This window comes from Burkholderiales bacterium (genome assembly GCA_035560005.1).
Taxonomy (GTDB): Bacteria; Pseudomonadota; Gammaproteobacteria; order Burkholderiales; family Eutrophovitaceae; genus DASRFY01.
Map to the genome: position 1 here is coordinate 56,208 of DATMAN010000101.1, position 56,146 is coordinate 112,353.

The following is a 56,146-nucleotide window of genomic DNA, read 5'->3' on the forward strand; positions in this document are numbered from 1 at the left end:
GTCGCGCAGCCGCGACAGCAGGTTCTGGTGAATCGGCAAGAGCACCTCGCCGCAGATCTTGAGCGGCGTGGAGACCAGCAGATCGAGCGTGCGCCCGACGGCGCCTTCCGTGGAATTCTCGACCGGAACCACCGCATAGCCCACGGTCCCCGCTTCGACGGTCCGGAACACGTCGTCGATCGAGGGGCACAGGACCGCTGGTGCCTGGCCGCCGAAATGTTTCATCACCGCTTCTTCGCTGAAGGTGCCCCGGGGCCCAAGGCAGGCCACCGCAAACGCATCCTCCAGGGCACGGCAGGCGGAAATGATCTCGGTGAACAGGTGGGTGACGGCCTTGGCCGGCAGCGGGCCCGCGTTGCGCTCGGCCAGCCGCCGCAGTACTTGCGCCTCGCGTTCGGGGCGGTACACCGTAGCCTCGCCCTTGAGCTTGCCGATCTCGCGGGCCAGTTGAGCACGCTCGTTCACCAGTCGCAGCAGCTCGTCGTCGAGCCGGTCGATGCGGTCGCGCAGCGCTTTGAGCGGGTTGGACATCTCAGGCCTGGTCCGCCGGCAGATAGCGCACAGCCAGCACGCCGTCGATGGCGGCCAGCTCTTCGATGACCTTGGCGGGAACGGGACTGTCGACGTCGACCAGGGTATAGGCCATGTCCTGCTTCGACTTGTTGATCATGTTATGGATGTTCAAGCCCGCCCGGGCCACGGTGGTGGAGATCTGGCCGACCATGTTGGGCACGTTGGCATTGGCGATGCCCAGCCGATAAGGCGATTCCCTGGCCATCAGCACGTCGGGAAAATTGACGGCGTTGCGGATGTTGCCGTGCTCGAGGTAGTCGCGCATCTGATCCACCACCATCACCGCGCAGTTGTCCTCCGCCTCGCGCGTGGAGGCGCCGACGTGAGGCAGGGCGATCACCCCAGGATGCCCGACAAGTCCGGCGGCCGGAAAGTCGCACACGTAGTAGCGCAACCGCTTCGCGGCCAGCGCCTCGACCACGGCCACATTGTCGACGATACCCTCGCGCGAGAAGTTGAGCAGTACCGCCCCGTGTTTCATCAGCGCGAGGCGCCGCTCGTTGATCAGATTGCGCGTGGACTCCAGCAGCGGCACGTGCAGCGTGACGAACTCCGAGCCGCGCACGATCTCTTCGACCGAATGGGCTTTGCGCACCTGCGAGGGCAGGCTCCATGCGGCATCGACGGTAATGTCCGGATCGTAGCCGTGCACGTTCATCCCGAGCTTGATCGCCGCGTCGGCCACCAGGCTGCCGATCCTGCCGAGTCCGATGACCCCCAGCGTGTGATGTGGCAGTTCGATACCGGCAAAGTGCCTCTTCTCCTCCTCGATGCGCAGGTTGATGCGCTCATCGCTGCCGCTCAACCCCTCCACGAACTTCAGCGCCGCCGGAATATTGCGCGCCGCCATGAGCATGCCCGCCAGCACCAGTTCCTTGACTGCGTTGGCATTCGCTCCCGGTGCGTTGAACACCGGAATGCCGCGGGAATTCATCGCCTTTACCGGAATGTTGTTCACGCCCACCCCCGCCCGCCCGATCGCCTTGACAGAGGGCGGGATAGGCATCGAGTGCATGTCCTGGGAGCGCACCAGCACCGCGTCGGGATTGTCGATCTGCGCGCCGACCGCGTACCTGTCGGGCGGAAGGCGCTTCAATCCGGCGTGGGAGATGTTGTTGAGGGTCAGGATACGCAGCTTCTCAGCCATCAGCCGTAGCGTTTTTCGAAGTCGCGCATGAACTCCACCAGCGTTCTCACGCCCTCCATCGGCATGGCGTTGTAGATGGAGGCGCGCATGCCACCCACCGAGCGATGACCCTTGAGCTGCACCAGCCCGTGCGACGCCGCCTCTTTCAGGAAGGTCTCGTCCAGCGCCTCGTCCCTCAGCCGGAAGGCAACGTTCATGCGCGAGCGATCTTCCTTCTCCACCGGGCAGTGGTAAAAGCCACTCGAATCCAGACAGTCATAGAGCAGGCCGGACTTGGCGATGGCTTCCCGCTCCATTGCGGCAAGCCCGCCGCGCTGCTTCACCCACTGGAAAACCAGTCCCGCGATGTACACCGCGTAGGTCGGCGGGGTGTTGTACATCCAACCATTGTCGGCATGGATCTTGTAATCAAGCATCGCCGGCGTGCCGGCCGAAGCCTGTCCGACCAGGTCGTCGCGGATGATGACAATGGTCAGCCCCGCCGGCCCGATGTTCTTCTGCGCACCGGCATAGATCGCACCGTAGCGCGAGACGTCGATCGGTCGCGACAGGATGTGGGAGGACATGTCCGCGACCAGAGGCACCTTCCCGGTGTCAGGGACCCAGTGGTACTCGACGCCCCCGATGGTTTCGTTGCTCGTGATGTGAACGTAGGCTGCGTCCGCATCGAGTTTCCAGTCCGACTGTTTCGGCACGTAGCTGAAATGACGGTCTTCACTGCTGGCCGCTACGTTGACGGCGCAAAATTTCCGTGCCTCGCCGATCGCTTTCCTGGCCCATTCTCCGGTATGGATGTAATCGGCCTTCTTTCTGCCACGCAAGAGGTTCAACGGCACCATGGCGAACTGCAGAGTCGCGCCACCCTGCAGGAAGAGCAGACGATAGTTCGACGGCACCGCGAGCAGTTCGCGCAGGTCCGCCTCAGCCGTTTCCGCGATCGAGAGGAACTCCTTGCCGCGGTGGCTCATCTCCATCACCGACATGCCGGTGCCGCGCCAATCGAGCATCTCGTCGCGCGCCTGTGCCAGCACCGGTTCCGGCAGCACGGCCGGACCGGCGCTGAAATTGAACACTCTGCCCACTGCCTTGCTTCCTTCCAAGAACTGCGCGACCAAGCGTTGCGTTACCGAGACTCGGTCTCGCTCTCGGGCCCGCCGTCGGGCACCGGCGGACCGGATGGCTCCAAACCGCCGTTCGGACCCGACGCATCCGGCCCCGCATCCGCAACTTCCTCGTCCCCGTCGGGCAATTCGCCGTCGTCGCGATCCACGACCTTTTCCAGGCCCGCCAGGCGCTCGTTGACATCGAGATTGATCAGCCGCACTCCCTGGGTTGCCCGGCCCATCTCGCTAATCTCTTTGACGCGAGTGCGGATCAGAACGCCGCCGGTGGTCATGAGCACGATCTCGTCGTCTTCCCTCACGAGCTTGGCCGCCACGACGCGACCGTTGCGCGCGGTCGTCTGGATGGCGATCATCCCCTGCGTGCCGCGACCGTGACGCGTGTACTCCGCAATCGGCGTACGCTTGCCGAACCCGTTCTCGGTCGCGGTGAGCACCGCCTGATTTTCGTCCTCCGCCACGAGCAGAGCGATCACCTTGCCGCCCTTGGCCAGATTCATGCCGCGCACCCCACGAGCCGTCCGGCCCATCGGGCGCACTTCGTTTTCGTCAAAGCGCACCGCCCGCCCTTCGTCCGAGAACAGCATCACGTCGTGATGTCCGTCGGTGAGCGCCACTCCGATCAGGTAATCCCCTTCGTCGAGATCGACCGCAATAATGCCCGAGGGGCGCGGACGGGAGAACTCCGACAGCGGCGTCTTCTTGACCGTGCCATTGGCGGTCGCCATGAAGACGTACTTGTTCTCCTCGAACTCGCGCACCGGGAGGATGGCGGTGATCTTCTCCCCATCGACCAGCGGCAGCAAGTTGACGATCGGCTTGCCGCGGCTCGAGCGCCCGCCCTGCGGCACTTCGTAGACCTTGAGCCAGTACATGCGCCCCCGGTTGGAGAAACACAGAATGTGGTCGTGCGTGTTGGCGACGAAAAGGTTGTCGATGAAGTCGTCTTCCTTGGTGGTCGCCGCCTGCCGGCCGCGCCCTCCGCGCTTCTGCGCACGGTAGTCGGCCACGGGTTGCGCCTTCATGTAGCCGGTATGAGACAGCGTGACCACCACGTCGGCGGGGGCGATCAGGTCCTCCATCACCAGTTCCTGGGTGTTGATCTCGATCTGGCTGCGCCTGGGGTCGCCGAACTGCTCCTTGGTCTGTCTCAGTTCTTCGGCGATGATCCCGGTGATGCGGGCCGGTTTGGCCAGGATGTCCAGCAGATCGACGATCTGATTCATGACCTCCCGATACTCCTCGGTGATCTTTTCCTGCTCCAGGCCGGTCAGGCGCTGCAACTGCATTTCCAGGATTCGCTGCGCCTGAACGTCGGACAGGTGATAGCCGTCTTCCTTCAAGCCATACTCGGGCGACAGCTCTTCCGGACGCGCCGATTGCGCCTCGCCTCGCGCCAGCATCGCCTCGACCAGCCGGGAGCGCCACACACGCGCCATCAGCTCCTGCCTGGCCTGCGCCGGGGTCGGTGCGGCCTTGATGAGCGCAATGATCTCGTCGACGTTGGACAGCGCGACGGCCAACCCCTCCAAAATGTGGCCCCGATTGCGCGCCTGCCGCAGCTCGTAGACGGTGCGCCGCGTGACGACCTCGCGCCGGTGCCGCAGAAAGGCCTCCAGGATCTCCTTGAGGTTCAGCAGCCGCGGCTGGCCATCGACCAGTGCCACCATGTTCATCCCGAACGTGTCCTGGAGCTGCGTTTCCTTGTACAGGTTGTTCAAGATGACTTCGGGTACCTCGCCGCGCTTCAGTTCCAGAACGGCGCGCATCCCCGACTTGTCCGATTCGTCACGGATCTCCGCAATGCCCTCGAGCCGCTTCTCCCGCACCAGCTCGCCGATGCGCATTAGCAAAGCGGCCTTGTTCACCTGGTAGGGCAGTTCGTCGATGACGATCGCCTGCCGCCCCCCCTTCTCCACTTCCTCGAAGTGCACGCGAGCGCGGATGACGATGCGGCCGCGGCCGGTTCGATAGCCTTCGCGGATTCCCGCGGTACCGTAGATGATGCCGCGGGTGGGAAAGTCCGGACCTGGAATGATGCCGATCAACTCGTCGATATCGATCTCGGGGCGCTCGAGGATCGCCAGACAGGCGTCGACCACTTCGCCCAGGTTATGAGGCGGAATGTTGGTCGCCATCCCGACGGCGATGCCCGCGGATCCGTTGATGAGGAGGTTCGGGATGCGAGTGGGCAGGACGCTGGGCTCGAGTTCCTTGCCGTCGTAGTTGGGGACGAAATCGACGGTCTCCTTGTCGATGTCCGCCAGCATCTCGGAAGCGATGCGCTCGAGGCGGCACTCCGTGTATCGGTAGGCGGCGGCCGAGTCGCCATCCACCGAACCGAAGTTGCCCTGGCCGTCGACGAGCGTGTAGCGCATCGAGAAGTCCTGCGCCATGCGCACGAGCGCTTCATAAGTGGCCGTATCGCCGTGCGGATGGTATTTGCCCAGCACGTCGCCCACGACCCTCGCGCACTTGACGTACGGGCGATTCCAGACGTTGTTCGCCTCATACATCGCATACAGGATCCGCCGGTGCACTGGTTTGAGCCCGTCTCGTACGTCGGGAAGCGCGCGCCCGACGATTACGCTCATCGCGTAATCGAGGTAGGAGCGACGCATCTCCTCCTCGAGGCTGATCGGCAGGGTTTCTCTGGCGAATTGCTCCATCTAGGCAAACGGACTCAGTGGGACGGGCGCTGGCGAAGAGGCCGCGACGTCTGCGTCCGCGAGTCGGTATCGCGCATGAGTCGTCGCTCGCCCAAAAGGTTGTAACGATATCATACGAGGCTAAGACAGACGAGGATAACGCGCGTATATTCGCCACCGGATCCGCCGGCGGGGCGCCGATCCGTCGGTCATCGGCGACATTGTCGGGAACAGGCCATGCGCGCCATAATTCGCCCGCTTCCTCTGATCACCAGACTCCCTCCGAGGAGAACAGGAGAAAACGCGATGCGATCCAGATCCAACCGATTGCTGATGCTGTTGATTGCCTCCGCGCTTGCTGCATGCTCGACGCAATCCGAGCGAGGCAGCACCGGGACTGAGAGCCAGGCGCCGGCGGCGGCTCCGACGCCACAACCCGAGTACGTTCCGGAGAGGGAGCCGGTTCAGTACAGCGATGCGCCACTGCCGGTCACCCCGGCCCCGCAAGCCCGGCAGCCGGTCGAGGAGTTCCCGGTGACACGCTATGAGCTGCCGCCCGAGGAAGAGGCGCGGCCCGAACCCGATCTCGCGGCAGCCGAGCCGGCCGAGGAACCCGAGGAAGAGGAGGAAGAGCTCCTCGCCGAGGAAGACGAGCCGGAGGAGGAGCCCGAGGTCGCGTTGGTCGAACCCGAAGCGCAGCAACTGGTTGCAGAGCCCGTTGCAGCGGCGCCAACTCCGGCACCCGAGCCGGCGGTGACCCAGCCGCGAGTCGCCGAAGAGCCGGTTGCGCAAGCGCAGGCACCGGCAGCGAAACCACCCGCCATCCAGCCGGTCATCGTCAGTTTCGAAGCCGAGCCGCTCTTCAGCTTCGACAAATTCAACATCCGGCCCGACCAGCGGGCGAAGCTTGACGATCTCGTCGCACAGTTGAACGGCACCGAATATGAAAGCGTTTCGGTCACCGGCCATGCCGACCGCATAGGGACGGATCAGTACAACCGCAGGCTTTCCGAACGCCGCGCGAACTCCGTAAAAGCCTATCTGGTGCGCAAAGGCGTTCCGGCCGCGAAGATCATCACAGCCGCAATGGGCGAGAGCCAGCCGGTGACGAGCAACGAAGACTGCAAGGGCAAGCGCGGCAGAGCGCTGATCGCGTGCTACCAGCCGGACCGCCGCGTCGAAGTCACGGTGACAGGCAAGAAGATGCCCTGAGTCGCCGATCGCCTCCACACAAGCCCTGCTCCGGCAGGGCTTTTTTTCGTTCACCCATGGGAAACAGACAGCCCGTCGATCTTCTGATAACGCCGTCGTGGGTCGTGCCGGTCGAGCCTTCCGGGTCGGTCTTGCATGAGCACGCGGTCGCGGTGACCGGGGGGCGGATCACGCATGTGCTTCCAGCCGCACAGGCAAACGAGACACTGGCACCGGCACGCATCGTCGACCTGCCGGGTCATGCGCTGATCCCGGGCTTGGTCAATCTCCATACGCACGCAGCGATGTCGCTGCTGCGCGGGCTGGCCGACGACCTCGCGCTCATGGACTGGCTGTCCAAGCACATCTGGCCGGCTGAGGCCAAGCATGTTTCGCCGCAGTTCGTCTACGACGGGACGCTGTTGGCCTGCGCGGAAATGCTGCGAGGGGGCGTGACCTGCTTCAACGACATGTATTTCTATCCCGAGATGGCCGGACGGGCGGCGCTGGAAGCCGGTATGCGGGCCGCACTGGGCATCGTGCTGATCGACCTTCCCACCGTATACGCGGCGGACCCGCAGGACTATCTGCGAAAGGGTCTCGCCGCGCGCGACGAGCTGAAGCACCACGCGACGCTTTCTTTCTGCATGGCGCCGCACGCGCCGTATACGGTCTCGGACAAGAGCTTCGAGCAGATCGTCACGCTGGCCGACCAGCTGCAGATTCCAATCCACATTCATGTGCACGAGACACGCTTCGAGATCGCGGAAAGTCTCAAGCAGCACGGGCTGCGCCCGCTGGAGCGCTTGCGCAAGCTCGGGGTCATCGGTCCCCAAACCATCGCCGTTCACGCCGTTCACCTCGAGAACAGCGAGATCGCGATGCTCGCCGCACTGGGTGCATCGGTTGCGCATTGCCCGGCCTCCAATCTGAAACTGGCGAGCGGTTTTTCACGCGTGGGCGACCTGTTGGCGGCCTCGATCAACGTCGGGCTGGGCACCGACGGGGCTGCCAGCAACAACCGGCTGGACGTGCTCTCCGAGTTGCGGCTCGCGGCCCTCGTGAGCAAAGCGCTGAGCGACAACGCCGAGACGCTGCCGGCGCACGCCGCACTGAGAATGGCCACGCTCGCGGGAGCCGCGGCACTGGGGCTGGATCGGGAAATCGGGAGCATCAGAACGGGGAAGGCGGCAGACCTGATCGCCCTGAACTTGTCCTCCTTGGAGCTGTCTCCGTGCTATGACCCGGCGTCGCAGATCGTCTACGCCGCCGGCCGCGAGCACGTCAGCCACGTCTGGGTACACGGCGAGGCGGTGGTGGAAAACCACAGGCTCGTGCGGGTGGACGAAGACGAACTCCGGTCCAGGACCCAAGCGTGGCAACGGCGCATCGCACCATCCCGAGCGAGCCGAAAAACATGATCAACGTTGATCCCGCAGAGATCGAAAAATTCAGCCAGCTTGCGCACCGCTGGTGGGATCCGGGCAGCGAGTTCAAGCCGCTGCACGAGATCAATCCGCTTCGACTGGATCACATCGATCGACTGGCGGGACTTTCCGGCAGGCGCGTTCTGGACGTGGGCTGCGGCGGTGGAATCCTCTCCGAAGCAATGGCGGCGCGCGGAGCCGTGGTGACCGGGATCGACATGGCGGAACGACCCCTCAAGGTCGCACAGCTGCACCTGCACGAAAGCGGGCTGAGCGTGGACTACCGCAAGACCTCCGTCGAGGCGCTGGCGCAGAGCGAAGCCGGTCAGTTCGATATCGTGACCTGTATGGAACTGCTCGAGCACGTCCCGGATCCGGCCAGTACCGTGACGGCCTGCGCCCGGGTCCTGAAGCCGGGCGGCTGGTGTTTCTTCGCCACCATCAACAGGAATCCAAAGTCGTATCTGTTCGCCGTGATCGGAGCGGAGTACGTGCTGAGACTGCTTCCCAAGGGTACGCACGAGTATGCGAAGTTCATTCGCCCCTCGGAGCTGGCGGCATGGTGTCGCACCGCCGGGCTGGCGGTCGTGGACATTACCGGCATGAGCTACAACCCCTTCAGCAAGACCTACTCGCTGGGCAAGAACACGTCCGTGAACTACATTCTGTGCGCCCGGCTGGCGGGCTGACCGCGCTACGCCCGCCAGTGTGATCAACGCAATGCATGTCAAGGAGGAGACCCGATGAGAACCTCGGCGCTTTATCCGGTTTTCGCCGCAACGCTCGCCGTTCTCTCAGCTTGTACGCTGAAGCCTCAGTACCTGCATCTCGATCCCACCGTTTCGGTCCGATCCGCTTCGATCGGCAACGGCACAACGATCGGTCTCGCCGTCGAAGACAATCGTGGCAGCCAAAAGCTCGGGGAGGTCGGCGACCCCAATACCCAGATGGTGGAGGTCAACCTGACCGAGGATTTCCGGCCCCGCCTCTATGAGGAGATCGCAAAGGCCCTCGCCTCGCTCGGGTTCAACGTCGTGCCGTATAGCGATGCCATGGAACGCACGATCACGGTCGATGTCCGCAAGCTGGAGCTGAGTTCGGTTAAGCAGCCCTTCGTATTCGATACCGAACTGCGTGCGGAAGTCGGCACCGTTGCGCGCAACGGCAAAGACACCTACGATCGCCTCTATTACGTACGCACTCGGAAGGAAACCGCCGGTCCGCCATTCCTTAAGGACAGCAACGCGCTGATCAATACCGCGGTGGCGCAGGCACTGGAAGACATGCTGAACGATGAGCGGTTGCTCGAGGTGCTGGCTCGCTGACCGACCCTTGTGCCGGGCGCGACGGCCGGAGACAATCCCGGCCGTTTGTATTTCCGGCGTGCGCGAATGCTCCGCTACAGGGCTGTGCTGTTCGATCTGGACGGGACCCTGGCCGATACTGCCGGCGATCTCGGACACGCTCTCAATCTTCAGCGCCGAGCCCGCGGACTGAACGCAGTGCCGCTCGATCTCATCAGACCGCACGCCTCGGCCGGGGCCCGGGGTCTGCTCCGGCTGGGGTTCGGGATCGAACCCGGTGACCCTGAGTTCGAAGCGATGCGCTCCGAATTTCTCGATCTGTACGAGCAAAACTTGTCGCGTACCACGGCGCTCTTTCCCGGCGTTCCCGAAATGCTGGCGGAACTGGAACGCAACGCGGTGCGTTGGGGCATCGTGACCAACAAGCCACGCCGCTTTGCACTGCCGCTGCTGAGAACGCTGGGCCTCGGCGAGCGCAGCGCGTGCACCATCTGCGGCGACATGGTCGATGCTCCCAAACCTCACCCGGCTTCCCTGCTCGAGGCCGCCCGACGGCTGCAGTTGCCGCCCGCTGACTGCCTCTACGTCGGTGACGATCGGCGGGATACCGAAGCTGCACGCGCGGCCGGCATGCAATCCGTGATCGCGTTGTACGGCTACTTGGGCAATGGCGAACCGCCTGGCAGCTGGGGCGCCCTTGCGATGATCGAATCCCCGCTCGACCTGTTCCGATTACTGGGTGTGCGCGAAGGGCCGGTCTGATACCATTTACCGCATGCGGGCGTTGAAAACTACCGACCTGCGCTCCATTTTGGAAATTACGTGGGGGCGACCTGGTTTCGACGTGGGTCGCGAAGCAGTGCAGTGCATGCCAAGGTCCAGTCACCTTGTAAAACCGCTGGACAACGAATAGTCGCCAACGACGATCGTTACGCTCTGGCCGCCTAAACCCGGCTAGACTCCGCACCGGTTCGCTCACGGGCCGGGCTGGGCAACCAGCGGCGGAGCCATATACGTGAGATCGTGCCGGCTGGGGTTACTTCAGCCGGCATCAAATCCAAGGTAACTCGCTTCTTGTCGGCCCGTCGGTCGGCTGACAAGCGGCTAAATCAATCGGCCTGACTAAGCATGTAGGACTGCCTGCAGAGGGCTTGCGGACGCGGGTTCGATTCCCGCCGCCTCCACCACACCACCGCGCGAGGAGCTTTCCGGCGTACATCCGCGCCCGAGTCTGTTTCAGTGCGGACGCAGTTCGGTTGCCGGAGTGGGACTCGATGTTCTCTTCGCCTCGTAGTACGCGGCGATTTTCTGCTGAATCAACGGAATCGCGGCAAGCCCTGCTTTCTCGCCCTCGATCACCGCATAGTTCTTCGATTCGAAGCTCGTCGAGATGAGCTGAGACACGTCCGGAGCGATGACCACGTCCGCGGTTTGCAGCTCGCGCGCCGCGATCGCGCGGCCCATGATCGAAAAAGTCTGTAGCAGGACGTCTATCGTGTCCTGCAGGCGCCTGTGCTGCGGTTTGTCGGAGATGTCCACGGCGATCACGATGTCCGCGCCGAGGTCCCTCGCAACCTGCACGGGTACCGGACTCACCAGTCCGCCGTCGACGTACTCTCGGTCGCCCACCTTCACGGGCTGAAAGATCCCGGGAACGCTGCTCGAGGCGCGTACCGCAAGGCCCGTGTCGCCCTGCCGAAAGACAACGGTTTCTCCCGACTGAAGGTCGGTCGCCACGATGGCGAGCGCGCGGTCGAGCTTTTCGATCGGTCGATTCTGGACAGCATCGTTGACGAACTTCTGGAGGGACTGGCCGCGGATGAAGCCACGGTTTGGCAGTACCCAGTCCCTGACGGTGGCCTCGTCCATGGACAACGCGATCCGCTGCAGGTCGAAACCATTGTAGCCGGCGGCATACAGCGCCCCCACGACGCTGCCGGCACTCGTGCCCACGACCAGGTCGGCCCGGATGCCATGCGCATCGAGCGCCTTGATGGCGCCGATGTGCGCAAACCCCTTGGCCGCGCCACCGCCCAGTACCAGCGCGATCTTCGGCGGTTCGACCGGTGCTTCAGGCGCCGTCGTGTCGGCTGTCGCGCCCGCTGTCGGCGCTGGAGCCGACGCGCAGCCCGCGAGCAGCGCCACAAACAGCAACGCGCTTGCTGACCGCACGGCGCGGGCGGCGGGCCCGCAAGCCGCAGAAAGCCTCACGTCTGGGATTGGACGTAGTTCTGGATGCCCATGCTGCCGATCAACTCGAGCTGAGTCTCCAGCCAGTCGATGTGGTCTTCTTCGCTGTCGAGGATCTCCTCGAACAGTTCACGAGAGATGTAGTCGCGCACCGATTCGCTGTGGACAATCGCCTCGCGCAGGACGGGGTGCGCCGCCATTTCCAGCTTCAGATCGCATTTCAAGCACTCTTCAACGTTCTCGCCGATCAGCAGCTTTCCCAGGTCCTGGAGGTTCGGCATGCCTTCCAGAAACAGGATGCGCTCGATCAACTGGTCGGCATGCTTCATCTCGCCGACGGACTCCTTGTACTCGTATTCGCCAAGCTTGTGCAGCCCCCAGTTCTTGAACATGCGCGAATGCAGAAAATACTGATTGATCGCGGTGAGCTCGTTGGTCAGTACCTTGTTCAGGTACTGGATGACTTGCGGGTCGCCCTTCATGGCCGATCCTTTTATTGTGGGAGGACGGCCGAATTATAGGCGCGCACCCGCGGCTCGAAGAAGAGCCTTCACGACCGCAATGGGAATCGTCTACGCGGCTTGAAGCTGATTGCACCGGGACGGCGGTGCAAGGGTTTCTTCGATCACTTGCTGCGCGCACTCGGTGCATCGACCGCAGCACGATGCCACCCCAAGTTCGAAACGCAGCTTAAGCAACGAGTCAGCCCCTCCGCGAATCGCATCGCGAATCTGCTTTTCGGTGATCCCGTTGCAGAGACAGACGTACATGGCCGGATGCGGCGGATACTAAATCACAATGAGAATGAGTGTCAATTGCTGATTCGATCTGAAAACACCCGCCGCACTTCATCGATCAGACGACTGGCTGATCGACGACAAGCCAGGATGCGCAGACCTTGGGCCTGAGCCTGAGCCCGATAGCTGCGCATCACGTTGTGATTCAAAAAATCCGTAAACAGGATCAGCAGTTGGGCATTGGAGGGCAACCTCGCGATCCGGCGCTGGTGGGCAGATGCCCGTCCGCTGACGTGATGTACGATCCGAATTCCCAATGTTTCAAGCAGTTCCGGGATATTCCCCAGACGGTCGGCACCGACCACGATGCAGTTCATCATGTCTCCATTCCGCGCTTTATTGGCATGCAGATGATAATGAGTCTCATTTCTAAGTCAAGCTTGACTGGTTAACGAAATGCATATTATTCTCATTCGCGCTAGCTTGACCTGAGGCCATAAGACATGAATACGAAAATCCGCGTATGTGCAGTCCAGTCGCTGGTCTTGTTCCTGTGCACCGTCTCGAATGTGTGGAGTCAAGGAGGCGAGATCGTCGCTCCGGAAGTGGAGGTGATCGGCACCAAAGAGAATCTGGAACGCATTCCCGGCTCTGGGGAGATCATCGACAACCGGGTAATCGAGGACACTCACCCGTTCACGATCAATGAAGTGTTGCGCAAGGCCGCCGGCATCAACGTTCGCGATGAAGAGGGGATCGGGCTGCGCCCAAACATCGGGATCCGCGGTTTGAACCCGACGCGCTCCACCAAGGTGCTGTTGCTCGAAGACGGAATTCCGCTCGCCTACGCGCCCTACGGCGATAACGCCTCGTACTACCATCCGCCGATCGAACGCTTCGAGCGTATCGAGATCCTCAAGGGTGCCGGCTTGATCATGTATGGGCCGCAAACCATCGGCGGGCTCATCAACTATGTGACACCCGACCCCGCGGTCGAGCCGGGCGGGCAGTTGACCTTGAGCGGCGGCAATCGGGACTACCTGTCCGGCAAGGCGCGTCTCACGGGTCACAACATGCTGCTGGATCTGACGCACAAGCAAACCGACGGTGCGCGGGACAACACGCACTCGACGATCAACGACCTTTACTACAAGGCCGTGCTGCCGATGGGCGACGGTCAGGCGCTCACGCTGCGGGCCAACGCCTACAGCGAGGATTCGAACCTTACGTATTCGGGCATTACCCAGGCCGAGCTTCAGAATTTCGGGATCCGCTACAACCCGTTCAAGAACGATGAGTTCAAGACCAATCGCTTCGGCGCCTCCGCGACCCATCGAATCGACCTGAGCGAGAACGCGACGCTCATGACGAACTTCTACGGGTCGATCTTCAGTCGCGACTGGTGGCGGCAGTCAAGCTCGACCACCGACGGACAATGTAATGCGAGCTATCCGCTGGTGGGGGGCCTGAATTTTCAGCAGCAGCGTGCAGCGGGCATCGCCGTCGATACGAATCTCTGCAACTCAGCCCAAGGCAGGCTGCGCGACTACCACACCTATGGTGTCGAGCCCAGGTTCACATTGCAGCACAACGCCTTCGGGGTGCCGAGCGAACTGGATGCAGGCGTGCGCGCCCATTACGAACGGCAGCAGCGCAAGCAGGTGAACGGGACAATCCCGACCGCGCGCACCGGCACGATCGTCGAAGACCAGGTACGACTGACCCAGGCCTACTCCGCCTTCGCGACGAACCGATTCCTGCTGGGCGACAAATGGACGGTCACCCCGGGTATTCGCGTCGAGAGCATCAGTGCCGATCGCCGCAATTATCTGGGCAGCAGCGGAAAGACGGACCTGACCGAGTGGATTCCGGCGCTTGGCGCCACGTTTTCGCCCACGCCTGGCACCACATTCTTCGCCGGCGCGCATCGAGGATTTGCGCCTCCCAGAGTCGAAGACCTGATCAACACGCCAAACGGTGCGGTTGCCACATTTACCGACGTGGACGCCGAAAGGAGCCTCAATTTCGAGGTGGGCGTTCGCAGCACGATCAGGCAGGGCGTAAGCCTGGAAGCGACCGCCTTCCGCAACGACTACAGTAACCTGATCGCGGTGGGCTCGATCGCCTCGAACGTGAATCTGTCGCAGGGCGAGGCGCTGACCCAGGGCCTGGAACTTGCGGCTCGCCTCGACAGTCGCGAGCTGTGGAATACGACGGATAACGCGTTCTTGCAGATCGCCTACACCTGGCTGCCCACCGCCGACCAGGAAACTGCATTCGTGGAGGTGGCCAATCAAACGGCCGTTCCGGGCAGCGCTGCCGGCAATCGCCTGCCGTATGCACCGGAGAACACACTAACCGCAACCCTCGGTTACCAGTTTCCGTGGGGACTTGAAGCGCTGCTCGAAACCGTCCATGTCGGCGAGCAGTTCGCGGATTTCGGGAATACGGCAGCACCCAGCGCAGATGGGCAGCGGGGATTGATCGACGCGTACACGATCTTCAACCTCGCCGTCAATTACGACTGGAAAGCTGCAGACACCGCGTTGTTCCTCGCGGTAAAGAACCTGGCAGACAAGGAATATATCGTCGATCGCACGCGCGGCGTTCTGCCGGGCAGCCCTCGCCTCGTGCAGGCGGGGCTCACGTACCGATTTTGAGTAGGGCTTTTCCTCCAACGGCCGGCAACCAAACCGGCCGTTTTTTGGATCCTCGCCCGCAGTCCGCAAAATGATTATGATTCGCGTTACTTGATGCAGACGATGGGCCGGCATGTCTACGCGACTTTTCAGGGCCTTGCTTGGAACCTTGGCGGCGTTTCTGATTCTTGGAGCAGCCCAGGCAGATGCGCCCCCGATACATAGCGCCCAGCAAGTCTTGCATCTGCTGGATTACATCGCGGTCGAATACCCCGAGTTCGTCCGGAACGGCAAGGTCACGGACGAAGCCGAGTATCAGGAACAAGTCGAGTTCTCCGAGCAAGTAGCGCGCACCCTTGCCGGCTTTCCGGACAACGAGCACCGTTCGGCACTCGTCACGGCCGCACAGCAACTTCACGAGGCCATCCTCGCCAAGGCAAAAGGCGACCAGGTCGTCGCGCTCGCGCGTCGTCTGCAGGGCGACCTGACCGCGACCTACGACATCCGGCTCGCCCCCGCCTCTCCCCCGGATCTCGCTCGCGGGGCCGCCCTGTACGAGGCAAATTGTGCGACTTGCCATGGGGCCAGAGGCGATGGTCGTGGACCCGCCGCGGGCGGACTCGATCCGGCACCGACCGACTTCACCGATCACGCGCGTCAATCGCAGCGCAGCGTGCTCGGCCTGTTCAACACGATCTCTCTCGGTGTGGACGGCACGGCGATGGCGGCGTTCTCGCAGCTTTCCGACGCCGACCGCTGGGCGCTCGCCTTCTACGTGAGCCGCTTCGCAGCCTCCGACGCCGAGCAAGCGCGCGGCGAAGCACTCTGGCGGCAGGGTGGCCCGCGGTTGTTCTCCGGGCTTTCCGAGGTGGTGACCACCACGCCTGCGGAGGCAATGGCCGACAGCCCTGAGAAGCACGCCGTGCTCCTTTATCTGCGCGCGCACCCCGATGCGCTTTCGAGCCCCGCCGGCGATGCGCTTTCGGTCGCGCAAGCCAAGACCGAAGAAAGCCTGCGCCTCTACGCCCAAGGGCGCTCAGAAGAGGCCTACCGCAGTGCGCTCGCCGCGTACCTCGACGGGTTCGAGCTTGCCGAAGCGCTCGTCTCGGCCGAAACCCGAGCGCGCGTGGAGCAGAAGATGGTCGCCTATCGCTCGCTTCTGCGCTCGGGTGCGCCGGTGGCGGAAGTCAGCGCTGCCGCGGACGAACTGGCGCATGAATTCAGCAAAGCGAGGGAATCGATGTCGGGCGGCTCCGCGTCGACCGGGACGAACTTCGTCGCGTCGCTCATCATCATCCTGCGCGAGGGGCTCGAGGCGATGCTCGTCATCGCCGCGATCGCCGCGTTTCTAGCCCGCTCGGGCCGGCGCGATGCCCTGGCCTATGTTCATTTCGGCTGGATCGGAGCACTGGCTGCCGGTGGCGTAACGTGGATAGTTTCGAGCACACTGTTCGCGTTCACAGGGGCTCAGCGCGAGACGACCGAGGGTGTCACCGCCCTGCTTGCCGCGGCGATCCTGCTCTACGCCGGCTACTGGCTGCACTCCAAGAGTCATTCGGCGCGCTGGCAGGCATACATCCGCGGCGAAATCAGCGGGGCAGTGTCCTCCGGTCAATTACGGATGCTGGGACTGGTCTCCTTCCTCGCCGTGTACCGGGAAGCATTCGAGACCGTGCTCTTCATGCAAGCGTTGTGGGTGCAGGCCGATGCGCCCGGCCGCAGCGCTCTGCTTGCCGGGATCGCGGCCGGCGCCGCGCTCCTGGTCGTCGTGGCGTGGCTGATTGCGCGCTTCAGCCTGCGGCTGCCGTTGAGATTGTTTTTCACCGCGAGCGCTTTCTTCCTCGCGGTCCTGGCTGTCGTGTTCGCCGGAAAAGGCATTGCGGCCCTGCAGGCAGCCGGCAAGCTGCCGATGACTCCCGCGGGCCTGCCGAGCCTGCCCGCGCTCGGCATCTACCCCAACTGGCAGGGTCTTGCCCTGCAGATCCTGATCATCGTGCTGATCGCCATGGTGTTCTGGTACGGCAGCACGAACGCCCGCCGCGGGTGATGATCGTAGAGCTACTGGAGGCAACAGTGCGTTGGATATGCGTTGCGCTCGCCGCCCTGCTCGCCGTGCCGCTGGGCGCAAACGGCGCGCAGGAAGTCACCGTCTATTCGGCTCGAATCGAGCAGCTCGTTCGGCCCTTGTTCGATGCCTATGCCAAGCAGACCGGCGTCAACGTTCGCTTCATCACCGACAAGGAAGGCCCGCTGCTCGAGCGCCTCAAGGCCGAGGGCCGCAACACGCCCGCCGATATTCTGCTCACGGTCGATGCCGGCAATCTCTGGCAGGCTGCCGAAGCCGCGCTGCTCCAGCCGGTTCGCTCCTCGATCCTGGAAGCCAATATTCCGGCGCATCTGCGCGACCCGCAGGGCCTGTGGTTCGGACTGTCGGTGCGTGCGCGGACCATCGTCTACAACACCGATCGGGTGAAGCCATCGGAGCTATCGACCTACGAGAACCTGGCTGAGCCGCACTGGAAAGGCAGGCTGTGCCTGCGTACTTCGAAGAAGGTCTACAACCAGTCCCTGGTCGCGATGATGCTGGCGGAGCACGGCGAGGCGAAGACAAGCCAGGTCGTTCGAGGCTGGGTGGAGAATCTCTCCGCGCCGGTGTTCGCGGACGACACGATGATGTTGCGGGCGATCGCCGCCGGCCAGTGCGACGTCGGCATTGCGAACACGTATTACTTCGGACGCCTGAAACAGCAGTCACCCTCCTTGCCGCTCGCGATCTTCTGGCCGAACCAGGACAGCAGCGGAGTGCATGTCAACGTCTCGGGTGCGGGCGTGACCCGTTACGCGAAGAACCGCGATGGCGCGATCAAACTTCTCGAGTGGTTGTCTTCACCGCGGGCGCAGAGCATTTACGCCGACGCCAACCTGGAGTATCCGGTCAATCCCGCGGTCAAGCCCGATCCGCTGGTGGCGAGCTGGGGCACCTTCAAGCAGAACCTGATCAACGTCGCCAAGGCCGGCGAGCTGCAGGCTGCCGCAGTGAAACTCATGGACCGTGCAGGCTATCGATAACCTCCCCCCTGCCTGGACGAGGGCCCGCAAAGCTGCACTCGGCTGGCGGGCCTTCTTGTTTCTGGCGGCGGGGCTCACCGCAGCACCGCTGCTGGTGGTGTTCTCGGCCTTCCTGACCCCGGCCGACGATGTGTGGCGCCATTTCGCCGATACGATCCTCGGAGAGATCCTGTTCAACACCTTCGCGCTGGCTGTCGGGGTCGGCGTCGGCTGTGCCCTCATCGGCGTGGGGCTTGCCTGGCTGATCGCCGTCTGCGATTTCCCGGGACGCCGGTTCTTCGACTGGGCGCTGCTGCTGCCCCTCGCAGTGCCCGCCTATGTCACTGCGTTCGTGGTCATCGGCCTGCTGGATTTCAGCGGGCCGGTACAGACAGCGCTGCGCGAACTGACCGGCTCGTCACTGCGCTGGTTTCCGCAGATTCGCAGCCGGGGTGGCGCAATTGTCGTGCTTACCCTGGCGCTTTATCCCTATGTCTACCTGTTGGCGCGCAATGCCTTTTCCACTCAGGGCAGAAGAATGCTGGAAGCCGGCCGCGTCCTCGGTCTGACATCCAGAGGTGCATTCTTCAGGGTGGCGCTGCCCATGGCGCGCCCGTGGATCGCTGCCGGACTCGCCCTGGTATTGATGGAGACGCTGGCCGATTTCGGGGCGGTCGCGGCATTCAACTACGACACCTTGACGACCGGCGTCTACAAGGCCTGGTACGCCTTGTTCTCTCTCCCGGCCGCCTCGCAGGTCGCGTCGCTGCTCGTGCTCGTCGCCTTTCTTGTGCTCGCGCTCGAACAAACTACGCGCGCACGAACGCTCTTTACGCCTGCCCATGGTTCCGGACCGGGCCAGCGGGTTCGCCTGTCCGGCTGGCAGGCGTGGTGCGCGACCGCGGCTTGTGGCGTCGTGCTCCTGGCTGCTTTCGGCCTGCCGCTGTTCCAGCTCGTGCTGTGGACAGCCACCTACGGTGCTCAGGACTTCGACGTGCGCTATCTGGGCTATGTCTGGCATTCGGTGTTGCTCGCATCGGTCGCTGCGCTGACAGTATGTGCACTCGCCGTTGGCCTCGCCTTCGCGGGTCGCCGCGACACCCGACCGGCCGCCCGTTTGGCGGTGAGAATCGCCACCCTCGGCTATGCCGTTCCGGGTGCGGTGCTCGCCGTGGGGATTTTCATGGCTTTCGGCTGGGTCGACGCACTTCTGCCGCTGTGGTTGCGGACCTTGACGGGTGCGCAACCCGGTGCGCTCCTGCAGGGCTCGGTCGTCGCCATGATACTGGCCTACGTCGTCCGGTTCCTCGCCGTGGGTTTCGGCCCGATTGACAGCGCCTTTCATCGCGTGACCCGCAATGTCGAGGAGGCTGCGATCTCGCTCGGAGCATCAGGCTGGCGCTTGCTGGCGCGGGTACACCTGCCGATGCTGCGCGGCGGACTCGCAACCGGCGCGATCCTGGTGTTTGTGGACGTGATGAAGGAGATGCCCATCACTCTGATGTCGCGTCCGTTTGGCTGGGACACGCTCGCCGTGCGCATTTTCGAACTCACTTCCGAGGGCCAGTGGCAGCAGGCCGCGCTGCCTGCGGTGGTACTGGTCGCCACCGGCATCCTTCCCGTGATGCGGCTCGCCCGCCAGGCCGGTTGATTGCGGCCGCCATGTCCGCCCTGGTCGAACTCAGAAGCGTGCGGCTGTCCTACGGGGCGCAGCGCGTACTGGAGGGACTGTCACTGCGTCTGGAACGAGGACAAATCGGCTGCCTGCTCGGGCCCAGCGGCTGCGGCAAGACCTCCGTGCTCCGCTGCATCGCCGGATTCGAGCCCATCGAATCCGGAGAAATACGGATAGCGGATCGGGTGGTCAGCAGCCCGACGCTGCACTTGTCGCCGGAGGCACGTCGGGTCGGAATGGTCTTCCAGGACTACGCCTTGTTTCCTCACCTGACGGTGGCGCAGAACGTGGCTTTCGGCCTTCGCGGCCTGCCGCGCGAAGCGCGCCGGCGCCGTGTCGACGAAATGCTGGAAACTACCGGTCTCGGTTGCGTGCGCCAGCGCTATCCACACGAACTGTCCGGCGGGCAGCAACAGCGTGTGGCGCTGGCGCGCGCGCTCGCCCCCCGGCCGGAACTGCTGATGCTCGACGAACCGTTTTCCAATCTGGATATCGAACTGCGCGAGCGCCTCGGCACCGAAGTACGCGAGGTTCTCCGACAACAGGGTTCGACCGTCCTGCTCGTCACGCACGACCAGCAGGAGGCGTTCGCAATGGCGGACGAAATCGGCATCATGGCCGGCGGTGCCATCCAGCAGTGGGACAGCGCCTACAACGTCTATCATCGGCCGGCCAACCGTTTCGTCGCGGACTTCGTTGGACAGGGCGTCTTTCTACCGGGCCGGTTCAATGGAAGCGGAAAGATCGAGACGGAACTGGGTGCATTGCCCGGCGAGATCAAGACGGCCTCGGGCGGCCTCGGCTGCGAAGTGGAGCAGGTCGAAGTCCTGCTGCGACCGGACGACGTGGTTCACGACGATTCCAGCCCCAGAAAGGCCGTCGTGCTGCACAAGGCCTTCCGCGGCGCGCAGATCCTCTACACCTTGGGCCTGCCGGGTGGAAGCAGGTTGCTGGCGCTCGTGCCCAGCCATCACAACCATCCGATCGGAAGCGAGATCGGCATCCGCCTGGAAGCGGAACACGTGATCGCCTTTCCACGGGCCCCGCGATAACGAGGCCGGAGCAGCCTCCTTCGCAGGACGAGCGCCTGTTCTACCTTCCGGGCAGCATGCGCTGGAAAACGCCATCCTTGTCGACCAGCAGATGCTTCAACGCCGCGACCACGTGCACCACGATGAGTGCCATGAGCAGGACCGCCGTGGTGCCGTGGATGCCTTGCAGAAAGTCGTAGATCTCCTTGTTCTCCGGTCCGAGCGGGGGAATCTTGAACAGGCCGAAGTAGGTCACGCCGAACTTCGTGAACTGGGAGGCGGAAAACCCGGCCAGCGGCATGACGATCAGGCACAGATACAGCAGCGCATGGCTGATCCTCGAGGCGCGTACTTGCCATCCCGGAACCGAAGGGGGTAACGGGGGGGGAGGGTTCCTGTAGCGCCACCAGAGGCGCAACAGCACCACCAGCCCGGTCGTCAGTCCGATCGACTTGTGGAGGTTGTAGAAGAACGAACGTTCGGGTGTGCCGCGCGGGATGTCGGTCATGTAGAGACCGAGGCCGATCAACGTCAGGACCAGCACCGCGGTGATCCAGTGCAGCGCAATCGCCAAGGTCGAATAACGCTGCGCGTTCTCGGACATCTTCCCCTCCTTCCGGTCGATGGGCCGGTATGTTACGGGGCCGCCTCAGTCGATGACAACTGCTCGCCGCGCGTTCGAACCTCGCGTTCCTGCCTGACAGGCGCCCGGTTTCGTCGAACGCTACCGGGAACTTTGGTCCGAGAAGTTGCACGCAAGGTCTGCAGCCTTCAGTGCCGCGGACATGCAAATCGGGAATTTTTCCCGGTCCGTCAAAGGACAATTGTGTTTTCTCCTCAGGTAGGATTCCGGTCACCCGCGGGGAACCCGAAATCCGAACGTCGCCAGGGTGCCGCTCCCGGTGGCGTGCGCCGCCACGCGCGCGACCATTACCGGCTCGAAGACAAAGTTCAAAGGGAGGAATATCCGATGCATCCGCCAATCCGGCATGTCGTGCTTGCGATCGCCTTATTGCGAGCACTGGCTGCCGCAGCACAGAATCCCGCCACCGAGCTGGAGGCTCCGACGATCGAAGTGATCGGTACCACGCCTCTCCCCGGCTTGGGCACGCCGGTCAATCAGGTGCCGGCTAACGTTCAGGCCGCGACCGGCAACGACATTCGAGCGCAGGCGACGGCCAACCTCGGGGAGTACCTCGACAACAACCTGGGGAGCGTCACCGTCAACCACGGCCAGAACAACCCCTTCCAGCCTGACGTGAATTTCCGGGGACTTTCGGCCTCGCCCTTGCTCGGCACGCCGCAAGGGGTGTCGGTGTTCATGGATGGGGTGCGCATCAACGAGCCGTTCGGTGACGTCGTGAACTGGGACCTTGTGCCGCAGAACGCGATCTCCACCATCAACCTCATTCCGGGCTCCAATCCGGTCTTCGGCCTGAACACGCTGGGCGCAGCACTCGCGATCAACACCAAGTCCGGCTTTCAGTATCCCGGAGGATCCATCTCGGCCCAGGCCGGTTCCTGGGGGCGCAGGGTCGGCGAGTTCGAGTACGGCGGCCACGGCGACAAGAACGACTGGTTCCTTGCCGGCACATGGTTCGACGAGGATGGCTGGCGCGACTTCTCGCCCAGTGAAGTCCGGCAGCTGTTCACCAAAGCAGGACGCGAAGAGGCGGACACGGATTTCGACGTCAGCCTGATGCTCGCGGACAATGACCTGCAGGGAACACAAGCCTTGCCGCTGTCATTCCTCGGCAACCGCGAGCAGGCGTACACCTGGCCGGACCGGAATCAGAACGAGCTGCTGTTCCTCAACGGCAGGGCCAGTCATTTCATCGCGGAGGACCGTCTCCTCGCCGGCAATCTGTACATTCGCCGTTACAAGAACGAGAACTTCAGCAGCAACGTCAACGATGATTGCGAGGAAATCGTCGGCAACTGCGCGATCGGAATCCTCAGCGGTGGCGCCGATCCGCAAGCCATCAACGACCTCAGTGAGATCAGAACAAAGGGGCTCGGTGGCTCCCTGCAGATGACCTTCCTCGACGAGCTGGCCGGCCGCAAGAATCAGCTCACGGTTGGGATCAGCGCAGATCTCGGCGATACCACCTTCACCCAGTTCGAGGAGGAGGCCGATTTCACCACCGACCGGGGAACGGTGGGAAGCGGGGTCTTCACGCTGGAAACCGACGTCCAGACCAAGAACGGCTACTACGGAATCTATCTCACCGATACAGTATCGCTGAGCGATCAACTGTCGCTCACCGTTTCCGGACGATACAACTATGCCAGGGTCAGGATCGAGGATCGGACAGGAACCGAACCGCAGCTCAACGGGGACCACAAGTTCACACGCTTCAATCCAGCGGTGGGTTTGAACTTGAATCCGTCGCCGACGCTGACCGCGTACGTTGCCTACAGCGAGGGCATGCGCGCGCCGACTCCCGTGGAGCTGACCTGCGCAGACCCCAATGCACCGTGCCGGCTACCGAACAATTTCCTCGCCGACCCTCCGCTCGAAAAGGTCGTGTCCAAAACCATGGAAGCGGGCGCAAGAGGCAGGCTTTCTCCGGATATCGGCTGGAGTCTTGCCGTCTACAACACGGATCTGGTCGACGACATTCAGTTCATCAGTGCCGCTGGCGCGGGCGTCAACGCGGGCTTCTTCGACAACGTGGGCAAGACTCGTCGCCGTGGAGCGGAGTTGGGAGCCTTCGCGACGCTGGGTTCGCTAAGGCTCGTGGCGAGCTACGCCTATCTGAGAGCGACTTTCGAGAGCGCGTTCGCGATTGCCAACGAAGTCAATTCCTCTGCGGTCGATACCGACGGCGATACCGAGCCCGATACGATCTTCGTGAATCCCGGAGACCGGATCCCGGGGTTTCCCGATCACGCGTTGAAGCTGCGCGTCGAATACGGGCTGTCTGAAAAGTTCGTGCTGGGCGCAAATCTCCATTACTTCAGCGCCCAGTTCGCGCGCGGGGACGAAAACAACCAGGACGCCAACGGCAAGATCCCCGGCTACACGCTGGTCAACCTTGACGCACGCTATCAGGCCGCCCGGCGGCTGCAGATCTTCGCCCGTGTGCAGAATCTGTTCGACAAAGAGTACGAAACGCTCGGCGTGCTGGGAGAGAATTTCTTCGTCAGCGGCACCTTCGATGCATCAAACGTGCAGCCCGAGCAGTTTCGTTCGGTCGGCGCGCCGCGCGCCGTCTGGGCAGGGCTCAGGTACCAGTTCGCGAATTGACGCAACGCGCGAGGGGTACCGAGCCCGTACTGCCTAGCGCCCGACTCGCCTGCTCAGAATGTGTAGCTGGCGGACAGTCCAAGCATGTAATTGCGCCCGGGTGCGGGCTCGTAATAGCGCCGGTTCGATTCGTTGACGATGACCGAACCGACATACTCTTCGTCCAGCAGATTATCGATCCTCACGAACTGCGTCAGCCTCCAGCCGCCAGTGCGCTGTTCGAAACCGGCGCGCCAGTTGAAAATCGTATAGCTGTCCGCTGATTCGTCGTTAAGATCATTGGTGAACACTTCGTCTACCCACCGTCCCTCGATCGCTGTGGAAAAACCGCTCTCGGCATGCCGCCAGCGGACCTCCGCAAACGCGGTACTCTGCGGAATGCCCGGGATGCGATTGCCGGCGGGAACGGTTGCATTGGGGCCAGCCACCGAAGTGCAGAATCCAACACACGTTCCGAAGCTCGTGTCGAATTCGGCTTTGATGTACGTGTAGTTGGCGGCGGCCGAGAACCCGGCGGCAAGCTCGGAATCCATCGCGATTTCGAAGCCTTGACGGGTCGTGCTCTCCACGTTCTGGAACACCGATCTGCCGCCCGAGTTGCTGAATACGACGATCTCGTTGTCGGTGTCGATCCTGAACAAGGCTGCGTTCAGGCGGGTGGCGTCGCCGATCAGCGCTTTCGCTCCTATCTCGAGATTGGTGCTCTCCGCCGGCTTGAGGTCGAAGTTGAACCCGTTGACCGTGGCGGAAGTCGACCGGTAGGCCAGCTCGGCGAAAGTCGGCGTCTCGAAACCCTTCCCGGCGTTGGCATAGACGTTGAGCGTGGGCGTCACTTTCAGGATCAGACCCGCGACCGGCGTGGTGTCGCGGAACTCGATGTTGCCGCTGTCGTCGCCGTTTGTGCCAGTGATGAAGAAATCCTCGGTCTTGAACTTCACGGAGGTGTGCCGAATGCCTGCATGAATGCTCCAGCGGTCGGTCAGATCGAGTTGAGTCTGCAGGAACTGATCGAAGTTGAAGACCGTGTTGTCCTCGTTGCGCACGAGCGCGCCGATGTTCCCGGCGTTATTGTCGAAAGCCCTGCGTGTTTCCTTCATTCGGTCGTAGTTCAGGCCCGCGGTAACCGCCAACGCCATCCCTCCCACGGACATCCGGCGAGTCCATCGCCCGTCGACACCACCGAAGTCCCGATCGAGGTCAATCACCCCTCGGGGAGTGATGGAGAGAAACTGCTGAACCGTCCGCTTGCCCGAATAGGCGAGCAGTCTGATGGAATCCTGTTCGCCGAGCCTGTGCTGCAATACCGTTCCTGCCTGCAGGTTTTCGATGCTCTTGCGGGTGTTCTGAGTCTCTGCATTGGTGCCAGCCTGGTCGCGATCCTGGGCCAGCTGCGTCTTGTCCAGACCGAGCGGGTCCTGGGTTTCGGGCTGGTTCAAGTAGTTCGTCACCAAGGTAATCTTCGTATCATCGCTTACGTCCAGACGCAGCTTTCCGTTGACCGTGTCGCGACGAGCAGCGCTGTGATCGCGGAAACCTTCTGTGGCGAAGCGCGCAGCCTCGATGACGTAGTTCACCAGCCCCATCTGCCCGCCCGCCTTCAGTCCCATGCGACTGGAGTCGAAGCTTCCGAACCACGCGGAACCGGTCAGCGTGTGTCGCTGGGGTCCATCCTCCGTGAACACGTTGATGACACCACCAGACGAATTCCCGTACAACGCAGAAAAAGGCCCGCGCATGACCTCCACGCTTCTGGCGGAGCTCAGGTCGATGTTCGCCGCCTGTCCCTGCCCGTCCGGCATCGTGAGAGGAATTCCGTCGGAGATTATCCTGATGCCCCGTACGCCGAAGGTCGAACGCGCGCCGAAGCCGCGGATCGAGATCTGCAGATCCTGGGCGTAGTTCTGGCGATTGTTGGCGACCACGCCGGGAGCCTTCACGAGTACTTCGGACAGATTGACTTGCGGCTGCTGTTCCTGGATCTGTTGCTGGCCGAAGGCGTCGACCGACACCGGCAAGTCGAAGGCGGACTGTTCGATGCGCGTCGGCGTTACCACGATCGGCGCAGTGCGCAGGGAATCCTCGGCCGTCTGTTGGGCAACCGCTGGGCATGGCGCGAGGCTGGCGGCAATCAGCGCGATGAATACAGGACCACCGATCGATGCGGCTGACAGGTGACGAGCGGAGCCGCGCTTGGCGCGGCTTCCCTTCTGGTTGGCGGGGCTCATGTTCTCTTTCTTTCTGCTTGGTTCGGGTCTTCGTTCTGAAACGCCCGGGGACTGCGCCCCGGCGGGCGGGCCCACTTCAAGTCCGGCTCGGGCGGCGGCGCTGCATCCGGCCCGGGCCGCCAAAAAAAAAGGCTGCTCGAAAGCAGCCTTTTTCTGAGTACAGAAGCTTAGCGGTTGGCGATATACATCGTGACTTCAAAGCCAAAACGCATTTCGCTGTATTCGGGTTTGGTCCACATGGCAAAGCTCCTCTCTCAAGAATTCGTCGGGAAGGCTGCCTCCGCAGCCGTCGGAACCTATTCTGTGAGTCCGGGCCGGCCCGAGCCACAGCAAAAGATTGAAATGCGCCTCATGATTTTCATTAGTTTGACTCGCCGTCCGGCAACCATATCTCAAAAAAATCATGGGTCTATAAGACCTTCCCGCATTGCGATGATGGCCAGTTCCGCCGAGTTGGACGCGCCGAGCTTCTGCTTGATGTTGTAGAGGTGGGTGCCGACCGTGCGGGGGCTCAACGACATCACCTCCGCGATCTCCTGCACCGACTGGCCCCTGGCCAGCGCCAGAAAGACCTTGAACTCCTTCTCGCTGAGCGTGTCGAGCGGGTTGCGGTTCTTGGACAGCTGCTGAACCGCCAGTTGCTGCGCGATCTCGGGCTCCAGGAAAGTCTTGCCCTGATGGACCTGGCGGATCGCCTGGATCAGCGCTTCGGGCGCGCTGCGCTTTGTGAGATAGCCGGCCGCGCCCGCTTTCAGGACGCGCCTCGCGTGCATCGCGTCTTCGTGCGCGGAGAGAACCAGAATTCTCGCGGCCGCATCCTTGGCCAGGATGCGGTCGATAGCCTCCAGACCACCAATGCCCGGCATCGAAATGTCCATCACGGTCACGTCCGGCTTCGCCTCGGTGAAACGGCGAACCGCCTCCTCACCGCTTTCCGCTTCGGCGACGACCCTGATGTCCGACGACCCTTCCAGCAGCAGGCGAAATCCCATTCTCACCACTGCATGGTCGTCCACGAGCATCACGTTGATGGTTGCGCCGGTCATTCATTCACCTCTGCCCGTTCGGGCGCGGCGCGCGAAGCCAGCGGAATCACCGCTCGAACGCTCACACCCTTCCCGGGCTCGCCGCAGACTTCCAGCCTGCCCCCGAGCCCCTGCACCCTCTCCCTCATGCCGATCAGGCCGAATCGGGTGGCTTCCAGCTCGTTGCGTTGCGACAGGCCCTTGCCGTTGTCGCTCACCGTGACGCTCACCGCATCCTGGCCGGATTCCTCGGTCTCGCGCTTCACCGTGATCTCGGCGCGCGTGGCCTGCGCATGCCGCACGATATTGGTCAGGCACTCCTGCACCATTCTGTAGACGGTGATGTTGACCGATTCGTCGAGCGCGTCGAGTTCCCCGCTCATGTGCAGCTCGCAATCGATCTCCGGGTGGCGTTCGCGCCAGTTGGCCACCGCCGCGCGCAGCGTATCTCCCAAGCCCAAATGGTCCAGGGTGCTTGGCCGCAACTGCCGGATCATGCCGTGGACCACATCGTAGATGTGGCTCGCCACCGACACGATCGTGCGGGCGTTGGCATGGGTTTCAGGAGAGTCCCCCGTCCGGTTCGCGATGGCGGTGCCGATGGTCTTGATCGCCGTGACGCACTGGCCGAGTTCGTCATGCAGCTCGCGCGCGATGCTGCGGCGCTCCTCCTCGATGCGCGCCTGGATGATCTGGGTAAGTCTGCGGTTGTGCTCCAGCTCGCGCTCCGCCGCCTGCATCCGCTTGTGCTCGGTGATGTCGCGCAGCGCACAGATCTCGCCGATGACTGCATCGGAACCGGGATCGATCAGCGGTGCGGCGGACAACGCGACGTCGATCAGGCGTCCAGTCTTGGTCATGCGCTGGGTTTCGAAGTTCTCGACGCGCTCCCGGCGCCGGATCACAGCCAGATTTTCCGCGATCTCGTTCTCCAGGCCCGGCGGCGTCAGCAGCGTGGCGGAGCGTCCCAGGATCTCATCCGCGGAGTACTCGAAGAGCTGCGCCGCGGCGGCATTCCAGAACGACACTCGTCCCTCGAGGTCGTGGATCATGATCGCGTCGCTCGCCTGCTGCGCGACCAGGGCGAGCCGGCGGTTCTCGTCCATCGCTTCCTCCAACGCGGCGGCCATGCGGTTGAAGGTGTGGCTGATGGATGCGAATTCGGGAAGCGTGTAGTCGGGCAGCCGCACGTCGAAGCGTCCGCGTTCCATTTCCGACAGGCCGCCGAGAATCGAGCGCAGCGGCCGCAGCGAACGTCCCAGGAGCCAGAACACCAGGGCATTGAGCAGCACGAAGAAGCCCAGCACGATCCAGAGAAAGTTCTTCGTGTCGTCCCACGCATCGAGGATCGACCGGGATGCGTCGGGCGTGATCACCACGGTGCCGCCCGGCAGGTTGAGGCGAAACTCGTCGAGCTTCGGTCCGACCAGCCTTGCGAACCAGTCGGGCGCCCAGCGTCCGGCCTTGTAGATCGGAGGCGGCGACTCGTAGATCAATCTGTCGTGCTCGTCGTAGAGCCGGATCTCGTTGGCCCGCACCCGGCCGACGTGCCGCAGGAACGCGAGCAACGCCTGGTTGCGCGATTCGGCCGTCTCACGGTGAACTCCGGCAATGACCGTCTCCATGAGCTGCACGGTCACCCGGGTTCCCGCCTCCATCTCCTCTCGGATCGAGCGGCGCATGTCTTGCAGGACCACGTGTCCGGCGCCCACGGTGAAGGCGATCATCACCAGCGTGATCACCAGGTTGATGCGAAAACGCAGGCTCATGCGCTTCATCGGCGGACCCGCCCGCGCATGTCGTCCGTGGCGCGACGCAATGCACCGGCGATCAAAGGATCCAGCGCCGAGTGTCCGCCGTTCTCGACCATCCTGAGCTCGGCGTTCGGCAGCCGTCGCGCCAGCTCGGCCGCCGCAAGGGGAGGACACACCATGTCCAGCCGCCCCTGGACGAGGATGGCCGGCACATCACCCACTCTCCAGGCACGCTCCAGCAGCTCGTTGTCGCGAAGGAAGCAACCGTTGGCCAGGAAGTGCAGCTGAATGCGCGCGCGATGCAGCGCGTCCGCAGCGCCGGAAGCCGAAGGCATCGGTGCACTGCCGCTGCCCAGGCGCATGACCGCCTCTTCGTAGCCGACCCAAGCCTGGGCTGCGCGGGTGTGTGTTTGCATGTCGGGATGATTGACCAGAGCATGATACCGCGCGAGCAACCCCTCGCTGCACTCCGCGGTCGCGGTCAGCAGCCGCCGGGCGCAGGGGACGAACCTTCGCAGTCCGTCGACGTACCACCGTATTTCCGTCTCGGTTCCCAGAAAAACGCCGCGCAGCACCAGGCCGGCGACACGCTCGGGATGGGTCTCAGCGTAGGCGAGCGCCAGCGTAGCGCCCCATGAACCACCGAACAGCAGCCACCTTTGCACGCCCAGATGAATCCGCAACCGCTCGATATCCGCCACCAAGTGCCAGGTCGTGTTCTGCTCGGTGCATCCCGCAGGCAGCGATTGACCGCAGCCGCGCTGATCGAACAGCACGATCCGGTAGAAGGCGGGATCGAAGTACTGGCGCTGATGGGGACGGATATGGCTTCCGGGACCACCGTGCAGGAAGAGGACGGGAAATCCTTCCCGATTGCCGCATTGCTCGACATGAAGCGAATGCAAAGCATCGACCGCCAGGCGCTCGATGCGATAAGGCTCCAGGGGCGGATACAGCGCGCTTTGCTGCTCGGTACCAGCCACGGGGCTGGAGGGAATCACGAATCCTGGAGGCGAAAGACGATCGGCACCGTGACGGTGAGCTCCCGACCGCGCAGCCCTTCCGGGGCCTGCGGGAGCGGAGTGGCCCGACGCACCATTTCCATCGCCTCTCTGTCCAGCACCTCACGACCGGAACTCTTGGCGAGCGCGATCTCGGTCACCCTTCCGTCTGCCGCGATTCTCAACTGAACTTCCGTGGTGCCCTCCCAACCGCGGCGCTGGGCGATGACCGGGTACTTCTGATAGCGCTTGATCTGGGTGGACAGTTGCTGGCTGTACGCCACCGTCAATTCGCGCGGGATCGATCGAGACGGCACTGCCTTCGGTACCGGCGGCGCAGGGGCCGGGACGACGGGTCCTGGTCTGGGCGCAGGAGGCGAGACCGTCGGCAGGGTCGGCGTTGCCGGAACGGGCGACGACAGCGTCGGCTCCGCCGTCCGCGGGCGCACAACGGGCATCGGCGCCGGGAGGGTGGGGGGTGTGGCAGCGGCGACGTTCACCGCTGGCGGAGCAGGCCGCTCGATGCTCGGCTCCACGCGCGCCGGCAACTGAGACAGCGGCTGCGGTTCGGACCGCGTGGCGAGCGGCGCGAGGCGGGGCGCGGGCTGCGCCGGCGGTTGTACGACCGGGGTGACGTTGACCGCCGGCGGAGCAGGCCGCTCGATGCTCGGCTCCACGCGGGGGGGCAACTGCGCAACGGGCCGCGGTTCGGTCCGCTCCACGGCCGGCGCCGGCCGTGGAGCCGGTTGAGGTGGTGCCAAGTCGCGGACGACAGGTGCCACCGGCTGCGGCTGTGGGTCGACTCGCGCCGTAGGCTGGGCAACCGGGGGAGGCTCGAGCCGAGCGCCCGGAGGCGGCGGAAGGACAGCCGCCGGCGCTGGAGGGATGGGCTGGGGCTGCTCAGGCAGGGCGACGCGCTGTTCCGGTTGAGGTTCGGGGCGAGCGCTGACGAGGGGCTCGGGCGACGGTGGTACTGCACGCGGAGGTGACGGGGTCAGCTCGGCCCGAGTCGGGGCCGGCAGCTCTGGGTCAGGCGGCGCAAGCACGGGCTGCGGCTGCTCGATCACGGGCTCCGGACGCGAAATCAGCGGTTCGATCGGGCGCGGCTCAGGCGCAACGACGGCTGGCTGTCTGAGCGGCTCGGGAACCGGTTGCGGCGCTGGCCGCTGCTCCCGCCGCACGGGTTGCTCCCGGGGGATCAGCTCGACGCTCAGGACCTTCGGGGGCGGCTCGATGCGGACCGAGCGGAACCCGGGGACCACAGCGATCAGCAGCGCGTGGATCAGGACGGAGGCAGCTAGCGCGACCTGGAACGGTCGCTCCCGATACCACTGGCCAAACGGATCGGGGAGAAACAAGCCCCTGTCGAGCGCCACGTCAGACATGTGACTCAGCCTATGCAAGCCTTTGACGTGAGTAAAGTTTCGCGGCGAAACTCATGAAAATCATGAGAGGCATTTGGTGATTTTTCTGTGGGAGAAGCTTCGTTCTTTTTTTGAGAATGCCGTCGGAGCTTTCCGCGGGGGAAACTGTCTATCGCCTCGGTGGCTCTGCGGCGAGCGATCGCCGCTCGGAGAAGTCGAATGTTAATTCAACTTTCTGGAGACGCCTATGTGGACCAAACCCGAGTACAGCGAAATGCGCTTTGGCTTTGAAGTCACGATGTACATCGCCAACCGCTGATCGCGGGCGGGTAAACCGACGAAAGCCCCTGTAGGGGCTTTCGTTTTTTCACCACGCCGCCGACAACAGTCATGAGAATAGGAGTGCTCGGCTCAGCCGCCGGTGGGGGATTCCCCCAGTGGAACTGCAATTGCCGCAACTGCGATGGGGTCCGCAAGGGAACGATCCGCGCCCGGCCGCGCACGCAATCGTCGATCGTCCTTTCCGCCGACTCCGTCAACTGGGTGCTGTTCAACGCTTCCCCGGACCTGCTGTACCAGTTCCGCAGCTTTCCGCAGCTGCAGCCTGGACGGGCGATACGGGATACGGCAGTGCGCTCGATCGTTCTGATGGACGCGCAGATCGACCACACCACCGGGCTGCTGATGCTGCGCGAAGGCAAGCCGCTGGAGATCTACTGCACGGACATGGCGCGCGAAGACCTCACCAGCGGCAATCCGCTGTTCAATATCCTTCAGCACTATTGCGGCGTAAACTGGCATCAGATTCCGACCTATCCGGGCAACCGTTTCGCGGTGCTGGGCGCCGAGGAGCTGTACTTCACGGCCGTGCCTCTGAAAAGCAAGGCACCGCCCTACTCCCCTCACCGCGACAACCCGCACGAGGGAGACAACATCGGCATGCGCATCTTGGACCCGCGCACCGGAAAGGTGCTGTTCTACGCGCCGGGCCTGGGCGAAATCGAGCCGCATCTCCAGCCGTTCCTCGAGGAAGCCGACTGCCTGATGGTGGACGGGACGTTCTGGACCGACGACGAGATGATCCGGCTGGGCATTTCCGGCAAGCGCGCACGCGACATCGGACATCTTCCGCAATCGGGCCCCGGCGGCATGATCGAGGTGCTGCGCCCGCTCAAGGCGGAGCGCAAGATCCTGATCCACATCAACAACACCAATCCCATCCTGGACGAGGATTCGCAGGAGCGCCGTCAGCTCGAGGCGGCCGGAATCGAGGTTGCGTGGGATGGCATGGAAGTGGTTCTCTAGATTTTCCGAAAGTCTGCAACGGAGCGATTATGGGTGCCGCAGAGCAACTGCCTTGGAGCCGGGACGAGTTCGAACAGCAACTGCGCGCAAAAGGCAAGCGCTACCACATCTATCACCCGTTTCATATCGCCATGAACAGCGGGCAATGCACTCGCGAGCAGGTGCAGGGCTGGGTGTACAACCGCTTCTACTACCAGATCAGCATTCCGATCAAGGACGCGGCGATCCTGTCCAACATGCCGGACCGGGAGCAGCGCCGGCAGTGGATCCAGCGCATCATCGATCACGACGGCACCGAGGGCGAGGAAGGCGGCATCGAGGCGTGGCTGCGGCTCGGGGAAGCCTGCGGCTTGAAACGCGAGGATGTGACGTCCTTGCGCTACGTACTCCCAGGCGTGCGCTTCGCTGTGGATGCCTACGTGAACTTCGCGCGGCGGGCGCCGTGGCAGGAAGCGGTGTGCTCTTCGCTCACCGAGCTGTTTGCTCCGGAAATCCACCAGAAGCGGCTCGATAACTGGCCGCAGCACTATCCCTGGATCGAAGCGGAAGGTTATGCGTACTTCCGCAAGCGGCTCTCCGAGGCGCGGCGCGACGTGGAGCACGGACTGCAGGTCACGCTCGACTATTTCCGGACGCGGCGCGATCAGGAACGCGCGCTCGATATCCTGCAGTTCAAACTGGATGTATTGTGGACGATGCTCGACGCCATGCAGATCGCCTATGGCATCGGGCCCGCGCAACGCCAATGAGTGTCATCAGCGAAGACATGGTGCCCGTGCTGGCAAGGCACTACCGCTTCCAGTTCGAACCGGCGCAGCAAGCCTACGTCCTTCTCTACCCGGAAGGCATGGTCAAGCTCGGTGCCAGCGCGGGCGAAATCATGAAGCGGGTGAATGGCACTGCGACCGTCTCGAGCATCATCGCCGACCTGCAGGCGGCCTATCCGGGCGTCGACCTGAGGGCCGACGTCATCGATTTCCTGGAGCATGCACATGGAAAAGGCTGGATCCACGCCAAACGGCCCTAAGCCGCCGCTGTGGCTGCTGGCGGAACTGACGTACCGCTGCCCGCTGCATTGCGTGTTCTGCTACAACCCGGTCGACTACGCGACCTACGGCACCGAACTGTCCACCGAGGACTGGATGCGCGTGCTCAGGCAAGGCCGCGAGCTGGGCGCGACGCAGCTTGGCTTCTCCGGCGGTGAACCGTTGATGCGCGACGACCTGGAAGCGCTGGTCGCCGAGGCGCGCAAGCTCGGCTACTACTCCAACCTCATCACCTCGGGAGTGGGCCTGAACGAAAAGCGCATCGCAGCTTTCAAGGAAGGCGGGCTCGATCACATCCAGGTCTCGTTCCAGGATTCCACCCGCGAGATGAACGACTTCCTGTCCAGCACCCGCACCTTCGAGCTGAAGCAGCGGGTCGCCAGACTGGTCAAGCGGTACGACTACCCGATGGTGCTCAACGTCGTGCTGCACCGGCTCAACATCGACCACGTGCAGCAGATCCTGGAGATGGCCGAGCAGCTCGAAGCGGAGTACGTCGAACTCGCCAACACGCAGTACTACGGCTGGGCGTACGTCAACCGCGACCAGCTGCTGCCCAGCCGGGAACAGTTGCAGCGCGCCGAGGAGGTGACCAACCGGTTTCGCGAACGCGTCGGAAACAAGATGAAGATCTACTTCGTCGTGCCCGACTATTACGAAAACCGGCCCAAGGCGTGCATGAACGGCTGGGGCGCCGTGTTTCTGACCGTGACCGCAGACGGCTTGGCGCTTCCCTGCCACGAGGCCCGAATGCTGCCGGGGCTGAGTTTCCCGAATGTCCGCGAACACGATCTGCGCTGGATCTGGTACGACTCGCCCGGATTCAACGTCTACCGTGGAGACGGCTGGATGAAGGAGCCCTGCCGCAGCTGTCCGGAAAAGGTGAAGGACTTCGGCGGCTGCAGATGTCAGGCGTATTTGCTCACCGGAGATGCCGCCAACGCCGATCCGGTCTGCGACAAATCGCCTTTCCATGGACTGGTCACCCAGGCGGTGCAGCGCGCCCAGAAGCCGGCCCCCGCGGTGTCTGTAAAACCGGTCATTCTGTATCGAGACGACAAGAACTCACGCAGCCTCGCCGGCCGCAAGGACAACGCTCCGGTCGCATGAATGCGCCTCAGCCCGTCGACACGCGCGCCGCGATCCGCGCCCAAGGTCTGACCAAGCGCTACGGCGAGCTGCTCGCGGTAGACGGGCTCGACCTGGATATTCCCTCGGGCCAGTTCTTCGGCCTGCTCGGTCCGAACGGCTCCGGCAAGACGACCACCATCCACATGCTCGCCACGCTGATCCGGCCCACACGCGGCACGGCACAGGTTGCGGACTTCGACGTGGTGCGCCAGGCAACGCGCGCGCGCGAGGCCATCGGGCTGGTCTTCCAGGAATCTGCGCTGGATCGCACGCTCACCGTCGCCGAGAACCTGCGCTTCGCCGGATTCCTTCAAAACCTGCCGGCGCGCATCATCGCGGAGCGCAGCCGCGAGCTGCTCGAGCTGTTTGGTCTGGGTGAACGGCGCGACAGCCCCGTTGCCGCCTTGTCGGGTGGCATGCGCCGTGCGCTCGACATCGTGCGCGGCGTGCTGCACGAGCCCAGGATCCTGTTTCTGGACGAACCGACCATCGGGCTCGATCTGCCCAACCGGCGCAGGATCTGGCGCTTCATCGAGCGCCTGCGCGCCCGCACCGGCATGACGGTTCTGCTCACCACTCACTACCTGGAAGAAGCCGATGGCTGCGATCGCGTGGCCTTCATCCGCGCCGGGAAACTGGTGGAGACCGGCGCGCCGTCCGAACTGGTCCAGCGCCTCGGCAGTCGCATCGTGGAGGTCGAGGCGCAGGATCTGGAAGCGCTCATGGGTTTCCTGGAACCCAGGCTCGGCCCGGGGCTGCGCGACGGGGAAATCGCCATGTTTCGCTGCCGGGAGCAGGAGCTCCACGCGCTCGCCGGGCTGCAGGCCGATATCGGCACCAAAGCCTCGGCGTGGCGGGTGCGGCGCCCGAACCTGAACGATGTCTTTCTCTGGGTCGCGGCGGGGAAGGCCTTGGCCCGATGAAACTGCGGCCGGTATACGCCGTCCTCGAGCGCGAGGTCGTGCGCATGTTTCGCCAGCGGGGGCGGCTGCTGTCCGCCATGGTGCGTCCCTTGATCTGGCTGTTCGTGATCGGCGCCGGTTTCGGAGCGATCATGGATCAGGCGCGCGGAGTGCCGTATCAGTACTTTCTGGTCCCAGGGGTGCTGGGCATGACCATGTTGTTCGGCGCCATGCTTGCTGCGCTGACGACGGTCTACGACAAGGAATCCGGAGTGATGAGAATGATGATCGTCGCGCCGCTGCCCCACGCGTGGATCGTGATCGCGAAACTGCTTTCCGCGGCGCTCGCCGGAATCGTCCAGGCGTTGCTGCTGCTCGTCGTGCTCGCGCTGCTCGGCTATCTCGAGCCCCGGACCGACTGGATTCTGCTTTCGGTCGCGCTGGTGACGACCTCGCTGGCGTGCGGAGGCATCGGCATGCTGACCGCCTCGTTCACCCGCACGCTGGACAACTTCGCGGCAATCATGAACTTCGTGATCTTCCCGGTGTTCTTTCTGAGCGGTTCGCTCTACCCGGTGCACGATCTGCCGCAGGCGCTGCGCTGGATCGCCACCCTCAACCCCTATACCTACGGTGTCGATCTTCTGAAGCACGCCACCCTGCCGCGCGTGGCCGACTTCGGCGCAGGATTCGATCTTGCCGTGCTGGCGGGCTTCACGCTGGCTGCGCTGGCAGCCGCGAGCTGGCGCTTCTCGCAGGAGTCGGCCTACGAGCCGATGATCCACGTGCTCGCCGGCAGGCGCGGCTAGCACTCGGCGGGAAAAGAAAGACCGGAAGGCAGGACACGGCGGGGACGCCAACGCGCCAGGAGCCGCTTTCGTGACGTTCCTGGCGAACTTGACGCGCGATCCGCTTTTGAGGGTTTTTTGATTTCCCCCTTGTGCAGGAACAAGGGGCGATTCAGTGGTGATGGCCGTGAGGGCCGTGCACGTGGCCGTGGCTCAGCTCCTCGCCGGTGGCAGCGCGAACATCCTCGACCGTGCAGAAGAAGACCAGCGACTGTCCGGCGAGCGGGTGATTGCCGTCCACGACCACCTCGTTGTCGCTCACTTCGGTCACCGTGTAGATCACGAACTCCTGCGATCCTTCCGGCGCGCCCTCGAACTGCATGCCGACTTTCACGTTGGCGGGAAACCGGTTGCGCGGTTCGACCCGGACCAGTCGCGCGTCGTATTCTCCAAAGGCGTCCGTGGGCTCGAGCCGCACTTCGCAGCGGTCACCGGCCACCTTGCCGGCGAGCGCCGCCTCCACCCGCGGGAAGATGCCGTGATAACCGCCGTGCAGATAGCTCATCGGTTCGACTCCCCGCTCGATCAGCTTGCCGGCCGCGTCGAACAACTCGTAGCTGATGGTGACCACCGTGTCCTTTGCGATTTGCATTTTCAATGAAGTCCCTTGACGAGATTGAGTACCTCCGCAGCGTGACCGCGCGGGTTCACGCCGTACAGCGCGTGCCGGATCACGCCGTTGCGGTCGATGACGAAGGTCGAGCGCACGACACATCGCTTCCTGCCCTTGCCGTTCACTTCCTTCTCCTGGAGCACGCCGTATTTGTCGCACACTTCGCCTTCGGCATCGGCCAGCAGCGTCACCGTCAAACCGTGCTTGTCCCGGAACGACCCGTGACTGAGGCAGTCATCCATGCTCACGCCCAGAACGACGGTGTTGTGCTTCAGGAAATCGTTCTGGCGCTCGCTGAAGTCGATGGCTTCCAGCGTGCATCCCGGAGTGTCGTCCTTCGGATAAAAATACAGCACGACGTTACGCGAGCCGAGGAAGCTCGACAGGCTCACAACATTCATGTCGGCATCCGGCAGATCGAACTCGGGTGCCGGCTGCCCGGCTTTCAGCATGGAACAGCTCCATCGTGGCGCAGGCCGATTCTAACCGAAATGCGTTTGCCCCCTTCCGGGCAGCACAGAAAAGACACGCGCGCCGCGGCCGCTGCGCTCGAGTGTGCGCCGCTATAATCCCGCCGCGTGAGCAATACGCTGCTCGGGGGGCTATCGGGCGAGGAGTTTCTGCGCCGCCATTGGCAGTCGCGTCCACTGCTGGTGCGTGGAGCCCTTGCGCACTTCGCCGGCTTCGTCGACCTGGACCTTCTTCTCGAACTCGCGACGCGGGAGGATTGCGAGAGCCGGCTCGTCTTGCGCGCGGGGCGGCACTGGCGCGTGGAGCACGGCCCGTTGTCGCGCCGGCGGTTGCACGCACTGCCTCCCCTCGGGTGGACGCTGCTGGTTCAAGGCGTGGATCGTTTCGTCCCGCAGGCGCGCGAGCTGCTGCGGCGATTCGATTTCGTTCCACGTACGCGGCTCGATGACCTCATGGTGAGTTTCGCCCCACCGGGCGGCGGCGTCGGACCGCATTTCGATTCCTACGACGTATTCCTCCTGCAGGGCTCCGGGCGCAGGCGCTGGCAGGTCAGCCATCAGACCGATCTCGCGCTGATCGACGGCGAACCGCTCAAGATCCTCGAGCGATTCAGGCCGCAGGGCGAGTGCATTCTGACTCCCGGCGACATGCTCTATCTGCCGCCGGGATGGGCGCACGACGGTGTGGCCATCGACAGCTGCTTCACCTACTCGATCGGTTTTCGGGCGCCCTCGCGGCGCGAACTCCTCTCCGGTTTTCTGGCATATCTGGACGAGACCGTTCCGGACGATGGCCTGTATTCCGATCGCGGCCTGGTCAGGCCCAGGCATCCGGGCGCCATCGATCGGCGGCTCGTGGAGTACACCGCGAAAGCGCTCGGCGCGATTCGCTGGGGACCCGCCGACGTGATCGAGTTCCTCGGGCGCCACCTCACGACGCCCAAGCCGCAGGTAACGTTCGCTGAGGCTGCGCCCCTGCCGCTGAGCGCCTTCGCCCGCCGCGCGCGACAACGCGGATTGACGCTCGCCGGAGGAGCGCGCCTGGCCTATCATGGCAGCCGCGCCTATATCAACGGCGAAAGCCTCGCGATGCGAGGCCGGTTGAAGCGCGCGATCGTGCGCTTGGCCGACGAACAGCGGCTGCGCGGTGCCGAATTGCCCCCGGGCCACGGCGCCTTGCGTGTCCTTTACCGCTGGTATCGCAACGGCTATATTGAGTTCGCCTGATCTTCGAAGGTGCTCACGCCATGGCGGCGACCGGCCCCGCTATGCCCCAGCCGCTCAGCGGCACCAAGGAATACGAAGAAGCCGTCGATCGCGTCATCGACAGCGCGGTCTGCACCGTACGGGTGTTCGACAATATTCTGTCCGCCGGCTTCAACTCTGCGCAGCGTTACGCGGCATTGCGCCGGCTGCTGCTCTCCAGCCGGCGCAGCGCGCTGCGCATCGTCGTTCACGAGCCGAGGTCGCTGGACAGGAACTGTCCCCGGCTGCTCGCGCTGCTGCGCCAGTTCGGCCATCTCGTGCAGATCCACGAGACGCACCCCGCCGCGAAGGCAGTCTACGACCCGTTTGTCATCGCCGACGAGCGCGGTTACGTTCGCCGCTTTCATTTCGACCAGACGCCGGGAACCTGCGCAATCGAAGACCCGATTGGGGCGCGGGCCTTGATCGATCGCTTCGAGGAGATCTGGGAGGCCTCTTCGCCGGCGGTGAATGCGACGACCCTGGGGCTTTGAGCGCACCTCTTCCGCACGGAAGACAAACATTGTTACAATTTCGCCCCGCACCGATGGGTGCCGAGAACACTTCGTAACGTTTGCAAACTCACAAGGAAATTGTCATGAAACGCGTCCTCCTGCTCTCCGCCCTCCTTGCCGTCGCCCTGAGCGCCTGCGGCAAGAAAGAAGAATCCGCCGCCCCGGCCAGCTCCGCAGCGCCGGCCGCTTCCACTGCGCCCGCCAGCGAGAGCGCACCCGCGGCGCAGGATGCCTCGGCACAACCGGCTGCGCCGGCCGCCGCGCCCGCGGAGCAATCCACCGAGCAGAAGAAGCAGTAAACTCTGGGCTGAAGGCAGCAACAAGAAGCCGGCCGCAAAGCCGGCTTTTTTTGCGCGTCGCGCGGGCGTCCTATTCGACCGCGATCCAGTCCAGTCCGGCGCTTTGATCGGCCACGTGGATGCAGTCCGGTTCGCATCCGAGGACACGCGCCAGGGCGGCCCGCGCCAGTTGCGGATGGTTGTTCTGCTGCGACAGGTGCGCGGCCACCACGCAAGCCAAGCGGCTGCGATCCAGCCTGCCCAGCAGCGCCGCCGCTGCCGAGTTGTCCAGATGCCCGTAGCGACCGGCGATGCGCTCCTTGAGCGCCCTGGGGTAGTCGCCGGCCTGAAGCAGGTCGCGATCGTGATTGCACTCCAGTACGAGCGCATTGCAGCCCGATAGAACGCGCTCGATGTGCCGCGTCGACTCGCCGGCATCGGTGAGCACGCCCAGGCGCCGGACTCCGTCGCCGAACACGAACTGGGCCGGCTCGCGGGCGTCGTGGGGAACGGGAAAGGGCTCGAGTTCGAGGTCACCGATCGCGAAAGCGGCGTAGTTCTCGATGATGCGCGTGTCGATGCCGGCGAACAGTTCCTCCAGGCCCGCCAGCGTGCCGTAGGTCAGCCAAACCGGAATCGCGTAGCGGCGGGCCACGCGCGCCGCTCCGCCGATGTGATCTTCGTGCTCGTGGGTCACGACGATGCCGTCCAGGTCCTCGGGCGAAAGGCCGAGGCGCGAAAGGCGCGAGACCGTCTCGTTCAATCCGAACCCGCAGTCGAGCAACACGCGGGTGGTGCCGCGTTCGACGACGAGCCCGTTGCCCTGGCTGCCGCTGCCCAGGCTGGCGAAGCGCATCGCGCCAGCCATCAGCGCCCGCGCGCCGTGCCGCGGTTTATTTCAGCTCCTCCTGCAGCAACGCGAGGATGCGTCCCGCCGTGGAGGACTTCTCGACCTCTCCGGAAGGGCTCAGGACCCTGACCTCGCTGCCCTTTTCCGCGTCCTGCACGCTGATCTGGAACTGCGCATCCCGCGGCAGCTCGTCGTTGCGCCAGAAGGCGAGGCGGGCAAGGCCCCGGCGCTTGCGAGCCTCGGCGTCGGGGTCGACATAACGCACGTAGTACAGGCCCTTGGAGCGGTCGCGATCTTCCACCGTAAAGCCGATGCGGTCGAGCGCGAGCCCCACCCGGCGCCACGCGCGGTCGAACGAATCGGTCAGATGCAGGCCGGAGACGGTTTCTCCGGCTTTCTTCAGTTCAGCGCGCGCCGCGGGCGGCGGGGCTTTGCGCGCTTCCCGAACTTGCGCCTCCTTCGCGCCGAGCCGGGCCATCAAGCGGTAGAGCATCTCCGCCTCGAGATCCGGATCGGAGGGGCGCGCCTGCCACATCGTGTTTTCCCGGGCGCGACCCTCGCTGGTGAGCACTTCGTACACCCCGCGGTGGGTAATGTAGATCTCGCTCGTGCCCGGCTGCTCGCCACGCTCGATGCGCGTGCGGAACTTGTCGCGTTCCGGATAGCTGTAGACGTCGTCGAAAGCCAGCCCGATCAGCCTGCGCACAGCGCTCTGCGGAATCTTGGCACGGTTCTCCGCCCAGTCCGTCTCCATCAAGCCCGCCTCGGGAACCTCGCGCACTATTAGGAAACCGTTGTCCTGCCAGAATTCGCGAACCGCCTCCCAAAGCGCTTCCGGCTCCGAATGAACCACCAGCCAGCGCTCCGCGCCCGCGCGCTCGATGCGCATGCCCTCGGACTGGGGCAGGAGATGCGATCCGGACTCGGCGCGACCGCCTGTGCGCTCGTTCGAGAAAGTCGAATAGGTCGCTGTGCCGGCTTCAGGCACGCTGAAGCGGTCGTCGGTCTTCGGTGCCGCGAGGTCGGGCGGCACTTCCAGCGGACGCGCCTTGCCGGCGGACTTGTAGTCGATCTTGTTGCGCTCAGCGAGCGAGCCGCAGCCGGCGATTAGCGCAGCCGCGACGAGGGCGATACCGATTGACTTCATCGCGTCAAGTTTCCACGAGAAACCCGAAGCGGCGGGCGAAGGACTCGAACGGCTCACTTCGCCATCGACGCCAAAGCCTGGGGTGAAACCGAGATCCCCGCCTGGTCCATCGCGGCGCGCAGCAGGTCGTGAAACGACGAGGACAGCGGGGTGAGCGGCAACCGTATGCCGCCGTCGATCAGTCCCATTTGGTGCAGCACCCATTTGACCGGAATCGGGTTCGCCTCGACGAACAGATGCCTGTGCAGCCCGAGCAACCGGTTGTTGAGGCTGCGCGCGCGCGCGATGTCGCCGCTGAAGACCGCCGCGCACATTTCCCGCATCAGCCGCGGCGCGACGTTCGCCGTGACCGAGATCACGCCGTGCGCGCCGAGCAGCATCAGCGCCAGCCCGGTGCCATCATCACCGCTATAGACGGCGAAGTCGCGCGGAATGCGCCGCAGCAGATCGGCGCCACGCTCCATGTTGCCGGTGGCGTCCTTGATCCCCACGATATTGGGAATTTGCGCCAGTCGCAGCACCGTGTCGTTTTGCAGGTCGGCCACGGTGCGCCCGGGCACGTTGTACAGGATCTGCGGGATATCGACCGCCTCCGCGATCGCGCGAAAATGCCGGTAGAGGCCTTCCTGGGTCGGCTTGTTGTAGTAGGGAACGACCGACAGGCTCATCGCCGCTCCCGCCGCCCTGGCGTAAGCCGAGAGTTCGATCGCCTCGCGAGTCGAGTTGGCACCGGTGCCGGCGACGACCGGAATACGTCCTGCCGCATGCTCGATGGCGGTGCGGATCAGCAGGCAGTGCTCGTCGAAATCGACGGTGGGCGACTCTCCCGTCGTGCCCACGACCACGATGCCGTCGGTGCCCTCTTCGACATGCCAGTCGATCAGGCGCCGCAGCCGCTCCAGATCCAGGCTGCCGTCTTCGAGCATGGGAGTGACGATGGCGACGATGCTGCCTTTGATCATGAGCGGTCCCCCCTTTGCTTGTCGCATGCGCGAATTCTAACCGATCAGGTCTCTCCCGCCGCGGCGAGTCCGGGGCCGGGTTGCAGCGCGCCCGCACAGGCCACGAGCCGCTGGATCATGGCCGGCTTCGGGACCTCGACGTACCAGTCCTCGAACGCGACGACTCGCAACCGGCCCCGCACGACCTCCAGAAGTTCCCCGGGGCGAAGCAGATGCGCCGGATTCGACGGTCTGCCGAAGCGTTCGTTGCCGAGCGCAAAGGTTTCGTAGATCAGCACGCCCTGCACGCTCAGGGCATCGAGAATGGCCGGGAACAGCGGCCGATGCAGATAGTTGGTCACGATCACGCAATCGAACCGCAGGCCGCTGAACGGCCACGGGTCGGCCTCCAGGTCGGCCCGGAGTGTCCGGACCCCGGAGATGCCTGCCAAGAGCGCCAGCGCCTGCGCATCCCGATCGACTGCGCACACGCGCAAACCGCGCGCAGCGAGCAGCCGTGCGTGCCGGCCGCTGCCGCATGCCAGGTCCAGCGCCTCGCCGCCCGGCTTCGCCAGCGGCAGCCAGCGGCGCACCCAGGACGAAGGCGCCTGCGCGAGGTCTGCTCGAGGTTCGCTCATCGTGGCCATTAAAGCGCGGTGCGAAGGACGCTCTATTCTCGCCCGTTGCTCGGGCGCATGCGTGCCGTGACCGGGGGGTTGCAGTTCGCGTCGCTTCAGCGACACTATTTGACACCGTTTCCGCGGCGGTGCTAAAAGAAGCCGACCCGGCCGCCTGGAACAAAGAAGCGGGAGGAAGAAACAATGCGAGCAAGCCACTGGTTGTCGATCGCGCTGTGCGCCGTGCTGGCGGCGTGCGGCAACATGGGGAATGTCTTCAAGCGCGGCCCGACTGCGACCGCGGTGCTCGCCCCGACCAAGGGCAACCAGGTCAGCGGGACGGTTCAGTTCAGGCAGAAGGGCGAGGTCGTGCTGGTCGAAGCCAAGGTCACCGGGTTGAAGCCCAACGGCACACATGGCTTCCACATCCATGAGAAGGGCGACTGCTCGGCGCCCGACGCTTCGAGCGCCGGTGCGCATTTCAATCCGCAGGGCACGCCGCACGGCGGTCCGGGATCGGAAAAGCGCCACGCCGGCGACCTCGGCAACCTGCAGGCCGATGCAAACGGCTTTGCCCAGGCAAGCATCGAAATCGCCGGAATCACGCTCGGCACCGATGCGAACAGCATCATCGGGCGCTCCGTCATCGTGCACGCCAATCCGGACGATCTGAGCACCCAGCCGGCCGGCAACGCCGGTGCGCGGATCGCCTGCGGTTTGATCAGCAAGAACCCCGACAAATTCTTCTAGCGCGCCGCGACGAGCGAAGCGGGTCGCGTTTCCCGGGTTGATTCCCTGGCTCGGCGAAGACAGTTCCTTTCCGCCGCTGTCCCGGGCGCTGAGAGAGCCCAACGGATTGCTGGCGGCGGGCGGCGATCTTTCCGTGGAGCGCCTGGTCGAGGCCTACCGTCGCGGGATCTTCCCGTGGTTCTCGGAGAACGATCCGATCCTGTGGTGGAGCCCGGATCCGCGCATGGTGCTGTTTCCGCGCGAGCTGCGAATCTCGCGTTCGCTCGCCAAGACCCTGCGCAAGGGCCGTTTCCAAGTCACGGCGGACCGCGCGTTTCGCGCAGTGATCCAGGGTTGCAGCGAGCCGCGCCCTGGGCAGCGCGGGACCTGGATTACCGCGCAGATGATCGACGCCTATTGTCGGCTGCACCAGTCCGGCATCGCCCACTCGCTGGAAACCTGGGAGCAAGGCCGACTGGTCGGCGGCCTGTACGGCGTGGCCCTGGGTCGCGCGTTTTTCGGCGAGTCGATGTTCGCGCGCGTGAGCGACGCTTCGAAAGTCGCTTTCGTCACACTGGTGCGGCAGCTCGACAAGTGGCGCTTCGGAATGATCGACTGCCAGATGAAGACGCAGCATCTGGCCGCTTTCGGAGCGCGGGAGATCCCGCGCAGCGAGTTCGCACGCCGTCTCGCCGCCTTGGTAGACTATGAGCCGATCCCGGGACCATGGCGCCTTGACCCGACGTGACCCAGCTCAACGACCTGCCGTTCTCGGTACTGCAGTTCTACGCGACTGCCCCTTATCCCTGCAGTTACCTGCCGGACAAGCTGGCGCGTTCCCAGGTCGCCACGCCCAGCCATGCAATCGACAGCGCGGTATACAGCGAACTCGTCAAGGTCGGGTTCCGTCGCAGCGGCGCTTTCACCTACCGGCCCTACTGCGACCACTGCCGCGCCTGCGTGCCGGTCAGGGTCATCGCCCGGGAGTTCAGGCCCAACCGTTCCCAGCGCCGCGCGTGGCGCAATCATCGGGCGCTGGAGGCGAAGATCCTCGATCTGAAGTACAACCCGGAGCACTACGCGCTGTATCTGCGCTATCAGTCGTATCGTCACAGCGGCGGCGGGATGGACCACGACAGTCGCGAGCAGTACCGGCACTTCCTCCTTCAAAGCAACGTGCAGTCGAATCTCGTCGAGTTTCGCGAAGGCGGCCGGCTGCGCATGGTCAGCATCCTGGACCGGCTCGACGACGGGCTGTCGTCCGTGTACACCTTCTTCGAGCCCGATGTCGCGGGGGCGAGTTACGGAACCTACAATGTGATCTGGCAGATCGAGCTGTGCCATCGGCTCGGATTCCCTTATCTGTATCTGGGCTACTGGATCGCGCAGAGTCGCAAGATGGCCTACAAGATCAACTTCCAGCCGCTGGAAGGGCTGATCGACGGGCGCTGGCGGCGCTTGCCGCGCGAGTGCGTCCGGGACGCCTGAGGCGCGCCCCGCTTCCGCACCCGCTCGTTCATCACGGTTGATGCTGTATCGGCTCGCGCGCCCGCTGCTCTTCGCGCTGGACGCCGAGCGGGCGCATCGTCTGGTCCTGCAAGGGCTCGAAGCAGCCCACGCGGCCCGCGTGGCCAGCCTGCTCGCGGGGCGAGTGGTTTCCTCGCCGCGAAGCGTCATGGGGTTGCAGTTCCCCAACCCCGTGGGGCTCGCTGCCGGGCTGGACAAGAACGCGGAGCACGTCGACGCGCTGTCGGCACTGGGTTTCGGATTCATCGAGGTCGGTACCGTCACCCCGCGACCGCAGCCGGGCAATCCGCCGCCGCGCTTGTTCCGCATTCCGGCGGCGCGCGCGCTCATCAACCGCATGGGTTTCAACAATCTCGGCGTGGAGCGTCTGGTGCTCAACCTGCGCCGCGCGCGCTATCGCGGGGTGCTCGGCGTGAACATCGGCAAGAACTTCGACACGCCGCTCGAACGCGCGGTCGACGATTATCTGTACTGCCTGCGCAGGGTGCATCCGGTGGCAACCTATGTCGCGGTGAATATCTCTTCGCCCAACACCAGGGACCTTCGCGACTTGCAGCAGGCGGCGCAACTCGACCGGCTGTTGCCGGCCCTGACGGCCGAACGCGACCGGCTTGCCGAGCACACGGGGCGGCGCGTGCCGCTGGTGGTCAAGGTCGCGCCCGACCTCGAGGACGCGCAGATCGATGCGATCGCGAAGCTGCTGGTCGTGCACGGCATCGACGGCGCGATCGCGACCAACACGACCGTGGACCACTCGGGGGTGGCCGGACTGCGACACGGCGCCGAGGCCGGTGGTCTGAGCGGCGCACCGCTCAAGCCGCGCGCCGACGCCGTGCTGCGCCGCCTAGTCGGCGCATTGGGCGGCCGCGTTCCGGTCATCGGCGTGGGCGGTATCCTCACCGGCGCGGATGCACGGGCAAAGCTCGATGCCGGCGCTGCGCTGGTCCAGCTCTACACCGGCCTGGTGTACCGCGGGCCGAGGCTGATCGCCGAAGTGGCGCGCAGCTGCGCACAAGCTCAGCACCACAAGGAATAAGGGCGGCACGGGGCGGTTGCTATAATTTTCCGCCCGTCTTTCACGCTTCCACCCTTGCTTCCTCCATGAACGCAGTGTCTCCCGCCGCCGCGCCGGCGCTCGAGCTGCACTTCGACGTGCGCTTCGAGGAGCTCTATGCGCGCGAGGGGCTGGTAAAGCTCGACAAGGCTTTTCTCGGCTTCCTCGCGGCCGCCGACGCCGCTCTCGAGTGCGCCCTTCAAGCAGCCCGACGCGATCCCTCGGCCCTCACGCGCAAAGCGGAGTCGGAACTGCTGATCGCCCTCGCGCCGTATGTGGAGGACTTCATCGCGCGGCTGTTCGGGATCGAATCCGCGGTGAGTTCCCTCGCCGCGCAACATCACCGCCTCGCTCCGCTCTATGCCTGCCGCCGCGCGTTCGTGCAACGCAAGGCGATGAACGCGTTCAAGTCCGAGGAAGCCACCCGGTTCGACGCAGCGGGACTGCGAGCGAGACTCGCGCAGTGGTTCGGCGAGCCGTTCTCGGAACTCGCGTTTGCCGTCCACGTCCAGCGCTGGCAGCAGGATGAAGCCGCCAACAGCGACAAGCTCGATGCGGCCGCGCGTTATGCAGCGTGGGCGGTGCACACTCCGGCCGGTCGCGCGCGCCACGCCCGCGGCGTGTTGTTCAAGGCGCCGCGCAAGCTCGACTTTCAGCGCCTCGTGCCGGTGGACACCGAGGAACTGGGCGGCGTCACCGTCCATCGCCTGTCGCATCTGCGCCGACGCAACGGCTTCGCGCTGACCGATCCCGGCACCGACCTCGCCGGAGCGTTGAGCGAAGCGCATTACTGCATCTGGTGCCACGAACAGGGCAAGGATTCGTGCTCGCAGGGACTGAAGGAAAAGAGCGGTGCGTTCAAGTCCACCGTGTTCGGCGTGCCGCTCGCCGGCTGCCCGCTGGAGGAGAGAATCTCGGAGTTCCACAGACTCAAGGCCGAGGGCGTGCCGATCGGCGCCTTGGCCATGATCTGCGTCGACAACCCCATGGTCGCCGGCACCGGGCATCGCATCTGCAACGACTGCATGAAGTCCTGCATCTACCAGAAGCAGGATCCGGTCAACATCCCGCAAGCCGAAACGCGCACGCTCAAGGACGTACTCGAGCTGCCCTGGGGCTTCGAAGTCTACTCGCTGCTCACCCGCTGGAATCCGCTGAACCTGCGCCGTCCCTGGCCGGCCCCGCCTTCGGGGCGCCGCGTCCTGATCGCCGGCATGGGCCCCGCAGGCTTCACGCTCGCTCATCACCTGCTCAATGACGGCCACACGGTGATCGGTATCGACGGCCTGAAAATCGAACCGCTGCCGGTAGAGCTGAGTGGAGTCGATGCCTTCGGGCGGCGCGGCCCCTTCCGCCCCGTTTACGACGTCGGCGAGTTGCGCGAGCCGCTCGAGCAGCGGCTGATGGCGGGTTTCGGCGGGGTCGCCGAGTACGGCATCACCGTGCGCTGGGACAAGAACTTCCTCAAGGTGATCCGCCTGCTGCTGGAACGACGCGCGCAGTTCGCGCTGTACGGCGGCGTGCGCTTTGGCGGCACGCTGGACGCCGAAGAAGCGTTCGCGCTGGGCTTCGACCACATCGCGCTCGCCATCGGGGCGGGCAAGCCGACCGTGCTCGATATCCCCAACGGCCTGGCGCGCGGCGTGCGCACGGCCTCCGACTTCCTCATGGCGCTGCAGCTCACCGGCGCGGCCAAGAACGACTCCATCGCCAACATGCAGCTGCGGCTTCCGGTGGTCGTGATCGGCGGGGGGCTCACCGCCATCGACACCGCCACGGAGTCGGCCGCCTACTATCCGCTGCAGGTCGAAAAGTTCCTCCGGCGCTACGAAGTGCTGTGCGGCGAGCGCGGCGAAGAAGCGGTGCGCGCGCGCTGGAGCGAGGAAGAGCGCATCATCGCCGACGAGTTCCTGGCGCACGCGCGCGCCATTCGCGCGGAGCGTGCAGCGGCACAGCGGGAGGACCGACCCGCGCGAGTCGCCGAGCTGCTGCAGTCTTGGGGCGGGGTCACGATCGCGTATCGCAAGCGTCTGATCGACAGCCCGTCGTATACGCTCAACCACGAGGAAGTCGAGAAGGCGCTCGAGGAAGGCATTCGCTTCGCCGAGAACGTCGCACCGCTCGCCGTCGAGGTCGATGCGTTCGGGCATGCTTGCGCGCTGACGTTGCGCTCGCACCGCACCGGCGCCGACGGCACCACCGAGGAAGCGGTCGTGCAGTGGCCCGCGCGCACCATTCTGGTTGCGGCCGGTACCCAGCCCAACACGGTCTTGGCGCGCGAGGACAGCGCGCATTTTCCCCTTGACGGACGATATTTCCAGGCCGTCGACGAAGACGGCCAGCCGGTCAAGCCGGTGCGCAGCGCCAAGCCCGGGCAGCCGCAGGTTCTGCTGCGCAGACAAGCCGACGGGCGCTTCATCAGCTTCTTCGGTGATCTGCATCCCTCTTTCTTCGGCAACGTCGTCAAGGCCATGGGCGGAGCCAAGCAGGGTTATCCGGTGGTAAGCCGCGTACTGCGCAAAGTCGCTCCGGCCTTCGCAGGCCCCGACCGGGAATTCCTCGCCCGGCTGGATCTGGAATTGCGCCCGAGCGTGCAGGAAGTGGTGCGACTCACGCCCGACATCGTCGAAGTCATCGTGCGTGCGCCGCTCGCCGCTCGCCGTTTCCGTCCGGGGCAGTTCTTCCGCCTGCAAAACTACGAAAGCGGGGCGCCGCACATCGACGGCACCCGCCTCGCCATGGAGGGACTGGCGCTGACCGGTGCCTGGGTGGATCCCACGCGCGGGCTCGTGTCCACCATCGTGCTGGAGATGGGCGGCTCGTCCGATCTGTGCGCACTTCTGCAGCCCGGCGAGCCGGTCGTTCTCATGGGACCGACCGGCAGCCCGACCGAGATCGCGAGCGGCGAAACCGTGGTGCTCGCCGGCGGCGGGTTGGGAAACGCGGTATTGTTTTCGATCGGCGAGGCGTTGCGCCGCGCCGGATCCAGAGTGCTCTACTTTGCCGGCTACAAACGCCGCATCGATCGCTACAAGGTCGGCGAGATCCAGGCGGCCGCGGACGTGGTGGTGTGGTGCTGCGACGAGCCGCCGGGGTTCACACCCGACCGGCCCGGCGACCGAGCGTTCGTCGGCAATATCGTGCAGGCCATGACCGCATACGCCAGAGGCGAGCTCGGGCCGCAGCCGATCCGCTTCGAGGAAGCCGACCGCCTGATCGCGATCGGCTCCGACCGTATGATGGCGGCGGTGGCCGCCGCGCGCCACGGCGTCCTGGCGCCGCATCTGAAGCCACACCATTTCGCGATCGGCTCGATCAACTCGCCGATGCAGTGCATGATGAAGGAGATCTGCGCGCAATGCCTGCAGCCGCATGTCGATCCGGTGACCGGCGAGCGCCGTCATGTGTTCTCCTGCTTCAACCAAGATCAGTCGCTCGACAGCGTGGACTTCAAGGCGCTCGGCGAACGCCTGGCCCAGAACAGCGTGCAGGAAAAGCTCACCGCGCTGTGGATCGATCGCTGCCTGAAGCACGCCGGCCTGAGAGTTTCGGGCTGAAGTCGATGACGAGCCTTGTCGACAGGATCGACGCGCTGCTGCCGCAAACGCAGTGCACGCGCTGCGGATATCCGTCCTGTGGCGACTACGCGCGGGCCATCGCCGCGGGCGAGGCGGAGATCAACCAGTGCCCGCCCGGCGGCGAGGCCACGATCCGCCAGCTCGCCGCCCTGCTGGAGCGCCCCTACCACCCTCTGAATCCGGTGCACGGCGTGGAGCGGCCGCGCGCCGCCGCACTGATCGACGAGTCGCGCTGCATCGGCTGCACGTTGTGCATTCAGGCCTGCCCGGTCGACGCGATCGTCGGCGCGCGCAGCCGCATGCACACGGTGCTCACCGAATACTGCACCGGATGCGAGCTGTGCCTTCCACCGTGCCCGGTGGACTGCATCGAAATGGTGCCGCTCTCCGAACTGGTGTCCCGCGGCCACCGCGCGGCTGCCGGCCTGATGCAACAGAGCGTGGAGGAGATGGCCCGGATCGCCCGCGCTCGCCACGCGTGGCGTCGCTCGCGGCTGGAACGAGAACGGCAGGAACGCGAACTCCGGTTTGCCGCAGCAGCGGCCGGCAAGCGGCCCTCGGTCCGGGCCGAACCCGCAAGCGCCGGGCGCGAACGCAAGCAGCGCATGATCCAGGCGGCGCTGGAGCGGGCCCGGGCGCGCCGCGCAGCGCACGCCAGGCGGCGGGGCGAATGAACCCGCAGAAGCGCGCGGAAATCTTCCGCCGGTTGCAGGCCGCCAACCCGACGCCCACCACCGAGCTGGAATACCGGACGCCCTTCGAACTGCTCGTCGCCGTGATGCTCTCGGCGCAGGCTACCGACAAGTCGGTCAACCTCGCCACGCGAAAGCTGTTTTCCGTCGCGAGTACGCCGGCAGCGATCCTGGCGCTGGGCGAGGAGGGTCTGGTGCCCTTCATCCGCAGCATCGGGCTGTACCGCACCAAGGCGAGGAACATTCTGGCGACCTGCCGCATCCTGCTCGACCGGCACCGCGGCGAAGTGCCGCGCGCGCGCGAAGCGCTGGAAGCGCTGCCCGGCGTGGGCCGCAAGACCGCTAACGTGATTCTGAACACCGCCTTCGGCGAGCCCACCATCGCGGTCGACACGCACATCTTCCGGGTGGCCAACCGTACCGGGATTGCGCCGGGAAAGAACGTCGCGCAGGTCGAACGCAGGCTGCTGCGAGTCGTGCCGAAGCCCTACCGCAAGGACGCCCATCACTGGCTGATCCTGCACGGCCGCTACGTGTGCAAGGCGCGCAAGCCGGAATGTCCCCGCTGCATCATCGTCGACTTGTGTGAATACAGAGACAAGGCTGCGGGCACCGGCATGAATGAAACAGCCGGCCGCAGAGCGGCACGGAACGCCCGCCTCGGAGGGACGCGCAAACGAACGATCGCCTAACAAGCCATTTCCTCGTCCTTCATACCTCCTCACATGTTTGCCCCCACGCGAGAACAGGCCCGGCAGTTCTTCTTCGAAACCTGGCGCCGCTATCGCGCCGGCCGGCCGCTCGAAGGATTGCAGCAGACCGCTCTGCCGCTGCTGCTGCTGCACCCGGAGTACCATCCGTTGCTGGATCGGCCGGAGCACTACCTCCACAAGAACTGGCTACCCGACGAGGGCGCTCTCAACCCGTTCCTGCACCTGAGCCTTCATCTCGCCGTCCAGGAACAGCTTGCAATCGATCAGCCGCGCGGCATTCGGGCTCTCTTCGACAAGCTCCGGGCAAGGCTGGGCGAAGAGCACGACGCGTTGCACGCGCTGGTCGAGTGCCTCGGGGAAACGATGTGGCAGGCGCAGCGCGCCACGGCACCACCCGACGAGCATCTCTACCTCGAGTGCGTCAGCCGCCGCCTCGCGGCCTGACGAGCCTCGGGACTGCGCAGACAAAAAAAGAGGAGCCGTCGGCTCCTCTTTCCCATCCCCGCCTGCGCCGGAAGCGCTAGTACCTCGTGTAGAGCTCGCTTTTCTGCTGGGCGAAGTACGCCGCCAGGTCCCGGATCTCCTGTTCGGACAGGCCGCCAACCATGGCACCCATGATCGGATTCTTGCGCGCGCCGGACTGGTAATCGCGCAGCGCCTTGGCCAGATAGTCCGCGTGTTGCCCGCCGAGCTTGGGCGTGTCCGGCGTGTTGGGCTTGTTGCCGTCCTCGCCGTGACAGGCCGCACAAACCTGTTGCACCTTGTCCCGCGCCGCCGCCGGATTGCCGCCGGCAAGGGAGGCGCCGGAGGCAAGAACGAACGCGCAGGCCGCCGCGCTCGCAAGCATTCTGTTCATCATGTTCGTCGTTCCCCGATGAGCGTGCATGGATTACTTGGCAGGCTGCGCATAGTAGGCCGCGAGGTCCGCCATGTCCTGCTCGGTCAGGCTTGCGGCGATGCCGACCATCGAGGGATGGCTGCGCTCGCCCGACTTGTAGGCCTTCAAGGCGCTGACGATGTAGGCGGCGCTCTGTCCGCCGATCTTGGGTACCGAGTACACCTCCGGATAGGCGGTCCGGAAACCCTTGATGCCGTGACAGCCGGCGCACATTGCGTTCTTCTGCTTCCCGGCTGCCGGGTCCCCCTGGGCCAGCAGCGGCGCAGAGGCGAGCACCGCGACCGCGGCCAGACCGGCGAGCGTCAGGCTGGAAGGTTTCATTGCTTGTTCTTTCTGAGGCTGGTTGAAAAACCGCGCAACTTTAGCGGAAGCCGCGCGCCGCGGCAACGTCGCCGCTGCCTCAACCTCCCGGCAGTTCCGCGCCCTCGGTCACTCGCAGCTCCTGCTCGTATACCCGATCGTGGGTGTCCTCGACCTGCACGCGCAGCCGTCCCTCTTCCCTCGGGAGGAAGTAAAAACGGAAGACGGGATTGTCCGAGAGGGAAAAATCGACCTGCGCACTCATCACCGGCATGCCGTTGTAGGTCACGTTCACCCCGCGAACGAACTGCGGCGTCTTGCCTGGATCGAAGTCGGCGGCGAGCGGCGATTCGTTGGGATGCCTGATCTGCACCTGGATCAGGTTGGGCCGGTTCAAGCGGAAGGTATCGTCCCCCCGGAACCGCATCTTCCCGAGCAGCGCGGCGGGGACGGCGTTCTTGCCCATGGGCGCCGAGCAACCACCCGCCGCCTTGACCCAGCGCTGCGCCATGTACAGGCGCCCGTCGTTCATCTCCGCCACGGCGCGCACGAAGCTGTAGTCTTCGAAGCGCAGCCGCGTCTCCACCTTCACGCGCCCGCTCTCCGGCGTGAAATGGAAAATCCCGGCCGTGGGCGACGGGTTGCGCTCCACGATCAGATAGACCGTCTTGATGTATTCCTGGGGCGCCTGATCGATCAGCGCGTTGACCATTACGGGCACGGTCGAGGCGTCGTCGGCACGGGTGTTCAGGTACACGGCGAGCACTGGTCGGTCGTCCGGATTGAGGGTGCGATCTCCGAACAGCAGCGTGCGGATCGTCGGCCAGTAAGGGCTCTTGTCCGGATCGGGCTCGGCCTTCTCGTTGGCAGACACCCCGGCCGAGGCCAGGGCGAGGACTGCGGCCAGGCAGCGTAGCGTGCTCCCCATACTGCGACCTCTCGATTCCTTTCCACCCATTGCGCGGCGAGTATAGCTCACTCCCACTCGAGCTCCGTGTAGGCCGTGGTGACGTTGCGCCGGTGATAGGTCTCGAAATTGACCCACTTGCCCCTTTCGGAGAGTCCCACTTCATCGAGAGCCTGCATCAACGTGCGGCCGCGTCTGATCGCCGCGCGCGTCTCCCCGAGAATCACGCCGAAGTAGTACTCCTGCGGGTCGAGCGCCGCCGGCCAGGAGGTGCGCGTGCGGCCGTGTCCCGGCACGACATGCGCGGCAACGACGGCGCGAAGCTCGCGCATGACCGCAAGGAATCCCGTGACGTTCGAATCCAGCACCGGCGTGTGATCGACGAACAGCAGATCGCCGAGCCACAGCGTCTTCGTGCTTCGATCGAAGACCGTGAGGTCGTTGTCGGTGTGCGCCGGCGCCCAGGCCCTGATCTCCACCGTGCGCCCGCCGAGGTCGAGCACGAGCGTCTGAGCGGTTCCCACGGTGCGCGTCGGCGCAACCGCCTCCGAACCGGTCGCGGCATCCCCGAGATCGCGCCTGAGCGCGTTGAGATCCGTGCGCGCCCGGGCGGCAAGCCGGCGCGGCAGGTTTTCGTGTCCGATCACTTCCGGCCGGTCCGCGCGAAACGCCGCCGCCCCGAAGTAGTGGTCGGGATGCGCGTGGGTGATGACCAGATGGCACACCGGCGTGCGCGTGACGCCTGCGATCGCCGCGCGCAGCCGCTCGCCCAGGGCGTGCGAGCCGCCCGAGTCGATCACCAGCACGCAGCGCTCGCCGACGATGAAGCCGATGTTGGCGTTGTCGCCAAGGTTGGCGGCCGAACGTTCCTCGTGCGAGCCGTAGTGGACGAAGTTTCCCGGTGCGATCTCGCTCAGCGCCAGGGGTTCCTGGGCGCGGGTCGACGCCGCGAATGCGGCGAGCCACAACGCGGCGGCCAGAGAATGTCTCACGGTTTCGCGATCCAGGGGCGGGGGCGATCGATGGTAGCAGACCGGCCAGACGGTTGCGAAGGCGGACACGCTCGGGTAGCGTTCGCCGTTGCGCGGCCTTACCGATCGTCGATGTCCGGCTCGATGCGCTTTCGCGCCTTGCTGTTCGTCTTGCCCTTTGCCTTAGCGTCACGCGCCGCCGGCGCGCTCGAAGCGCTGCAAGTCGCACCGGGGGTCTACGCGGTGGCCGGGGCGAGCGGCACTCCCGAGCCGCACAATCGCGGCGACGTGGCCAACGCCGGATTCATCGTCGGAGCCACCGGCGTGGTCGTGATCGACACCGGGACTTCGATGCGGTTCGGGCGCGATCTCCTGCGCGCCATTCGCGCCGTGACCGATCGTCCGGTCGCGCTCGTGATCCTGACGCACGCCGATCAGGAGTTCGTGTTCGGCGCCGGCGCTTTCGCGGACGCGGGCGCCGAGATCTCCGCACACCGCGAAACCATCGCGCTGATGAGCGCGCGCTGCGGGCACTGCCTGGACCGGCTCAGGCCGATTCTCGGGCACGACCTGGACGAGACGCGGCTGGTGTTGCCGACGCGGGCCTTCGAGACGTCGCTTCGGCTGCCAGCCGGCGGCACGCTCATCGATGTCCTGCACTTCGGATGGGCCTCCACGCCCGGAGACGTCGTGGTGTTTCATCCGCCCAGCGGCGTTGCGTTCGCCGGCGGGATGGTGGTGTCCGGCCACATCCCCCGGATTCGCGACTGCGACTTCCGCGGCTGGCAGAGCGCGTTGGCGCGACTGCGGGCCCTGCCGATCCGCCGCATCGTTCCGGGCTTCGGCCCGGTCGGCGGACCCGAGGCGATCGATGCCACAGCCGGCTATCTGCGAGCACTGGACGATCGCGTCCAGGCCCTGTATCGCGCCGGCGTCAGCCTGCTCGACGCGCCCGCGCAGTCCGATCTGGCTGAATATCGGGGCTGGGCCGCCTATGAGGCGCACCATCGCCAGAACGCCCTGCACCGCTACCTGCAACTGGAAATCGAGGATCTGGGCGGCGATCCGCGTTCCACGGCGCTGCCCGGGCGCTGACATCCGCAACGGCGGCCCGTGCGTACAAGGGCCCTATAATCTCCAACCCCCAGAAGAAAGCGCCAACGATGGGCCACCGCCTCACCCGCATCTACACACGCACCGGAGATGCCGGCACGACAGGACTGGGAGACGGTTCGCGCGTGGCCAAGGACAGCGCCCGCATCGAGGCCATCGGCGCGGTCGACGAGCTGAACAGCCACATCGGCGTGCTGCGGGCCGAAGCCCTGCCCGACGCAGTCGACCAGTGCCTGCTGCGCATCCAGCACGAGCTGTTCGATCTGGGCGGGGAACTCAGCATCCCGGGCCACGCGGCGATCAGCGAGGCGCATATCGCACGCCTGGAGGCGTTGCTCGACGGCTTCAACGCCGAACTCCCGCCGCTCAAGGAATTCATTCTGCCGGGCGGCAGCCGCGCCACGGC

General features: G+C 64.6%; 55 protein-coding genes and 1 other RNA gene (2 of these 56 only partly in view). 32 read left to right on the forward strand and 24 right to left on the reverse strand.

Features of this window, described 5'->3' with window-relative positions; all coding sequences use genetic code 11:
* The 4 genes in view from pheA to gyrA are tightly spaced (at most 41 nt apart) and all read right to left on the reverse strand, a layout consistent with a single transcriptional unit that may run on beyond the window.
* Positions 1-531, reverse strand: the 5' end (the start) of a protein-coding gene (gene pheA / locus VNM24_16335) for a prephenate dehydratase (GenBank protein HWQ40148.1). Its footprint begins 537 nt before the window's first position; the window shows 531 of its 1,068 coding nt (coding positions 1-531); the start codon lies at positions 529-531; its stop codon lies off the left edge, out of view.
* Between the two features lies 1 nt (position 532).
* Complete coding sequence (locus VNM24_16340) at positions 533-1,720, reverse strand: phosphoglycerate dehydrogenase (protein ID HWQ40149.1); 1,188 nt, start codon at positions 1,718-1,720, stop codon at positions 533-535.
* The gene (gene serC, locus VNM24_16345; GenBank protein HWQ40150.1) at positions 1,720-2,802 is read right to left on the reverse strand and encodes a 3-phosphoserine/phosphohydroxythreonine transaminase; all 1,083 of its coding nucleotides are present in this window, start codon (positions 2,800-2,802) and stop codon (positions 1,720-1,722) included. The genes VNM24_16340 and serC overlap by 1 nt, the downstream gene beginning before the upstream one ends.
* A 41-nt stretch (positions 2,803-2,843) precedes the next feature.
* Entirely contained in the window at positions 2,844-5,510 is a 2,667-nt protein-coding gene (gyrA, locus tag VNM24_16350) for a DNA gyrase subunit A (protein HWQ40151.1), read from the reverse strand.
* Positions 5,511-5,795: 285 nt separating this feature from the next.
* Here gyrA and VNM24_16355 point away from each other — a divergent pair, with 285 nt between their 5' ends.
* From VNM24_16355 to ssrA, 6 genes are all read left to right on the forward strand, one after another.
* Positions 5,796-6,701, forward strand: coding sequence for an OmpA family protein (locus VNM24_16355; protein ID HWQ40152.1), 906 nt, complete (start codon positions 5,796-5,798; stop codon positions 6,699-6,701).
* A 56-nt stretch (positions 6,702-6,757) separates the two neighbouring features.
* Positions 6,758-8,101: a TRZ/ATZ family hydrolase gene (locus VNM24_16360; GenBank protein ID HWQ40153.1), complete on the forward strand. Its 1,344-nt coding sequence runs from the start codon at positions 6,758-6,760 to the stop codon at positions 8,099-8,101.
* The gene (gene ubiG / locus VNM24_16365) at positions 8,098-8,796 is read left to right on the forward strand and encodes a bifunctional 2-polyprenyl-6-hydroxyphenol methylase/3-demethylubiquinol 3-O-methyltransferase UbiG (GenBank protein ID HWQ40154.1); all 699 of its coding nucleotides are present in this window, start codon (positions 8,098-8,100) and stop codon (positions 8,794-8,796) included. The genes VNM24_16360 and ubiG overlap by 4 nt, the downstream gene beginning before the upstream one ends.
* Positions 8,797-8,850: 54 nt before the next feature.
* Positions 8,851-9,432, forward strand: coding sequence for a YajG family lipoprotein (locus VNM24_16370; protein HWQ40155.1), 582 nt, complete (start codon positions 8,851-8,853; stop codon positions 9,430-9,432).
* A 66-nt stretch (positions 9,433-9,498) separates the two neighbouring features.
* Positions 9,499-10,173, forward strand: a complete 675-nt coding sequence (locus VNM24_16375) for an HAD-IA family hydrolase (GenBank protein HWQ40156.1) — start codon at positions 9,499-9,501, stop codon at positions 10,171-10,173.
* Positions 10,174-10,235: 62 nt separating this feature from the next.
* Positions 10,236-10,598, forward strand: a transfer-messenger RNA (tmRNA) gene (ssrA, locus tag VNM24_16380).
* Positions 10,599-10,647: 49 nt separating this feature from the next.
* Here the strand turns inward: ssrA and VNM24_16385 are convergent.
* From VNM24_16385 to VNM24_16400, 4 genes are all read right to left on the reverse strand, one after another.
* Positions 10,648-11,583, reverse strand: coding sequence for a patatin-like phospholipase family protein (locus VNM24_16385; protein HWQ40157.1), 936 nt, complete (start codon positions 11,581-11,583; stop codon positions 10,648-10,650).
* A 35-nt stretch (positions 11,584-11,618) separates the two neighbouring features.
* Positions 11,619-12,083 carry a bacterioferritin gene (gene bfr / locus VNM24_16390; protein ID HWQ40158.1) on the reverse strand — a complete coding sequence of 155 codons (465 nt, stop codon included), beginning with the start codon at positions 12,081-12,083 and terminating at the stop codon, positions 11,619-11,621.
* A gap of 90 nt (positions 12,084-12,173) precedes the next feature.
* Positions 12,174-12,371: a bacterioferritin-associated ferredoxin gene (locus VNM24_16395; protein ID HWQ40159.1), complete on the reverse strand. Its 198-nt coding sequence runs from the start codon at positions 12,369-12,371 to the stop codon at positions 12,174-12,176.
* Between the two features lie 41 nt (positions 12,372-12,412).
* A complete protein-coding gene (locus VNM24_16400) occupies positions 12,413-12,718 on the reverse strand; it encodes a DUF2325 domain-containing protein (protein ID HWQ40160.1) in 306 nt (101 codons plus the stop codon).
* A gap of 123 nt (positions 12,719-12,841) precedes the next feature.
* On the opposite strand from VNM24_16400, the gene VNM24_16405 reads away from it, so the two are divergent.
* The 5 genes from VNM24_16405 (at position 12,842) to VNM24_16425 (ending at position 20,752) form a co-directional block, all read left to right on the forward strand.
* A complete protein-coding gene (locus tag VNM24_16405; protein HWQ40161.1) occupies positions 12,842-14,998 on the forward strand; it encodes a TonB-dependent receptor in 2,157 nt (718 codons plus the stop codon).
* A 217-nt stretch (positions 14,999-15,215) separates the two neighbouring features.
* On the forward strand, positions 15,216-17,024 hold the full coding sequence (locus VNM24_16410) for an FTR1 family protein (protein ID HWQ40162.1): 1,809 nt from the start codon (positions 15,216-15,218) through the stop codon (positions 17,022-17,024).
* 26 nt (positions 17,025-17,050) lie between these two features.
* Positions 17,051-18,046, forward strand: coding sequence for a Fe(3+) ABC transporter substrate-binding protein (locus VNM24_16415; GenBank protein ID HWQ40163.1), 996 nt, complete (start codon positions 17,051-17,053; stop codon positions 18,044-18,046).
* Positions 18,047-18,101: 55 nt separating this feature from the next.
* Complete coding sequence (locus tag VNM24_16420; protein HWQ40164.1) at positions 18,102-19,676, forward strand: iron ABC transporter permease; 1,575 nt, start codon at positions 18,102-18,104, stop codon at positions 19,674-19,676.
* 11 nt (positions 19,677-19,687) lie between these two features.
* On the forward strand, positions 19,688-20,752 hold the full coding sequence (locus VNM24_16425; GenBank protein ID HWQ40165.1) for an ABC transporter ATP-binding protein: 1,065 nt from the start codon (positions 19,688-19,690) through the stop codon (positions 20,750-20,752).
* A 40-nt stretch (positions 20,753-20,792) separates the two neighbouring features.
* Here the strand turns inward: VNM24_16425 and VNM24_16430 are convergent, their stop codons facing one another.
* Positions 20,793-21,335 carry a cytochrome b gene (locus VNM24_16430; GenBank protein HWQ40166.1) on the reverse strand — a complete coding sequence of 181 codons (543 nt, stop codon included), beginning with the start codon at positions 21,333-21,335 and terminating at the stop codon, positions 20,793-20,795.
* A 366-nt stretch (positions 21,336-21,701) separates the two neighbouring features.
* Between VNM24_16430 and VNM24_16435 the strand changes: the two genes are divergently transcribed.
* Positions 21,702-23,981, forward strand: a complete 2,280-nt coding sequence (locus tag VNM24_16435; GenBank protein HWQ40167.1) for a TonB-dependent receptor — start codon at positions 21,702-21,704, stop codon at positions 23,979-23,981.
* 53 nt (positions 23,982-24,034) lie between these two features.
* Here VNM24_16435 and VNM24_16440 read toward each other — a convergent pair whose 3' ends face one another.
* The 5 genes from VNM24_16440 to VNM24_16460 form a co-directional block, all read right to left on the reverse strand.
* Entirely contained in the window at positions 24,035-26,281 is a 2,247-nt protein-coding gene (locus VNM24_16440; GenBank protein HWQ40168.1) for a TonB-dependent receptor, read from the reverse strand.
* A 326-nt stretch (positions 26,282-26,607) separates the two neighbouring features.
* Positions 26,608-27,252, reverse strand: a complete 645-nt coding sequence (locus VNM24_16445) for a response regulator transcription factor (protein ID HWQ40169.1) — start codon at positions 27,250-27,252, stop codon at positions 26,608-26,610.
* The gene (locus VNM24_16450) at positions 27,249-29,000 is read right to left on the reverse strand and encodes a PAS domain S-box protein (protein HWQ40170.1); all 1,752 of its coding nucleotides are present in this window, start codon (positions 28,998-29,000) and stop codon (positions 27,249-27,251) included. The genes VNM24_16445 and VNM24_16450 overlap by 4 nt, the downstream gene beginning before the upstream one ends.
* Positions 29,001-29,005: 5 nt before the next feature.
* On the reverse strand, positions 29,006-29,968 hold the full coding sequence (gene pip / locus VNM24_16455; GenBank protein ID HWQ40171.1) for a prolyl aminopeptidase: 963 nt from the start codon (positions 29,966-29,968) through the stop codon (positions 29,006-29,008).
* A gap of 14 nt (positions 29,969-29,982) precedes the next feature.
* Positions 29,983-30,270 (reverse strand): energy transducer TonB, encoded by a 288-nt coding sequence (locus VNM24_16460; protein HWQ40172.1) that lies wholly within the window; start codon positions 30,268-30,270, stop codon positions 29,983-29,985.
* A 1,327-nt stretch (positions 30,271-31,597) separates the two neighbouring features.
* Here VNM24_16460 and pqqA point away from each other — a divergent pair.
* The 7 genes from pqqA to VNM24_16495 all read left to right on the forward strand — a co-directional run bounded on the left by pqqA (position 31,598) and on the right by VNM24_16495 (position 36,543).
* Positions 31,598-31,669, forward strand: a complete 72-nt coding sequence (pqqA, locus tag VNM24_16465; protein ID HWQ40173.1) for a pyrroloquinoline quinone precursor peptide PqqA — start codon at positions 31,598-31,600, stop codon at positions 31,667-31,669.
* Between the two features lie 71 nt (positions 31,670-31,740).
* Entirely contained in the window at positions 31,741-32,655 is a 915-nt protein-coding gene (gene pqqB / locus VNM24_16470; protein ID HWQ40174.1) for a pyrroloquinoline quinone biosynthesis protein PqqB, read from the forward strand.
* A gap of 29 nt (positions 32,656-32,684) precedes the next feature.
* Positions 32,685-33,404, forward strand: coding sequence for a pyrroloquinoline-quinone synthase PqqC (gene pqqC / locus VNM24_16475; protein ID HWQ40175.1), 720 nt, complete (start codon positions 32,685-32,687; stop codon positions 33,402-33,404).
* Positions 33,401-33,682, forward strand: a complete 282-nt coding sequence (gene pqqD, locus VNM24_16480) for a pyrroloquinoline quinone biosynthesis peptide chaperone PqqD (GenBank protein HWQ40176.1) — start codon at positions 33,401-33,403, stop codon at positions 33,680-33,682. Before pqqC ends, pqqD begins: the two co-directional genes overlap by 4 nt.
* Complete coding sequence (pqqE, locus tag VNM24_16485; GenBank protein HWQ40177.1) at positions 33,648-34,811, forward strand: pyrroloquinoline quinone biosynthesis protein PqqE; 1,164 nt, start codon at positions 33,648-33,650, stop codon at positions 34,809-34,811. Before pqqD ends, pqqE begins: the two co-directional genes overlap by 35 nt.
* Complete coding sequence (locus tag VNM24_16490) at positions 34,808-35,755, forward strand: ATP-binding cassette domain-containing protein (GenBank protein HWQ40178.1); 948 nt, start codon at positions 34,808-34,810, stop codon at positions 35,753-35,755. Before pqqE ends, VNM24_16490 begins: the two co-directional genes overlap by 4 nt.
* Positions 35,752-36,543 carry an ABC transporter permease gene (locus tag VNM24_16495; protein ID HWQ40179.1) on the forward strand — a complete coding sequence of 264 codons (792 nt, stop codon included), beginning with the start codon at positions 35,752-35,754 and terminating at the stop codon, positions 36,541-36,543. The genes VNM24_16490 and VNM24_16495 overlap by 4 nt, the downstream gene beginning before the upstream one ends.
* A 151-nt stretch (positions 36,544-36,694) precedes the next feature.
* Here VNM24_16495 and VNM24_16500 read toward each other — a convergent pair whose 3' ends face one another.
* Positions 36,695-37,174 carry a peptidylprolyl isomerase gene (locus VNM24_16500; protein ID HWQ40180.1) on the reverse strand — a complete coding sequence of 160 codons (480 nt, stop codon included), beginning with the start codon at positions 37,172-37,174 and terminating at the stop codon, positions 36,695-36,697.
* A gap of 2 nt (positions 37,175-37,176) precedes the next feature.
* Positions 37,177-37,647: a peroxiredoxin gene (locus tag VNM24_16505; GenBank protein HWQ40181.1), complete on the reverse strand. Its 471-nt coding sequence runs from the start codon at positions 37,645-37,647 to the stop codon at positions 37,177-37,179.
* Between the two features lie 126 nt (positions 37,648-37,773).
* Between VNM24_16505 and VNM24_16510 the strand changes: the two genes are divergently transcribed.
* The 3 genes from VNM24_16510 to VNM24_16520 all read left to right on the forward strand — a co-directional run bounded on the left by VNM24_16510 (position 37,774) and on the right by VNM24_16520 (position 39,724).
* A complete protein-coding gene (locus VNM24_16510) occupies positions 37,774-38,892 on the forward strand; it encodes a cupin domain-containing protein (GenBank protein ID HWQ40182.1) in 1,119 nt (372 codons plus the stop codon).
* Positions 38,893-38,912: 20 nt separating this feature from the next.
* Positions 38,913-39,404 (forward strand): hypothetical protein, encoded by a 492-nt coding sequence (locus VNM24_16515; GenBank protein ID HWQ40183.1) that lies wholly within the window; start codon positions 38,913-38,915, stop codon positions 39,402-39,404.
* Positions 39,405-39,508: 104 nt separating this feature from the next.
* Positions 39,509-39,724 (forward strand): hypothetical protein, encoded by a 216-nt coding sequence (locus VNM24_16520; GenBank protein HWQ40184.1) that lies wholly within the window; start codon positions 39,509-39,511, stop codon positions 39,722-39,724.
* 70 nt (positions 39,725-39,794) lie between these two features.
* On the opposite strand, the gene VNM24_16525 is transcribed toward VNM24_16520, so the two are convergent.
* Genes VNM24_16525 through VNM24_16540 form a run of 4 tightly spaced genes read right to left on the reverse strand, consistent with a single transcriptional unit; the run spans position 39,795 to position 43,279 of the window.
* Positions 39,795-40,559 carry an MBL fold metallo-hydrolase gene (locus VNM24_16525; protein HWQ40185.1) on the reverse strand — a complete coding sequence of 255 codons (765 nt, stop codon included), beginning with the start codon at positions 40,557-40,559 and terminating at the stop codon, positions 39,795-39,797.
* 37 nt (positions 40,560-40,596) lie between these two features.
* Positions 40,597-41,700: an outer membrane protein assembly factor BamC gene (gene bamC, locus VNM24_16530; protein HWQ40186.1), complete on the reverse strand. Its 1,104-nt coding sequence runs from the start codon at positions 41,698-41,700 to the stop codon at positions 40,597-40,599.
* 53 nt (positions 41,701-41,753) lie between these two features.
* Positions 41,754-42,662 (reverse strand): 4-hydroxy-tetrahydrodipicolinate synthase, encoded by a 909-nt coding sequence (gene dapA / locus VNM24_16535; protein HWQ40187.1) that lies wholly within the window; start codon positions 42,660-42,662, stop codon positions 41,754-41,756.
* A 44-nt stretch (positions 42,663-42,706) separates the two neighbouring features.
* Complete coding sequence (locus VNM24_16540; protein HWQ40188.1) at positions 42,707-43,279, reverse strand: class I SAM-dependent methyltransferase; 573 nt, start codon at positions 43,277-43,279, stop codon at positions 42,707-42,709.
* A 183-nt stretch (positions 43,280-43,462) separates the two neighbouring features.
* Between VNM24_16540 and VNM24_16545 the strand changes: the two genes are divergently transcribed.
* The 8 genes from VNM24_16545 to VNM24_16580 all read left to right on the forward strand — a co-directional run bounded on the left by VNM24_16545 (position 43,463) and on the right by VNM24_16580 (position 51,995).
* On the forward strand, positions 43,463-44,008 hold the full coding sequence (locus tag VNM24_16545; GenBank protein HWQ40189.1) for a superoxide dismutase family protein: 546 nt from the start codon (positions 43,463-43,465) through the stop codon (positions 44,006-44,008).
* A 37-nt stretch (positions 44,009-44,045) separates the two neighbouring features.
* Positions 44,046-44,735 carry a leucyl/phenylalanyl-tRNA--protein transferase gene (gene aat, locus VNM24_16550; protein ID HWQ40190.1) on the forward strand — a complete coding sequence of 230 codons (690 nt, stop codon included), beginning with the start codon at positions 44,046-44,048 and terminating at the stop codon, positions 44,733-44,735.
* Positions 44,732-45,475, forward strand: a complete 744-nt coding sequence (locus VNM24_16555; protein HWQ40191.1) for an arginyltransferase — start codon at positions 44,732-44,734, stop codon at positions 45,473-45,475. The genes aat and VNM24_16555 overlap by 4 nt, the downstream gene beginning before the upstream one ends.
* A gap of 40 nt (positions 45,476-45,515) precedes the next feature.
* Positions 45,516-46,550: a quinone-dependent dihydroorotate dehydrogenase gene (locus VNM24_16560; GenBank protein ID HWQ40192.1), complete on the forward strand. Its 1,035-nt coding sequence runs from the start codon at positions 45,516-45,518 to the stop codon at positions 46,548-46,550.
* 65 nt (positions 46,551-46,615) lie between these two features.
* Positions 46,616-50,125 carry an FAD-dependent oxidoreductase gene (locus VNM24_16565; GenBank protein ID HWQ40193.1) on the forward strand — a complete coding sequence of 1,170 codons (3,510 nt, stop codon included), beginning with the start codon at positions 46,616-46,618 and terminating at the stop codon, positions 50,123-50,125.
* 5 nt (positions 50,126-50,130) lie between these two features.
* Entirely contained in the window at positions 50,131-50,820 is a 690-nt protein-coding gene (gene rsxB / locus VNM24_16570) for an electron transport complex subunit RsxB (protein HWQ40194.1), read from the forward strand.
* Positions 50,817-51,530 (forward strand): endonuclease III, encoded by a 714-nt coding sequence (gene nth, locus VNM24_16575; protein ID HWQ40195.1) that lies wholly within the window; start codon positions 50,817-50,819, stop codon positions 51,528-51,530. Before rsxB ends, nth begins: the two co-directional genes overlap by 4 nt.
* A 33-nt stretch (positions 51,531-51,563) precedes the next feature.
* Positions 51,564-51,995 (forward strand): DUF1841 family protein, encoded by a 432-nt coding sequence (locus VNM24_16580; GenBank protein ID HWQ40196.1) that lies wholly within the window; start codon positions 51,564-51,566, stop codon positions 51,993-51,995.
* A gap of 76 nt (positions 51,996-52,071) precedes the next feature.
* On the opposite strand, the gene VNM24_16585 is transcribed toward VNM24_16580, so the two are convergent.
* The 4 genes from VNM24_16585 to VNM24_16600 form a co-directional block, all read right to left on the reverse strand.
* Positions 52,072-52,410, reverse strand: a complete 339-nt coding sequence (locus tag VNM24_16585; GenBank protein ID HWQ40197.1) for a cytochrome c — start codon at positions 52,408-52,410, stop codon at positions 52,072-52,074.
* A gap of 30 nt (positions 52,411-52,440) precedes the next feature.
* Complete coding sequence (locus VNM24_16590) at positions 52,441-52,770, reverse strand: cytochrome c (protein ID HWQ40198.1); 330 nt, start codon at positions 52,768-52,770, stop codon at positions 52,441-52,443.
* Positions 52,771-52,849: 79 nt separating this feature from the next.
* Positions 52,850-53,677, reverse strand: coding sequence for a quinoprotein dehydrogenase-associated SoxYZ-like carrier (locus VNM24_16595; protein HWQ40199.1), 828 nt, complete (start codon positions 53,675-53,677; stop codon positions 52,850-52,852).
* A 47-nt stretch (positions 53,678-53,724) separates the two neighbouring features.
* Positions 53,725-54,648, reverse strand: a complete 924-nt coding sequence (locus VNM24_16600) for a quinoprotein relay system zinc metallohydrolase 2 (protein ID HWQ40200.1) — start codon at positions 54,646-54,648, stop codon at positions 53,725-53,727.
* Positions 54,649-54,759: 111 nt separating this feature from the next.
* Between VNM24_16600 and VNM24_16605 the strand changes: the two genes are divergently transcribed.
* Together VNM24_16605 and VNM24_16610 are read left to right on the forward strand one after the other, a co-directional pair.
* The gene (locus VNM24_16605; protein HWQ40201.1) at positions 54,760-55,722 is read left to right on the forward strand and encodes an MBL fold metallo-hydrolase; all 963 of its coding nucleotides are present in this window, start codon (positions 54,760-54,762) and stop codon (positions 55,720-55,722) included.
* A 68-nt stretch (positions 55,723-55,790) separates the two neighbouring features.
* On the forward strand, positions 55,791-56,146 hold the 5' portion of the coding sequence (locus VNM24_16610; GenBank protein ID HWQ40202.1) for a cob(I)yrinic acid a,c-diamide adenosyltransferase. Its footprint extends 199 nt past the window's final position; 356 of the gene's 555 nt are visible here — the first part of the coding sequence; the start codon lies at positions 55,791-55,793; its stop codon lies off the right edge, out of view.

Bases quoted from the DNA above. Each gene is read 5' to 3' on its own strand.
- VNM24_16340 (HWQ40149.1), bottom strand. From the start codon at position 1,720: ATGGCTGAGAAGCTGCGTATCCTGACCCTCAACAACATCTCCCACGCC.
- gyrA (HWQ40151.1), bottom strand. From the start codon at position 5,510: ATGGAGCAATTCGCCAGAGAAACCCTGCCGATCAGCCTCGAGGAGGAG.
- VNM24_16355 (HWQ40152.1), top strand. From the start codon at position 5,796: ATGCGATCCAGATCCAACCGATTGCTGATGCTGTTGATTGCCTCCGCG.
- VNM24_16360 (HWQ40153.1), top strand. From the start codon at position 6,758: ATGGGAAACAGACAGCCCGTCGATCTTCTGATAACGCCGTCGTGGGTC.
- ubiG (HWQ40154.1), top strand. From the start codon at position 8,098: ATGATCAACGTTGATCCCGCAGAGATCGAAAAATTCAGCCAGCTTGCG.
- VNM24_16370 (HWQ40155.1), top strand. From the start codon at position 8,851: ATGAGAACCTCGGCGCTTTATCCGGTTTTCGCCGCAACGCTCGCCGTT.
- VNM24_16375 (HWQ40156.1), top strand. From the start codon at position 9,499: ATGCTCCGCTACAGGGCTGTGCTGTTCGATCTGGACGGGACCCTGGCC.
- bfr (HWQ40158.1), bottom strand. From the start codon at position 12,083: ATGAAGGGCGACCCGCAAGTCATCCAGTACCTGAACAAGGTACTGACC.
- VNM24_16395 (HWQ40159.1), bottom strand. From the start codon at position 12,371: ATGTACGTCTGTCTCTGCAACGGGATCACCGAAAAGCAGATTCGCGAT.
- VNM24_16400 (HWQ40160.1), bottom strand. From the start codon at position 12,718: ATGATGAACTGCATCGTGGTCGGTGCCGACCGTCTGGGGAATATCCCG.
- VNM24_16405 (HWQ40161.1), top strand. From the start codon at position 12,842: ATGAATACGAAAATCCGCGTATGTGCAGTCCAGTCGCTGGTCTTGTTC.
- VNM24_16425 (HWQ40165.1), top strand. From the start codon at position 19,688: ATGTCCGCCCTGGTCGAACTCAGAAGCGTGCGGCTGTCCTACGGGGCG.
- VNM24_16430 (HWQ40166.1), bottom strand. From the start codon at position 21,335: ATGTCCGAGAACGCGCAGCGTTATTCGACCTTGGCGATTGCGCTGCAC.
- VNM24_16435 (HWQ40167.1), top strand. From the start codon at position 21,702: ATGCATCCGCCAATCCGGCATGTCGTGCTTGCGATCGCCTTATTGCGA.
- VNM24_16445 (HWQ40169.1), bottom strand. From the start codon at position 27,252: ATGACCGGCGCAACCATCAACGTGATGCTCGTGGACGACCATGCAGTG.
- VNM24_16450 (HWQ40170.1), bottom strand. From the start codon at position 29,000: ATGAGCCTGCGTTTTCGCATCAACCTGGTGATCACGCTGGTGATGATC.
- pqqB (HWQ40174.1), top strand. From the start codon at position 31,741: ATGAGAATAGGAGTGCTCGGCTCAGCCGCCGGTGGGGGATTCCCCCAG.
- pqqC (HWQ40175.1), top strand. From the start codon at position 32,685: ATGGGTGCCGCAGAGCAACTGCCTTGGAGCCGGGACGAGTTCGAACAG.
- pqqD (HWQ40176.1), top strand. From the start codon at position 33,401: ATGAGTGTCATCAGCGAAGACATGGTGCCCGTGCTGGCAAGGCACTAC.
- pqqE (HWQ40177.1), top strand. From the start codon at position 33,648: ATGGAAAAGGCTGGATCCACGCCAAACGGCCCTAAGCCGCCGCTGTGG.
- VNM24_16490 (HWQ40178.1), top strand. From the start codon at position 34,808: ATGAATGCGCCTCAGCCCGTCGACACGCGCGCCGCGATCCGCGCCCAA.
- VNM24_16495 (HWQ40179.1), top strand. From the start codon at position 35,752: ATGAAACTGCGGCCGGTATACGCCGTCCTCGAGCGCGAGGTCGTGCGC.
- VNM24_16500 (HWQ40180.1), bottom strand. From the start codon at position 37,174: ATGCAAATCGCAAAGGACACGGTGGTCACCATCAGCTACGAGTTGTTC.
- VNM24_16505 (HWQ40181.1), bottom strand. From the start codon at position 37,647: ATGCTGAAAGCCGGGCAGCCGGCACCCGAGTTCGATCTGCCGGATGCC.
- VNM24_16515 (HWQ40183.1), top strand. From the start codon at position 38,913: ATGGCGGCGACCGGCCCCGCTATGCCCCAGCCGCTCAGCGGCACCAAG.
- VNM24_16520 (HWQ40184.1), top strand. From the start codon at position 39,509: ATGAAACGCGTCCTCCTGCTCTCCGCCCTCCTTGCCGTCGCCCTGAGC.
- VNM24_16525 (HWQ40185.1), bottom strand. From the start codon at position 40,559: ATGCGCTTCGCCAGCCTGGGCAGCGGCAGCCAGGGCAACGGGCTCGTC.
- bamC (HWQ40186.1), bottom strand. From the start codon at position 41,700: ATGAAGTCAATCGGTATCGCCCTCGTCGCGGCTGCGCTAATCGCCGGC.
- dapA (HWQ40187.1), bottom strand. From the start codon at position 42,662: ATGATCAAAGGCAGCATCGTCGCCATCGTCACTCCCATGCTCGAAGAC.
- VNM24_16540 (HWQ40188.1), bottom strand. From the start codon at position 43,279: ATGAGCGAACCTCGAGCAGACCTCGCGCAGGCGCCTTCGTCCTGGGTG.
- VNM24_16545 (HWQ40189.1), top strand. From the start codon at position 43,463: ATGCGAGCAAGCCACTGGTTGTCGATCGCGCTGTGCGCCGTGCTGGCG.
- VNM24_16560 (HWQ40192.1), top strand. From the start codon at position 45,516: ATGCTGTATCGGCTCGCGCGCCCGCTGCTCTTCGCGCTGGACGCCGAG.
- VNM24_16565 (HWQ40193.1), top strand. From the start codon at position 46,616: ATGAACGCAGTGTCTCCCGCCGCCGCGCCGGCGCTCGAGCTGCACTTC.
- rsxB (HWQ40194.1), top strand. From the start codon at position 50,131: ATGACGAGCCTTGTCGACAGGATCGACGCGCTGCTGCCGCAAACGCAG.
- nth (HWQ40195.1), top strand. From the start codon at position 50,817: ATGAACCCGCAGAAGCGCGCGGAAATCTTCCGCCGGTTGCAGGCCGCC.
- VNM24_16580 (HWQ40196.1), top strand. From the start codon at position 51,564: ATGTTTGCCCCCACGCGAGAACAGGCCCGGCAGTTCTTCTTCGAAACC.
- VNM24_16585 (HWQ40197.1), bottom strand. From the start codon at position 52,410: ATGATGAACAGAATGCTTGCGAGCGCGGCGGCCTGCGCGTTCGTTCTT.
- VNM24_16590 (HWQ40198.1), bottom strand. From the start codon at position 52,770: ATGAAACCTTCCAGCCTGACGCTCGCCGGTCTGGCCGCGGTCGCGGTG.
- VNM24_16595 (HWQ40199.1), bottom strand. From the start codon at position 53,677: ATGGGGAGCACGCTACGCTGCCTGGCCGCAGTCCTCGCCCTGGCCTCG.
- VNM24_16605 (HWQ40201.1), top strand. From the start codon at position 54,760: ATGTCCGGCTCGATGCGCTTTCGCGCCTTGCTGTTCGTCTTGCCCTTT.